The sequence below is a fragment of the Streptomyces sp. NPDC054796 genome (genome assembly GCF_053611545.1).
Window position 1 is genome coordinate 71,848 of record NZ_JBSHAO010000014.1, and the last position, 57,671, is coordinate 129,518.

Annotated in this window: 47 protein-coding genes and 1 riboswitch; of the genes, 22 read left to right on the forward strand and 25 right to left on the reverse strand. The window is 72.0% G+C overall.

The genetic code is table 11. The features are described 5' to 3' along the window. Window positions 1-393: 393 nt before the first annotated feature. The 3 genes from ACWGJ2_RS14470 to ACWGJ2_RS14480 all read right to left on the reverse strand — a co-directional run bounded on the left by ACWGJ2_RS14470 (window position 394) and on the right by ACWGJ2_RS14480 (window position 3,550). Window positions 394-1,431: an NlpC/P60 family protein gene (locus tag ACWGJ2_RS14470; RefSeq protein ID WP_453346395.1), complete on the reverse strand. Its 1,038-nt coding sequence runs from the start codon at window positions 1,429-1,431 to the stop codon at window positions 394-396. Window positions 1,432-1,788: 357 nt separating this feature from the next. Beyond that, window positions 1,789-3,117 (reverse strand): NYN domain-containing protein, encoded by a 1,329-nt coding sequence (locus ACWGJ2_RS14475; protein ID WP_453346492.1) that lies wholly within the window; start codon window positions 3,115-3,117, stop codon window positions 1,789-1,791. Window positions 3,118-3,310: 193 nt separating this feature from the next. Then, entirely contained in the window at window positions 3,311-3,550 is a 240-nt protein-coding gene (locus tag ACWGJ2_RS14480) for a hypothetical protein (RefSeq protein ID WP_453346396.1), read from the reverse strand. A 177-nt stretch (window positions 3,551-3,727) separates the two neighbouring features. On the opposite strand from ACWGJ2_RS14480, the gene ACWGJ2_RS14485 reads away from it, so the two are divergent. From ACWGJ2_RS14485 to ACWGJ2_RS14515, 7 genes are all read left to right on the forward strand, one after another. Beyond that, complete coding sequence (locus ACWGJ2_RS14485; protein ID WP_453346397.1) at window positions 3,728-4,417, forward strand: rhomboid family intramembrane serine protease; 690 nt, start codon at window positions 3,728-3,730, stop codon at window positions 4,415-4,417. Next, window positions 4,414-4,695, forward strand: a complete 282-nt coding sequence (locus ACWGJ2_RS14490; RefSeq protein ID WP_453346398.1) for an Lrp/AsnC family transcriptional regulator — start codon at window positions 4,414-4,416, stop codon at window positions 4,693-4,695. The genes ACWGJ2_RS14485 and ACWGJ2_RS14490 overlap by 4 nt, the downstream gene beginning before the upstream one ends. Window positions 4,696-4,819: 124 nt before the next feature. Further along, window positions 4,820-5,179, forward strand: coding sequence for a small secreted hydrophilic protein (locus tag ACWGJ2_RS14495; protein ID WP_453346399.1), 360 nt, complete (start codon window positions 4,820-4,822; stop codon window positions 5,177-5,179). A gap of 130 nt (window positions 5,180-5,309) precedes the next feature. Next, entirely contained in the window at window positions 5,310-6,749 is a 1,440-nt protein-coding gene (locus ACWGJ2_RS14500) for a sensor histidine kinase (RefSeq protein ID WP_453346493.1), read from the forward strand. A gap of 52 nt (window positions 6,750-6,801) precedes the next feature. Next, window positions 6,802-7,461, forward strand: a complete 660-nt coding sequence (locus ACWGJ2_RS14505; protein WP_453346400.1) for a response regulator transcription factor — start codon at window positions 6,802-6,804, stop codon at window positions 7,459-7,461. Between the two features lie 162 nt (window positions 7,462-7,623). After that, on the forward strand, window positions 7,624-9,042 hold the full coding sequence (locus ACWGJ2_RS14510) for an SLC13 family permease (RefSeq protein WP_453346401.1): 1,419 nt from the start codon (window positions 7,624-7,626) through the stop codon (window positions 9,040-9,042). A gap of 62 nt (window positions 9,043-9,104) precedes the next feature. Then, the gene (locus tag ACWGJ2_RS14515) at window positions 9,105-10,391 is read left to right on the forward strand and encodes a glycerate kinase family protein (RefSeq protein WP_453346402.1); all 1,287 of its coding nucleotides are present in this window, start codon (window positions 9,105-9,107) and stop codon (window positions 10,389-10,391) included. Window positions 10,392-10,417: 26 nt separating this feature from the next. On the opposite strand, the gene ACWGJ2_RS14520 is transcribed toward ACWGJ2_RS14515, so the two are convergent. After that, complete coding sequence (locus ACWGJ2_RS14520) at window positions 10,418-11,830, reverse strand: aminotransferase class V-fold PLP-dependent enzyme (protein ID WP_453346403.1); 1,413 nt, start codon at window positions 11,828-11,830, stop codon at window positions 10,418-10,420. A gap of 210 nt (window positions 11,831-12,040) precedes the next feature. Then, window positions 12,041-12,160, reverse strand: a riboswitch (SAM riboswitch). Between the two features lie 127 nt (window positions 12,161-12,287). Continuing rightward, on the reverse strand, window positions 12,288-13,166 hold the full coding sequence (locus tag ACWGJ2_RS14525; RefSeq protein ID WP_453346404.1) for a nucleotidyltransferase domain-containing protein: 879 nt from the start codon (window positions 13,164-13,166) through the stop codon (window positions 12,288-12,290). A 519-nt stretch (window positions 13,167-13,685) separates the two neighbouring features. On the opposite strand from ACWGJ2_RS14525, the gene ACWGJ2_RS14530 reads away from it, so the two are divergent. Further along, window positions 13,686-14,930, forward strand: coding sequence for a DMT family transporter (locus ACWGJ2_RS14530; RefSeq protein WP_453346405.1), 1,245 nt, complete (start codon window positions 13,686-13,688; stop codon window positions 14,928-14,930). A gap of 45 nt (window positions 14,931-14,975) precedes the next feature. On the opposite strand, the gene ACWGJ2_RS14535 is transcribed toward ACWGJ2_RS14530, so the two are convergent. The 6 genes from ACWGJ2_RS14535 to ctaE all read right to left on the reverse strand — a co-directional run bounded on the left by ACWGJ2_RS14535 (window position 14,976) and on the right by ctaE (window position 21,431). Then, window positions 14,976-15,755 (reverse strand): SDR family NAD(P)-dependent oxidoreductase, encoded by a 780-nt coding sequence (locus tag ACWGJ2_RS14535; RefSeq protein WP_453346406.1) that lies wholly within the window; start codon window positions 15,753-15,755, stop codon window positions 14,976-14,978. Between the two features lie 104 nt (window positions 15,756-15,859). After that, window positions 15,860-16,924, reverse strand: coding sequence for an anthranilate phosphoribosyltransferase (gene trpD / locus ACWGJ2_RS14540; RefSeq protein ID WP_453346407.1), 1,065 nt, complete (start codon window positions 16,922-16,924; stop codon window positions 15,860-15,862). Between the two features lie 283 nt (window positions 16,925-17,207). Continuing rightward, the gene (gene qcrB / locus ACWGJ2_RS14545; RefSeq protein ID WP_453346408.1) at window positions 17,208-18,842 is read right to left on the reverse strand and encodes a cytochrome bc1 complex cytochrome b subunit; all 1,635 of its coding nucleotides are present in this window, start codon (window positions 18,840-18,842) and stop codon (window positions 17,208-17,210) included. Continuing rightward, a complete protein-coding gene (gene qcrA / locus ACWGJ2_RS14550; RefSeq protein WP_453346409.1) occupies window positions 18,839-19,906 on the reverse strand; it encodes a cytochrome bc1 complex Rieske iron-sulfur subunit in 1,068 nt (355 codons plus the stop codon). Before qcrA ends, qcrB begins: the two co-directional genes overlap by 4 nt. Beyond that, window positions 19,903-20,718, reverse strand: coding sequence for a cytochrome bc1 complex diheme cytochrome c subunit (gene qcrC / locus ACWGJ2_RS14555; RefSeq protein WP_453346410.1), 816 nt, complete (start codon window positions 20,716-20,718; stop codon window positions 19,903-19,905). The genes qcrA and qcrC overlap by 4 nt, the downstream gene beginning before the upstream one ends. Window positions 20,719-20,810: 92 nt before the next feature. Next, window positions 20,811-21,431 carry an aa3-type cytochrome oxidase subunit III gene (gene ctaE / locus ACWGJ2_RS14560; protein ID WP_453346411.1) on the reverse strand — a complete coding sequence of 207 codons (621 nt, stop codon included), beginning with the start codon at window positions 21,429-21,431 and terminating at the stop codon, window positions 20,811-20,813. Between the two features lie 169 nt (window positions 21,432-21,600). Between ctaE and ACWGJ2_RS14565 the strand changes: the two genes are divergently transcribed. Beyond that, entirely contained in the window at window positions 21,601-22,005 is a 405-nt protein-coding gene (locus ACWGJ2_RS14565) for a hypothetical protein (RefSeq protein WP_453346412.1), read from the forward strand. 70 nt (window positions 22,006-22,075) lie between these two features. On the opposite strand, the gene ACWGJ2_RS14570 is transcribed toward ACWGJ2_RS14565, so the two are convergent. From ACWGJ2_RS14570 to ctaC, 4 genes are all read right to left on the reverse strand, one after another. Beyond that, on the reverse strand, window positions 22,076-23,338 hold the full coding sequence (locus ACWGJ2_RS14570) for an Ig-like domain-containing protein (RefSeq protein WP_453346413.1): 1,263 nt from the start codon (window positions 23,336-23,338) through the stop codon (window positions 22,076-22,078). 138 nt (window positions 23,339-23,476) lie between these two features. Continuing rightward, window positions 23,477-23,875: a cytochrome c oxidase subunit 4 gene (locus tag ACWGJ2_RS14575; protein ID WP_453346414.1), complete on the reverse strand. Its 399-nt coding sequence runs from the start codon at window positions 23,873-23,875 to the stop codon at window positions 23,477-23,479. Next, entirely contained in the window at window positions 23,872-25,602 is a 1,731-nt protein-coding gene (gene ctaD / locus ACWGJ2_RS14580; protein WP_453346415.1) for an aa3-type cytochrome oxidase subunit I, read from the reverse strand. The genes ACWGJ2_RS14575 and ctaD overlap by 4 nt, the downstream gene beginning before the upstream one ends. Continuing rightward, entirely contained in the window at window positions 25,599-26,594 is a 996-nt protein-coding gene (ctaC, locus tag ACWGJ2_RS14585; RefSeq protein ID WP_453346416.1) for an aa3-type cytochrome oxidase subunit II, read from the reverse strand. Before ctaC ends, ctaD begins: the two co-directional genes overlap by 4 nt. A 937-nt stretch (window positions 26,595-27,531) precedes the next feature. Between ctaC and ACWGJ2_RS14590 the strand changes: the two genes are divergently transcribed. Then, window positions 27,532-28,932: an aminotransferase class V-fold PLP-dependent enzyme gene (locus tag ACWGJ2_RS14590; RefSeq protein WP_453346417.1), complete on the forward strand. Its 1,401-nt coding sequence runs from the start codon at window positions 27,532-27,534 to the stop codon at window positions 28,930-28,932. Window positions 28,933-29,017: 85 nt separating this feature from the next. On the opposite strand, the gene ACWGJ2_RS14595 is transcribed toward ACWGJ2_RS14590, so the two are convergent. Continuing rightward, entirely contained in the window at window positions 29,018-29,992 is a 975-nt protein-coding gene (locus ACWGJ2_RS14595) for a carbohydrate kinase family protein (RefSeq protein WP_453346418.1), read from the reverse strand. A gap of 139 nt (window positions 29,993-30,131) precedes the next feature. Between ACWGJ2_RS14595 and ACWGJ2_RS14600 the strand changes: the two genes are divergently transcribed. Both ACWGJ2_RS14600 and ACWGJ2_RS14605 read left to right on the forward strand, forming a co-directional pair. Further along, the gene (locus ACWGJ2_RS14600; RefSeq protein ID WP_453346419.1) at window positions 30,132-30,332 is read left to right on the forward strand and encodes a hypothetical protein; all 201 of its coding nucleotides are present in this window, start codon (window positions 30,132-30,134) and stop codon (window positions 30,330-30,332) included. A 124-nt stretch (window positions 30,333-30,456) separates the two neighbouring features. Then, window positions 30,457-31,998: a hypothetical protein gene (locus tag ACWGJ2_RS14605; protein WP_453346420.1), complete on the forward strand. Its 1,542-nt coding sequence runs from the start codon at window positions 30,457-30,459 to the stop codon at window positions 31,996-31,998. Between the two features lie 123 nt (window positions 31,999-32,121). On the opposite strand, the gene ACWGJ2_RS14610 is transcribed toward ACWGJ2_RS14605, so the two are convergent. After that, a complete protein-coding gene (locus ACWGJ2_RS14610; RefSeq protein ID WP_453346421.1) occupies window positions 32,122-32,475 on the reverse strand; it encodes a HesB/IscA family protein in 354 nt (117 codons plus the stop codon). A 279-nt stretch (window positions 32,476-32,754) separates the two neighbouring features. On the opposite strand from ACWGJ2_RS14610, the gene nadA reads away from it, so the two are divergent. Further along, a complete protein-coding gene (gene nadA / locus ACWGJ2_RS14615) occupies window positions 32,755-33,954 on the forward strand; it encodes a quinolinate synthase NadA (RefSeq protein ID WP_453346422.1) in 1,200 nt (399 codons plus the stop codon). Window positions 33,955-33,976: 22 nt separating this feature from the next. On the opposite strand, the gene ACWGJ2_RS14620 is transcribed toward nadA, so the two are convergent. Then, window positions 33,977-35,944 (reverse strand): zinc ribbon domain-containing protein, encoded by a 1,968-nt coding sequence (locus tag ACWGJ2_RS14620; protein ID WP_453346423.1) that lies wholly within the window; start codon window positions 35,942-35,944, stop codon window positions 33,977-33,979. Continuing rightward, window positions 35,941-36,567 carry an IS607 family transposase gene (locus ACWGJ2_RS14625; protein ID WP_453346424.1) on the reverse strand — a complete coding sequence of 209 codons (627 nt, stop codon included), beginning with the start codon at window positions 36,565-36,567 and terminating at the stop codon, window positions 35,941-35,943. The genes ACWGJ2_RS14620 and ACWGJ2_RS14625 overlap by 4 nt, the downstream gene beginning before the upstream one ends. Window positions 36,568-36,627: 60 nt before the next feature. On the opposite strand from ACWGJ2_RS14625, the gene ACWGJ2_RS14630 reads away from it, so the two are divergent. Then, a complete protein-coding gene (locus ACWGJ2_RS14630) occupies window positions 36,628-37,512 on the forward strand; it encodes a GNAT family N-acetyltransferase (RefSeq protein ID WP_453346425.1) in 885 nt (294 codons plus the stop codon). A 35-nt stretch (window positions 37,513-37,547) separates the two neighbouring features. Here the strand turns inward: ACWGJ2_RS14630 and ACWGJ2_RS14635 are convergent, their stop codons facing one another. The 4 genes from ACWGJ2_RS14635 to ACWGJ2_RS14650 all read right to left on the reverse strand — a co-directional run bounded on the left by ACWGJ2_RS14635 (window position 37,548) and on the right by ACWGJ2_RS14650 (window position 41,201). Continuing rightward, a complete protein-coding gene (locus ACWGJ2_RS14635) occupies window positions 37,548-38,231 on the reverse strand; it encodes a response regulator (RefSeq protein WP_453346426.1) in 684 nt (227 codons plus the stop codon). Window positions 38,232-38,243: 12 nt separating this feature from the next. Next, window positions 38,244-39,599, reverse strand: coding sequence for a sensor histidine kinase (locus ACWGJ2_RS14640; RefSeq protein WP_453346494.1), 1,356 nt, complete (start codon window positions 39,597-39,599; stop codon window positions 38,244-38,246). A 435-nt stretch (window positions 39,600-40,034) separates the two neighbouring features. After that, window positions 40,035-40,313 (reverse strand): PspA-associated protein PspAA, encoded by a 279-nt coding sequence (gene pspAA / locus ACWGJ2_RS14645; RefSeq protein WP_453346427.1) that lies wholly within the window; start codon window positions 40,311-40,313, stop codon window positions 40,035-40,037. Window positions 40,314-40,382: 69 nt separating this feature from the next. Beyond that, window positions 40,383-41,201, reverse strand: coding sequence for a PspA/IM30 family protein (locus ACWGJ2_RS14650; RefSeq protein WP_453346428.1), 819 nt, complete (start codon window positions 41,199-41,201; stop codon window positions 40,383-40,385). Between the two features lie 286 nt (window positions 41,202-41,487). Here ACWGJ2_RS14650 and ACWGJ2_RS14655 point away from each other — a divergent pair, with 286 nt between their 5' ends. Continuing rightward, entirely contained in the window at window positions 41,488-42,084 is a 597-nt protein-coding gene (locus tag ACWGJ2_RS14655) for a DUF3043 domain-containing protein (RefSeq protein WP_453346429.1), read from the forward strand. Continuing rightward, window positions 42,081-42,806 (forward strand): class I SAM-dependent methyltransferase, encoded by a 726-nt coding sequence (locus ACWGJ2_RS14660; protein ID WP_453346495.1) that lies wholly within the window; start codon window positions 42,081-42,083, stop codon window positions 42,804-42,806. The genes ACWGJ2_RS14655 and ACWGJ2_RS14660 overlap by 4 nt, the downstream gene beginning before the upstream one ends. A gap of 127 nt (window positions 42,807-42,933) precedes the next feature. Here the strand turns inward: ACWGJ2_RS14660 and ACWGJ2_RS14665 are convergent, their stop codons facing one another. Continuing rightward, complete coding sequence (locus tag ACWGJ2_RS14665; protein WP_453346430.1) at window positions 42,934-43,152, reverse strand: hypothetical protein; 219 nt, start codon at window positions 43,150-43,152, stop codon at window positions 42,934-42,936. An 83-nt stretch (window positions 43,153-43,235) separates the two neighbouring features. On the opposite strand from ACWGJ2_RS14665, the gene ACWGJ2_RS14670 reads away from it, so the two are divergent. From ACWGJ2_RS14670 to sucB, 6 genes are all read left to right on the forward strand, one after another. Next, complete coding sequence (locus ACWGJ2_RS14670; RefSeq protein WP_453346431.1) at window positions 43,236-44,465, forward strand: bifunctional adenosylcobinamide kinase/adenosylcobinamide-phosphate guanylyltransferase; 1,230 nt, start codon at window positions 43,236-43,238, stop codon at window positions 44,463-44,465. 1,075 nt (window positions 44,466-45,540) lie between these two features. Next, on the forward strand, window positions 45,541-46,638 hold the full coding sequence (locus ACWGJ2_RS14675) for a nicotinate-nucleotide--dimethylbenzimidazole phosphoribosyltransferase (RefSeq protein WP_453346432.1): 1,098 nt from the start codon (window positions 45,541-45,543) through the stop codon (window positions 46,636-46,638). 153 nt (window positions 46,639-46,791) lie between these two features. Further along, window positions 46,792-47,601 (forward strand): adenosylcobinamide-GDP ribazoletransferase, encoded by an 810-nt coding sequence (cobS, locus tag ACWGJ2_RS14680; RefSeq protein WP_453346433.1) that lies wholly within the window; start codon window positions 46,792-46,794, stop codon window positions 47,599-47,601. Window positions 47,602-47,868: 267 nt separating this feature from the next. Continuing rightward, a complete protein-coding gene (locus ACWGJ2_RS14685) occupies window positions 47,869-49,446 on the forward strand; it encodes a leucyl aminopeptidase (RefSeq protein WP_453346434.1) in 1,578 nt (525 codons plus the stop codon). A gap of 410 nt (window positions 49,447-49,856) precedes the next feature. Further along, a complete protein-coding gene (lpdA, locus tag ACWGJ2_RS14690; RefSeq protein WP_453346435.1) occupies window positions 49,857-51,245 on the forward strand; it encodes a dihydrolipoyl dehydrogenase in 1,389 nt (462 codons plus the stop codon). A gap of 97 nt (window positions 51,246-51,342) precedes the next feature. Beyond that, on the forward strand, window positions 51,343-53,124 hold the full coding sequence (sucB, locus tag ACWGJ2_RS14695; protein WP_453346436.1) for a 2-oxoglutarate dehydrogenase, E2 component, dihydrolipoamide succinyltransferase: 1,782 nt from the start codon (window positions 51,343-51,345) through the stop codon (window positions 53,122-53,124). Window positions 53,125-53,272: 148 nt separating this feature from the next. Here the strand turns inward: sucB and ACWGJ2_RS14700 are convergent, their stop codons facing one another. Beyond that, a complete protein-coding gene (locus ACWGJ2_RS14700; protein ID WP_453346437.1) occupies window positions 53,273-57,460 on the reverse strand; it encodes an nSTAND1 domain-containing NTPase in 4,188 nt (1,395 codons plus the stop codon). Window positions 57,461-57,671: the final 211 nt, after the last annotated feature.

The window sequence follows — 57,671 nt, forward strand, 5'->3', positions numbered from 1 at the left end:
GGTTTTTGTCGGCGGGCCCGCCGCGGTCTTGGTGGTCGCCCGGGGGGGCGCCCGCGGGGGCGCCGGGGGGCGCGCGCCCCGCCGCCGCTCCCGCGGCGCCCGACAGGACCGTGAACCTGGTGGTCCAGCCGGGGCCACGGGGGCCGGTACGTCGATGGGACGGGTGCGAGACCACTGGAGGACGCGCTCCTTCCGCTAGGCGGACGGCGCCGGTCGGCGCCGAACTGCGCGGAGAATGTAGCGGCGTCGCTACGGAGGGTCCAAGAACCGGCCGCGCCGGTGCGGTGGGCGCGTATGCGCGTACCCCGCCGATGACGCAGGTCATCGGCGGGGTACGGAGGTCATCGGCGCCCGCCCGTTTTCACCCGGACGAACGACGTTTGGGGCGTGGCGTCAGCCCACGCGCACGCCGAACTGGAACGGCATGTTGTTGATCGACTCGAAGCGCACACTGGCACCCGGCTTCGGCGCGTGCAGCACCTGGCCGTTGCCCGCGTAGAGGCCGACGTGGTGCAGGTCGCCGTAGAAGAGCACCAGGTCGCCCGGCGCGAGGCCGCTCTGGCTGCCGATGCGGGTGCCCGCACCGGCCTGCGCCTCGGAGGTGCGGGGTATGGAGACCCCGGCCTGCTGGTACGCCCACGAGGTGAGACCCGAGCAGTCGAAGGAGCTGGGGCCCGTCGCGCCCCACACGTAGGGCGAGCCGATCTTGCCCTTGGCCGCGGCGAGCGCGGCCCCGGCGCGGGCCGAGGCTGAGGCGTCGTTGCCGAGGTCGACGCGCGAGCTGGAGGCGCGGTCGGCGCGGGCCTGCTTGGCCTCCAGCGCCTTGCGCTCGTCGGCGGTGAGCGAGTTGAGGAGCGTGCGGGCCTCGGAGAGCTTGCCCTGGATCTTCTTCTTCTTGTCGCTGAGTTCCTCGCGGGTCTCGGCGAGGTCCGACAGCTTGCCCTGGGCCTCCTTGCGCTGCTGCGCGAGGGAGCGCTGCTTGTCCTGGATCTTCTTGAGCGCGTCGGCCTGCTTGGTGCTGAGCTGGTCGAGCGTGGACGCCTTGTCCAGGTAGCTGTCCGGGTCGGACGAGAGGAAGAGCTGCACGGACGGGTCGATGCCGCCGGTGCGGTACTGCGCGGTGGCCATCGAACCGAGGCCGTCCCGCATGTCGTTCAGGTCCTCCTGGCCGCGCGCCACGCTGTCCTGGAGGTTGTCGACCTGCTTCTGGAGCTTCTTGTGCTTCTCCTTGGCGCCGTTGTACTTCTCCGTCGCCGCCTCGGCCTCTTCGTAGAGCTTGTCGACCTTCTCCTTGACTTCCTCCTTGGAAGCCTTGGGGTCGGCGTGCGCCGCCTGGGAGGTCAGGGCGACGGCTGCCGCAGCGGTTGCCGTGAACACGGTCACACGGGTGCGGCTGCGGCTGGGCTGCTTGGGACGACGGTGGGACGCCACTGGGGCGAGCTCCTTCTTCCTCAGCCGCCTGCCGGTCGGTCACTCCGGCTCCACATCACCGGGGCGATCGCCGGGGCGCCGTGGAACTAGGCGGTCCTCCGCTGTCACCCCGGATGGGTGATCAACCGCGCGAAGGTTCGGGCCCAGACATTAGCCATGCGTAACTGATCGGATCAAATCCCTCTGAGGAAAAACCCGTCACACAAGAGGATTCTTTACTCATGACGTACGCGGAGCGACCACGGCGTCACGCAGAGGCGGCGAACGGGGCCTCCGCCGGGGGCGGTTGACGTGAAGCGCGAATTCCGGGGTGCTCGCGGCGCTTTGCCGCCTTCGGCTGCATTTCGCCGCTTCGCGCTACGTCCGCGCGAGCCGCTTCAGCAACAGCGTCGAGGCGACGGGCCGGGCACCGGCCGCTGCGCAGCCGTCGGCGACCTCGCGGTCCGAGGAGACCACCACGACGGGCCGCCCGGCGGGTTCGGCCCGCACGATGCGCCGGATCAGTTCGTCCGCCGTCTGGCCCGGCTTGCTGAACAGCACCCGCACCCCGCGCGGCGGCGCCAGCAGCACGGGCGCCGCCAGCTCCGCGCCGTCGAAGACGCAGGTGACCTCGGCCCCGGACTGGGCCGCCAGCACGGCGAGCCCGCCCAGCAGCCGCAGCCGCTGCTTCTCCAGCGGCATCGTCGGATAGCCGGTCTTGGTGACGTTGTAGCCGTCGACGACGATGTGGGACTGCGGCAGCGCGAGGAGCTGGTCCAGCAGTGCCGGGTCCGTGTCCGAAAGCGCCCGCGCGGCCACGTCCTTGGGCGACATCCGGCCAGGTTCCACCGAGTCCACGGTGTCCGCGGGACGCGCCTCGGTGGGCGGCAGCGCCAGCTCGCGGCGCAGCCCCTGTGCCGCCTCCAGCACCGTGTCCAGGAGCAGTTTGACGCGCATGTCCTCCACGCTGCGCCCCTCGCGGGCCGCGCGGCGGCCCGCCTCCAGGGCCGACTCCGCCTCCGTGAGCCGGGCCTTGAGGCGCCGCGCCTCGCTGTCGGCCGCCGCCTTGTCCGAGGCGGCGGCCGAGCGGACGGACTCCAGCTCGGCGCGCAGCTTGCGCACCTCCGCCTCGCCGCGCTTCACATCGCTCTGGGCGCTGCGCAGCTTGCGCTGCGTGGACTCCAGCTCCTTGCGCAGCGCGTCCAGTTCGCCCCTGCCGCGCTCGGACTCCGTACGCGCGGCGGTGCGCGCCTCGGCCAGCTCGGCGCGGAGCCTGGCCAGATCGCGCTGCGCCTCCTCGCCCGCCCGCTCCGCCTGCGCGCGCTGGGCCTCCTCGCTCGCGGCGGCGACGAGCTTGGCCCAGCCGTCGGGACGCAGCACATACGCGACCGCCGCCACATCCACGGGATCGGCGGCGGGCGGGGGCGTGCCGTCCTCCAGCGCACCCGTCAGCTCGGGAAGCATCTCCCGCAGCCGTGAGGCGATGCGCTGCCGGAAGACGGCGTCGTTCTCCAGCGCCGTTGCCATGGCGTTGCCGCCGAACTTGGCGCGGCGCTGCGGGGTGAAGCGGGCGTACTGGCGCAGCGTGACGGGGAGTTCGGCGATGGTCAGCCCACCCAGCGCGTCCCCTGTGAGGGCCACGACCCTGCGGCGCACCTTCTCGGGCAGCGGGCGGTCGAGGGCCTCCCCGTCATCATCCGAGGCCACCGGGACCGGGCCCGATCCCGGTTCCGGTCCCGAGGCCGGGTCCGGTCCCGAGGCCGGGTCCGTGGCCGAATCCGGACCAGGGTCAGGTGCCTCCTGGGGACCCCGCTCGGGCGGCTCGGGCGCCGACAGCTCGCGCTCGGGACCGCGCTCGCCGTCGCCCGTCCGTTCGACCACCGTTCACACCCGCCGTTCCTCAGACCTGTGCGCCCGGGCGGTCCACCAGCTCGACCTCGTCCACGGCGTTGCACCAGCGGCAGCGCACGGATTCGATGCTCTCACTGAGCACCTCCCGCTCCTCCACCTTCGGCTCACCGGCCAGGTCCAGATGGACGTACTCGACCACCTTGCTGGAGCGCGTCACATCGAACCTGGTCAGGTTGCCGCACAGGGTGCAGCGCCAGCGGGTCGTGTCCGTGGGCGTCGGGACCGCCATGGTGTTCGTCCTCATTCCTTCGGGCGTTCCGGGGATCCGGAGCGGCGAGCCGTGCGCACCTTCGGCAGGGGCGGGAGGGGTGCGGAAGCACGGGGCACTCCCGGTAACCCTAAGTCCTGCCACCGATACGCGTGTGTCGAGGAGCCTGCCCCGTATCCGAGCCGTCATGATCCGCCCATGCGGACGCGCACTGTGATGACGTATGCACTCATCGGCTCCTGCTGCCTGCTCTTCCTGATCGGTCCTGCCTCCGGCTTCGTCCCCGCCTACGGCACGGGCGAGGAGCTGCACCGCGCCCAGACCGCGTACTTCGAGCGCTGGGGTGTCCTTCCCCACACCCTGTGGGGCGGCGGAATCCGGCCACTGCTGACCCCTCTGACGGCGCTCTTCCTGCACGGGAACTGGATGCACCTGCTCGGCAACCTCCTCTTCCTGTTCGTCTTCGGCGGCATGGTCGAGGAGCGCATGGGCACGCTGCGCTTCGCCGTGTTCTACGTGTGCGCGGGCTATGTCGCACTGCTCTGCTACGCCGCGGCGCACCCCGGCTCGACCGAGACGCTCGTGGGGGCCTCGGGCGCCATCTCCGCCGTGCTGGGGGCCTTTCTCTATCTCTTTCCCCGTGCGCGGGTCACCAGCGTCTATCCCTTCCTCCTCTTTCTGCCGCTGCGCTTCCCCGCCTGGCTCGTGCTGCCGTTCTGGCTGACGCTCCAGTGGATCGCCGCACGCCGGGACACGGACGGGCCCGGCGTCGCCTACCTCGCCCACGTGGTGGGTTTCACGCTGGGCTTCCTGTACGCGTGGCTCCAGTTCCGGGCCGATAAAGTGGGCGGGCCCGCTCCGGCCACCAAGGGAGAGTCCTCACCGTGATCACCTCGATCGTGCTCATCAAGACCAGCACCGACCGCATCCCTGAGATCGCCGAGCAGATCGCCGCGCTCGACGGGGTGAGCGAGGTCTACTCCGTCACCGGTGCCCACGATCTGATCGCGATGGTCCGGGTCGCCCAGCACGACGAGCTGGCCGACGTCATCCCGGGCCGGATCAGCAAGGTGCCGGGCGTGGAGTCCACCGAGACGCACATCGCGTTCCGCACCTACTCGCAGCACGACCTGGAGTCCGCCTTCGCCATCGGCCTCGACGCGTAGGGCAGGGGCGGGCGCGGACACGGACGCGGACGCGGGAGTCGCGGCATCCTCCCCGTGGCGCTCATGAAGATTTCCTCATCCGGCCTTCATGCGGCGCCTCCGGTACGCGCGTCAGCCTCCCCGTATGGCCTTCTCACACCGCATCGCGACCCTCACGGCCGTCGTCGCGATCCCGCTCGGCATCGCCGCCACGAGCTACGCGCTGACCGACAGCCCGGATCCGCCGAAGGCGCCGGCCAAGGTGGAGCTGGAGACCGACAGCCCTGCGCCCAGCCCCTCCGGCTCGGACGAGGGCACGTCCTCGCCCTCCGCCTCGCCTTCCGCCTCACCCGGCGACGAGGCCGTACCGCAGCCGTCCGCGACCGACGAGAGTGCCGACGATGACGCCGACGACGGGCCCGGCAGCGACGACGGACCCGGCGGGGACGACAACGGCGACGACGGACCTGGGGGCGACGACGGACCGGGCAGCGACGACGGCTGAGGCCGCCACGTCGAACGGGAACGGAGAGGGGAGCGGGTCCCGCGCGCGGCCCTGGACGCCGGAGGGGCGCCGCCGCCTCCGCCCGGCCATATCGGCGCGGGTGCGCATCCTGCTGTGGCTGCTGGTGGTCATGGCGGTGGCCCTCGCCGCCGTCGCCACCACCACCCGCTCCATCCTGCTGCGCGACGTCGACCACCGCATCACGCGCCTGCTGGCCCAGGAGACCGGGGAGTTCACCAACTTCGTCGACCGGGGCCAGGACCCGGAGACCGGCAAGCCCTTCACCGAGGCGCGGCGGCTGCTCACGGTCTTCCTGGAGCGGCAGTACTCGGACCCCGACGAGGAGCTGCTCGGGGTCGTCGGCGGGCGCGTCATCCGGCAGGACCGCGACATCCCCACCGCGCTCCCCCTCCACGAGGACAAGGACAACCTGGCCCGCGTCACCTCGGACCCCGGCCGCTCCGGCACCCTGGAGCGCCCGCAGGGCGACGTCCGCTGGTCGAAGGTGACCATCGAGCCGGGCGGCGACGGTTCGCCGCGCGGCACGTTCGTCGTCGCCTTCCACGCGGACCGCGAGCGCGCGGGGGCCGAGGAGGTCTTCCGCATCCTGCTGGCCATCTCCTGCGTGGCCCTGCTGATGACCGTGTGCATCGGCTGGGCCGTGGCGGGCCGCATCCTGGCGCCCGTGCGGCTGGTACGGATGACGGCGGCCGAGCTGACCGAGCGGGACCTGACGCAGCGCATACCGGTGCGCGGGCGCGACGACATCGCGGCGCTCGCCAAGACCTTCAACGCCATGCTCGACCGGCTGGAGCGCGCCTTCGGGGCGCAGCGCCAGTTCGTCGACGACGCCGGGCACGAGCTGCGCACCCCCATCACCATCGTGCGCGGGCACCTGGAGCTGATGGGCGAGGACCCCGTCGAGCGCGAGCAGACCGTGCGGCTCGTGACCGACGAGCTGGACCGGATGAGCCGGATCGTCGAGGACCTGCTGCTGCTCGCCAAGGCGGAGCGCCCCGACTTCGTACGCCCCGAGCCCGTGCAACTGGCCGAACTGACCGCCGACGTGTACGTCAAGACGCGGGCGCTGGGCGAGCGCGCGTGGCAACTGGAGGAGGTCGCAGAGGGCACCGTCCAGCTCGACCCGCAGCGCGTCACCCAGGCGATGGTGCAGCTCGCGCAGAACGCGGTGCAGCACACCGTGCCCGGAGCACCCGTCCGCATCGGCTCGCGCCGCCTGCCCACGCCGCACGGGCATCCCCAAGGGCATCCGCACGGGCATCCCGGCGCGGTGGCCCGCGAGGACGGGCTGATCGAGCTGTACGTCGCCGACCACGGGCCCGGTATAGCCCCCGAGGACGCGGAGCGCGTCTTCGAGCGCTTCCGCAGGGGCACGGCCCGGCGGGGTTCGCGGGGCAGCGGCGCCGGGCTCGGCCTGTCCATCGTCAAGGCCATCGCCGAGGGGCACCCCGGGGGCCGCGTCGAGCTGCGGCACACCGAGGGAGGCGGCGCCACGTTCGTCCTTCTGCTGCCCGCCGGGGAACCGGAACCGGACGAGGAGGACGCGTGAGGCGCGTGAGGCGCGTACCGGAAGACGTACCGGAGAGAGGGAGGGTGACCGCGTGAACCGCATCCTGGTCGTCGAGGACGAGGAGCGCATCGCCTCCTTCGTCGAGAAGGGCCTGCGCGCCAACGGCTTCACCACGACCGTCGCGGCCGACGGCGACACGGCGTTCGACTACGCCTGCACCGGCGGCTTCGACCTCGTCGTCCTGGACATCGGCCTGCCGGGCCGCGACGGCTTCACCGTGCTGCGGGAGCTGCGCGAGGCGCGCGTCACCGTGCCGGTGATCGTGCTGACGGCGCGCGACTCCGTACGCGACACCGTCGCGGGCCTGGAGGGCGGCGCCGACGACTGGATGACGAAGCCGTTCCGCTTCGAGGAACTGCTGGCCCGGGTACGGCTGCGGCTGCGCACCGCCGCGCGGGCCCCCGAGGTCACGGTGCTGCGCAGCGGCGAACTGTCGCTCGACCTGCGCACCCGGCGGGCCCGCGCCGAGGGCCGCACGGTCGATCTGACCGCGCGCGAGTTCGTCCTCCTGGAACTGTTCCTGAGACACCCCGGTCAGGTCCTGTCCCGGGAGCAGATCCTCTCCCACGTGTGGGGCTACGACTTCGACCCGGGCTCGAACATCGTCGACGTGTACGTCCGCGCCCTCCGCAAGAAGCTGGGCCCGGAACGCCTGGAGACGGTCCGGGGCATGGGCTACCGGCTGCCGTAGCGGGAACGGGGAGGCGGGAGCGGGGTGGGGTGGGGGTGAGGGCGGGAGCAGGAGCCCGCCCCGCCAGCAGCCCCGCCAGGAGTCGCCCCTCGCCCCCCTCTCATGAAGTCGCTTTCATAAACCGCTCATTGGTGGCTCACCCCAGGTCACAAGACTCACCGCATGACACTGAGCCCCCGGCAGGCGATCCCCCTGTGCCTCGCCCTGACCGCGTGCGCCCTGCTCGCCGTGCCCGGCAACTTCGCCGGGCTCGGCGGTGAGGCCCGCCTGACCCTGGCCGTGTTCGCGCTGGCGACCTGCGCCTGGATCGGCACGCCGATCGACGACACGTACATCGCGCTGGGCGCCGGGCTGGCGCTCGCCGCGACCGGGGTCATCAGCAGCGACGTCCTCTTCGGCACGCTCGGCGACGAGACGGTGTGGCTGCTGATCTGCGCGTTCGTACTGGCCGCCGCCGTGTCCAGGACGGGCCTGGCGGCCCGCGCCGCCGCGTTCCTGGTGAGCGGCGCCCGCTCGGTGCGGCAGCTCGTCCATCTGACGACCGCCGCGCTCGTCGTGAGCGCCTTCGCCATCCCGGCGACCTCGGGCCGCGCCGCACTCGCGCTGCCCGTCTTCCTCGCGCTCGCGAAGGTCCTCGCCGACCGCACCCGGCTCGTCGTGATGCTGGCGCTGCTCTTCCCGACGGTCATCCTGCTGTCCGCCGTCGCCACCCTCATCGGCGCGGGGGCGCATCTGATCACGGTCAGCGTGCTGTTCGAGACGACGGGCGAGCACATCGGCTTCACCCAGTGGCTGCTCCTCGGGCTGCCGCTCGCCGTGGTCAGCTCCCACGCCGCGGCCGAGATCGTGCTGTGGACGACCACGCGCCGCGCCGACAGGCGCGGGCCCGTCCGGATCACCGCAGAGGACATCGAGGCGCACTCGGAGACCCCCGTGACGGGGCCGTTCTCGCAGAGCGAGGCGCGCTCGGCGCTGCTGCTGGCCACCGTCGTCGCGCTGTGGTGCAGCGAGCCGCTGCACGGGGTGTCGCCCGCGCTGGTCGCGCTGATAGGCGCCGTCGTGGCCGCCTCGCCCGCGCTGGGCACGGTGGGGCTCAAGGACGCGCTGAAGACGGTCCCGTGGTCGCTGCTGCTGTTCATGGCCGCGACGATGGCGATGGGCGTGGCCCTCTCGGAGTCGGGCGCGGCGCGCTGGCTGGTGAGCGGGCTGCCCGGGGGCGGGTCGGTACCGCCCTGGCTCTTCCTCGGCGTCGTCGTCGCCGTCAGCACGGCGGCCCATCTGCTGCTCCAGTCCCGTTCGGCGCGCTCCAGCGTGCTGGTGCCCCTCGTGGTCGCCGCCGCGGTCGGCGCCGGGGTCAACCCCGTCGCCGCCGCGCTCGCCTCGACCGCGGCCGCGGGCTTCTGCCACACCCTCCCGGCCTCGGCCAAGCCGGTCACCCTCTTCTCCGACATCCCCGGTACGCCGACGTACGGGCCCCGCGACCTGCTGCGGCTCTCCGCCGTGCTGGCGCCGGTGACCGCCGCGCTGGTGCTGCTCTTCGCCCTGGCCGTCTGGCCGCTGCTGGGCGTCCCGGTCCTGTGACCGGCCCCGTCAGGCGGCTCGCCCGTCGCACCGTCCGCCCTCTCCTCCAGGAGGCCACCGCCGTGTCCCCGTTCACCCGCCCCCCGTACCACTTCGCCATCGCGCCCAGCGGCTTCAAGGAGTCGCTCTCCGCGCGCGGCGCCGCCGAGGCCATCGCCGAGGGTGTGCGCAGGGCCAGCCCCGAGGCCACCCTCGACCTCATACCGCTGGTGGACGGCGGCGAGGGCACGGCCGAGGCGCTGGCCGCCGCGACCGGCGGCAAGCTGATCCGGCGTACGGCGACGGGCCCGGTCTCCGCGCCCGTACGCACCCACTTCGCGCTGCTCGGGCACACCGTGCCCGCCGTGCCGACCGCCGTGGTGGAGATGGCCGCCGTCGCCGGGCTCTCGCTCGTCCCCGCAGAGCGCAGGGACCCGGGCGCGACGACGACGTACGGCGTCGGCGAACTGATCCGCGCTGCCCTGGACTCCGGCGCGCGACGGGTGCTGGTGGGCTGCGGCGACTCGGGCACGTCCGACGGGGGCGCGGGCGCGCTCCAGGCCCTCGGCGCACGGCTGCTGGACGCGGACGGGCGCGAACTGCCGCGCGGCGGCGAGGCGCTGGCCCGCCTCGACCGCATCGACCCGCGCGGCCTCGACCCGCGGCTGCGCGAGACCGAACTGCTGGTGGCCTGCAACCCGTTCAACGTGCTGTGCGGCGAGCGCGGCGTCGCCCGGGTCTTCGGGCCGCAGAAGGGGGCGACCCCGGCGCAGGTGGAGCGGCTCTCCCTCGGCCTGGAGCGCTGGGCCGACACCCTCGTACGCGACGTGCTCGTACGCGACGGGGTGCGCGGCCACGGTGCCGGTGCCGGTGCCCCCGTGAACCTGGACCTGCGGCACGCGCCGGGAACCGGTGCTTCCGGGGGGCTCGGCGCCGGGCTCGCCGCGCTCGGGGCACGGCTGCTGCCGCGCTTCGAGGTGCTGCTGGACCGGTTCGGGCTGGACGCCCGGCTCGCGCGCGCCGACCTCGTGATCACGGCCGAGGGCTCGCTCGACGGGCAGACCCCGCGCGGCAAGATCCCCGCCGAAGTGGCGCGCAGGGCGAAGGCGTTCGGGAAGCCGGTGCTGGCGCTGGCCGGGACGCTGGGCGAGGGCGCGGAGGAGGTCAGGGCGTCGGGCATCGACGCGTACCGCTCCATCCTGCCCGCGCCCGTCGGCCTGGCCGAGGCCCTGACCAGGGGCGACGAGTACCTCGCCGACGCGGCCGAGCACGCCGTGCGCATGGTCCTGCTCGGCACCCGGCTGCCCCGCGAGGACGCGGGCCACGCGGCCGGGCCCCCGGCGCAGACACGGGCCCAGGCCCACGCCTAGGCCCACGGCCGGCCCCAGGCCCGGGCTCAGGCGGTGGACGCCGCGCTCTGCGCGTCCCGGTCGGGGACGCAGCGCCCGTCCTCGGTCCGGTAGCTCCAGCGGGCGCCGTCGGCCACCAGCTCCCGCACCGCGCGGACGAACCGCTCCACGTGCTCGTCCGGCGTCCCCGCGCCGAAGCTGACCCGGATGGCGTTCAGCGACCGTTCGCCGGGCGCCGCCTCGGGCGCCCCGCACTCGCCGGGCTCGTCGTCCTCGCCGCCCAGCAGGGTGCGCAGGAGCGGGTGGGCGCAGAAGAGCCCGTCGCGCACGCCGATCCCGTACTCGGCGGAGAGCGCGGCGGCGAAGTGCGAGCTGTTCCAGCCGTCGACGACGAAGGAGAGCACCCCGACCCGGTCGGCGTCGTCCCCGAACAGGGACAGCACCCTGACCTCGGGCACCTCGGCGAGCCCGGCCGTCAGCCGCCCGAGCAGCTCCCGCTCGCGGGCGACGAGCCGGTCGAAGCCCGCCTCGGTCAGCGCGCGGCAGGCGGAGGCGATGGAGTAGGCGCCGATGACGTTCGGCGAACCGGCCTCGTGGCGGGCCGGGCCGGCCTGCCACTCGACGTCCACGCCGCCGTCGGCACGGCGCGCGACCTTGCGGCTGGCGCCGCCGCCCGCGAGGTACGGCTCGGCGCGCTGGAGCCAGTCGGCCCGCCCGGCGAGGACACCGGCGCCGAAGGGCGCGTACAGCTTGTGCCCGGAGAACGCGACCCAGTCAACGCCGAGTTCGCGCAGGTCGACCGGGTGGTGCGGGGCGAGCTGCGCGGCGTCCAGCACGATCCGCGCGCCGTGCCGGTGCGCGGCCTCGGCCAGTCGCCGTACGGGCCAGATCTCCCCGGTGACGTTGGAGGCGCCGGTCACGCACACCAGCTTGGGGCCCTTGGGCGCCTGGTGCAGCGCCTCCTCCAGGGTGGCCACGGCCTGCTCGGGCGAGCGCGGCGCGTCCAGGTAGGTGGTCTCCCGGCCGCGCCACGGGAGCAGCGAGGCGTGGTGCTCGGTCTCGAAGACGTAGATGTGCGTGCCCTCGGGCAGCGCGGAGGCCAGGAGGTTGAGCGAGTCGGTGGTGGCGCGGGTGAAGACGACCTGGTCGCCCTCCCGGCAGTTGAGGAAGTCGGCGACGGCCTGGCGGCTCTGCTCGAACAGCTCCGTGGAGAGCTGCGAGAGGTATCCGGCGCCGCGGTGGACGCTGCCGTAGTACGGCGCGTAGGCGGCCACGTCGTCCCACACCCGCTGGAGGGCGGGGGCCGAGGCCGCGTAGTCGAGGGCCGCGTAGGTGACCTCGCCGCCCGTCACGAGCGGCACGAGGACGTCCCGCCCGAGCACGGGCAGCGGCGTACAGGCGGCGTCGGCGGAGGAAGCAGAGGTGGCGGAAGCGGAGTCGGAGGCAGGCAGGAACGACATGGCGGTCTCCCGGAAGAAGGCAGCCGTACGGGACTCGACGCGCGGACGGGGACGGGGGACGCGGCGGGCGCCACACGTCGGCCGGGCGGAGGTGTCCGTACGAGAGGAAAGGAATGGGGATAAGGAAGGGATCGGAAAGGGGGCCGACCGGCCCTATCGCATTCGCTGACTCACGAGACGCTCCTCAAGACCAGGACCCCTGGTATGAGGGATCCGTGCTTGCCGCAGACCTTGCTGTCGTACGGCCTGGTCATCACCCGGGGCACCCCACCACGGAAGGAGGGTTGCCGGACAGCGGAGCCGGGGCCTTGATCGCTGTCACTCGTGACCTGGGCAGGAGTATGGCACACGTGATCGGCGACGCGCAGCGGGGTGTCCGCATCCCGGACACGGACACCCCGCCACGGTCACCTCGCGCGGCCCGTCAGCGAGCCGTCAACATGCCGACGGCGGCCCGTCAGCGGGCGGACGGGCGCCCGTCCGCCGTGGCCCCGGCCCGCGCCAGCAGCGCGCCGATCTCCTCGTGCAGCCCGCGCGGCACCCGCGTGCCCCAGCGCGCCGCCGCCTCCCCGGCCAGCTCCCGGCTCCAGGCCCAGCTCGCGCGGGCCGCTTCGGCGACGGCGTGCCGCTCGGCGGGACCGGTCGTGGCGGCGTAGCGGGCGCGGTCGGCCGCGGGCAGGTCCGCTTCCAGGGCGCGGCTCGGAGTGAGCCAGTGCCGCGTGGAGCCGCGCAGCAGCCTGCACAACTGGAGCTGGTGCGGGGCGACCATGGTGTGCAGCAGCGCGTGCGACCTGGCCGTCTCGCCGCGGGCCAGCACATGGGCCAGCATCAGCGTCCAGTTCGTCAGCTCGTCGGTGAGCTGCTGCGCGGTGGGCTCAGGCTCCGGGGGCCGGAAGTCCGCCAGTTCCCCGGCGGCCCGGGTGAGCGCGCCCGTCCGGTCCAGCAGCACGGCGGCGCCGGGGTCGGGCAGGTGCACCAGGCCGGCCCAGTCCGCGATCTTCGCGATACCGGAGGTGGCGGGCTCGAAGTGGAACTCGCCGCGCATCAGGTCGTCGAAGACGACGGCGAGGATGCCGTACATGTTGGTGTAGGCGAGCTTCAGCGGGGCCAGCCGCTCGACGAACGCGCGCCCTTCGAAGCCGTCGGCGTGCGCGTCGGCGACGAACACGTACGCCTCGATGTCGGAGTGCTCGTCGGCCTCGCCCACCGTCCAGGAGCCGTAGAGCAGCACCCCTTCGAGGCGCGGTTCGGCGGCGGCCAGTTCGCGCAGGCGGGCGATGCGCTCGTCGAGGACGGGCGAGGGCGTGGCGGCGGGGTCGTGTGCGGGGAAGGGCATGGGAAGGAACGTCTCCTGAGTACGGGCGCGTGCGCGGGGGCACACCGCTGTACGGGCGTGTGGGCATACGGGCATACGGAGATCGCCCGGCGGCGCCGGGCTGTCATCGGTGGTCGGTGTCGCGGTGTCCGCGCACCCGCTCAGGAGAAGACGGCCATGCGCGCCATCCTAGGGACGCGTCCCCCACAGAGCACCCGCCAAGTGACGCGCGTCACATGAGCCCCGTGAACATTTCCCGCCCCGTGGCCGTCACACCCGACACCTGCCAGTCGACACGGCCGGGGCCTCCCACGGAGACGCGCGGCCCGTCACGCTGACGGACCATCACCTTCGGCCCTCGCTCCCTCGCTTTCCTCCCCACCTCCCCCCCCACTTCGAAAGCACAGCAACCATGCACTCAGGCGACGCGTACCGCAGGTACCACCGCTGCCCCAGAAGCGGCGAGCGGTGCCCGTACCGCCTGCGACCGCGCCAACGGCCGTGCCGCGCCCGGCCGGTCACGGACAGCGGGGTGAGGGCGTGAAGTCCCGGCTCGATCCGCTGACGCTCGCGGCGATGCTGGCCGTCGTGGTCTCGTTCTCGGCCACAGCGCCGCTCACCGCCGCCGCGTCCGCCTCGCCGCTGGCCATGGCCTTCTGGCGCAGCACCCTGGGTTTCCTCGCGCTCTGGCCGATCCTGCTGCTGCTCCGGCGCCGTCAGGTGGTACGCGTCGTGCGCCGGGAACGCCGCTTACTGCGCCGGGAGCAGGTGCGGCCGCTCGTCTTCGGTTTCCTGGCGGCCACGTCGCTGGCCCTGCACTTCGCGACCTTCATGACGAGCACCCGGATGACCTCGGTGGCCATGTCCACCGCGCTGGTGGCCACCCAGCCGGTCTGGCAGGCCCTGATCGCGGCAGCGCAGGGCGTGCGCTTCTCCCGTACGACCTGGCTGGGGCTCGCCCTGGCCGTGGTGGGTGCCGCCGCGGCGGCCGGACTCGATGTGCGGGGCGGCGGCGAGGCGCTGACGGGAGATCTGCTCGCCCTGGTCGGGGCGATGGCGCTCGCCGGGTACACCGCCTTGAGCCAGCAGGCCCGCTCGGACGTGAGTACGCCGCTGTACTCCACCGTCAGCTCGCTGGTCTGCGGCGTCGAGCTGTTCGTCGTCTGCTGGCTCGCCGATGTGCCGCTCACCGGGTTCGACACCGCCACCCACCTGTCCCTGCTGGGGCTGCTGCTGTTGCCGCAGCTCCTGGGGCTCGGTTCGCTGAACTTCGCTCTGGGGCGGGCCTCGGCCACCACGATGAGCGTGCTGTTGCTGCTGGAGAGCCCGGTCGCCGCGCTGGCCGCCTGGCTGCTGATGGGCCAGAGCATCGATCCAGGATCCGTGCCCGGGCTCCTGCTGATCATCGCCGGGGTCACCGTCGTCACGCTCAACGGCCAGGGCGAACAGCCCGCACCACGACGCGGCAGACACCGCAGGGGGGCCGTGCCGTCCCACGGCGACAGCGGCCCCGCCCCCTACGTGCCCCGCCCCGTGCCCGTCGACGAGGAACAACCGTCCGCACCGGACACCTCGCCCCCGGCACACCTGCCGCATGCGAGACCCCCGGTGCACGCGGCGCGGACAGAACCCGGCCGGGACCACGACCACGGCTGGGGCAGCGGGTGGGGCGGGGGCTGGGACGAGTACCCGACCCTCACCCTCACCCTCGCCCACCACGGCACCGGCGCCTTCGGCCCCGTGCCCCCGCACAGATCCCGTAAGGGGGAGCCGGACGCGCCCTGACGCGGGCACCGGCCCCGCCACGGGCCGCTTGGCTTCCGCGACGCGTCAGTCCCGCGCCCCGTCGTCCTTCGTACGGTGCACGACCTGCGCCGAGGACTGGTCCCTGGCCAGCACCAGCATCGAGTCGACGTTCACATGGCTGGGCCGCGAGGCCACCCAGCCCACGCAGTCGGCGATGTCCTCGGCCGACAGCGGCGTCATGCCCTCGTAGACCTTGTCGGCCCGCTCCGCGTCACCCCCGAAGCGCACCAGCGAGAACTCGGTGCGCACCAGCCCCGGATCGATCTGGCAGACCCGCACGGGCTGCCCCAGCATCTCCTTGCGCAGCACCTTGGTGAGCGCCGTCACCGCGTGCTTGGCCGCGTTGTAGCCCCCGCCACCCGGGTAGGGCTCCTGGCCCGCGACGGAGCCGATGGTGATGACCTGGCCGTCCCCTGAGGCGATCAGCCGGGGCAGCAGTGCCTTGGTCATCCGGAGGGTGCCGAGCACGTTCGTCTCGTACATCGACAGCCAGGCGTCCTCGTCCGCGCTCGCCACCGGGTCGACGCCGAGGGCGCCGCCCGCGTTGTTGACGAGCAGGTCGCAGCGCTCGACCGTCGCGCAGAACGCCTCGACCGAGGCGGGGTCGGTCACGTCCAGCGTCCCGGCGCGCCCGCCGCACTTCTCGGCGACCCGCTCCAGCCGGTCAACGCGCCGCGCGCCGAGCACCACGTCGTACCCCTGCTCGGCCAGGCGCACCGCGGTGGCCGCGCCGATCCCGCTGCTGGCCCCGGTGACGACGGCGCACTTCCGCGACGGCGCGCTCGACGGCTGCTGCTCACTCATCCGTGCATCTCCCTCTCCGACCTCTCCTACGGTCCCTGCGGTCCTCCATACATGCGAAAGCGGTGCCCGCACGGGCACCGCTCCCCCGCCGGAAGGCGGCCCGCCTACGCGGTGCTCGCCGCCACCCAGCGCTCCAGCGCGGACTTCGCCGCGCCCGAGTCGACGGACTCGGCCGCCAGCTCCATGCCCGCGCCGAGCTGCTCGGCCAGCGGCGCCTCCGTGGGCCGCAGGGCCACGAGCGCGGCGGCCGAGTTGAGCAGCACCGCGTCCCGTACGGGACCGCGCTCGCCGTCGAGCAGCCTGCGGGCCACCTCGGCGTTGTACGCGGCGTCCGCGCCGCGCAGCGCCTCGACGGGCACCAGCTCGACGCCCACGTCGCGCGGGTCGAAGGACTCCTGGCGCACGGCGCCGTCCCGTACGACCCACACGGTGGAGGTGGCCGTCGTGGTCAGCTCGTCCAGTCCGTCGTCGCCGCGGAAGACCAGCGCCGAGGAGCCGCGCTCCGCGAGCACGCCCGCGACGATCGGGGCCATCCGCGCGTCGGCCACGCCCGTGGCCTGGGCCTTCACCCGGGCCGGGTTGGTGAGGGGGCCGAGGAAGTTGAAGGGGGTCGGGACGCCCAGCTCCTTGCGCGCGGCGCCCACATGGCGCAGCGCCGGGTGGAACTTGACCGCGAAGCAGAAGGTGATGCCCGCCTCGGCCGCCACCTCGGCGACCCGCTCCGGGGTCAGCTCCAGGTTCACGCCCAGCTTCTCCAGCACGTCGGAGGCGCCGCTCGCGCTGGAGGCGGCGCGGTTGCCGTGCTTGACGACCTTGGCGCCGGTGCCCGCGACCACGATCGAGGACATGGTGGAGATGTTGACGGTCTTGGCGCGGTCGCCGCCCGTGCCGACGATGTCCACCGTAGGGCCTGGTACCTCGATGGTGGTGGCGTGCTCGTACATCGTCCGTACGAGTCCGGCGATCTCCTCGACCGTCTCGCCCTTGGCCCGCAGCGCCACAGCGAAGCCCGCGATCTGCGCGTCGCTCGCCTCGCCCCGCATGATGCGGTCCATCGCCCACGCCGTGGCATCGGCGCTGAGGTCCTCACCGGCCAGCAGGGCGCTCAGTACGTCCGGCCAGGTGCGCGCCGCCATGGTGTCGCCTCCGGCGGGGGTCGCAGCGCTCATGGGAATCACTCCTGGCGTTCGTCCGAGGATGACTCGTCCTGACGTCGGCATCACTCATCAGGACGAGTGGAAAGTCGGGACCACCCTATCGCCGCCCGCGCACGCGCCGACCGCGCCCGGACACGACGTCCGGTTCCCGCCCGTGACGGCGGCCCGCCCGGCACCGCGCACAGGGCCCCCGGCACCACGAAGGGGCCCGCGGGCGAACCCGCGGACCCCTCGAACGTGGCGACGTTCGGTGTGTGCGTCGTACGCGCTGTCTCAGCAGCGCCTCAGCGGCGCGTCAGTGGTGACCGTGACCGCTGGTGATCTCCTTGTACTCCTCAGCCGTCGGCTTGGAGATCTGGGCCTCCTCGCCGTAGTAGCCCTTCGAGAGGCGCGCGCGCAGCTTCTGCCCGCGGGTGACCTTGCGGCGGACACCGTTCTCGTCGGTCGACGGGCCGATCTCGTACGGCTTGTACTGCTCGTGCGCGGTGAGGGTGTGCAGCTGCTCCTGCGAGAGGGGCTCGTGCACCTCGATGAACTCACCGTGCGGCAGCCGCTTGATGATGCCGGACTCGCGCCCGTGCAGCACCTTCTCCTTGTCCCTGCGCTGGAGGCCCAGGCAGATCCGCCGCGTCACGATGAACGTGAGGATCGGGACGACGAAGAAGCCGACACGTACGAAGTACGTGATCGAGTTGATCGACAGGTGGAAGTGCGTGGCCCACAGGTCGTTGCCGCCGCCCACCAGCAGCACGAAGTACCAGCTGATCCAGGCCGCGCCGAAGGCGGTCCGGGTCGGCGCGTTCCGCGGCCGGTCGGCGATGTGGTGCTCGCGCTTGTCACCGGTGACCCACGACTCGATGAACGGGTAGACCGCGATGGCCGCCAGCACCAGCGGGAAGATGATCAGCGGGATGAACACACCCAGCACAAGCGTGTGGCCCCACAGGTTCACCTCCCAGCCCGGCATGAACCGGATCAGGCCCTCGGAGAAGCCCATGTACCAGTCGGGCTGCGCGTTCGTCGACACCTGGTCGGGCCGGTAGGGCCCGAGCACCCAGATCGGGTTGATGGTGAAGCACGCGGCGATGACGGCGATGACGCCGAAGACCAGGAAGAAGAAGCCTCCGGCCTTGGCCATGTAGACCGGCAGCAGCGGCATGCCGACGACGTTGCTGTTCTTGCGCCCTGGTCCGGCGAACTGCGTGTGCTTGTGGTAGAAGACCAGGATCAGGTGCGCCACCAGCAGGCCCAGCATGATGCCGGGCAGCAGCAGTACGTGCGCCGCGAAGAACCTGGGCACCATCTCGTGCCCTGGGAACTCCCCGCCGAAGAGGAACATCGAGATGTACGTGCCGATCACCGGCACGGACAGGATCGCGCCCTCCATGAAGCGGACGCCCGTACCGGACAGCAGGTCGTCCGGCAGCGAGTAGCCGGTGAAGCCCGTGAACATGCCCAGCACGAACAGCAGGAAGCCGAACAGCCAGTTGACCTCGCGCGGCTTGCGGAAGGCGCCCGTGAAGAAGACGCGCATCATGTGCACGAACATCGCCGCGAGGAAGATCAGCGCCGCCCAGTGGTGGATCTGCCGCACGAGCAGACCGCCGCGGACGTCGAAGCTGATGTCCAGCGTGGAGGCGTACGCCTCCGACATCCTGATGCCCTGCATCGGCACGTAGGCGCCGTGGTACTCCACCTCGTTCATCGACGGGTGGAAGAACAGCGTCAGATAGACACCGGTCAGGATGATGATGATGAAGCTGTAGAGCGCGACCTCGCCCAGCATGAAGGACCAGTGGTCCGGGAAGATCTTGCGCATGTTGGCCTTGGCCAGGCTGTAGATGCCCAGCCGGCCGTCGGCCCAGTCGGCGACCCGCTCACCGGCGGGTGCTTTCCGCTTGGCCGCGGTGGTGTCGGTTGCAGTACTCATCCGCGCTCCCAGAAGGCCGGACCGACGGGCTCAGCGAAGTCGCCCTGCGCTTCGAGGAAGCCGTCCTTGTTGACGCTGATGTTGAGCTGCGGCAGCGGGTGTCCTGCGGGACCGAAGATGACGCGCGCACCGTCGGACAGGTCGAAGGTCGACTGGTGGCACGGGCAGAGCACGTGGTGCGTCTGCTGCTCGTAGAGGCTGACCGGGCAGCCGACGTGGGTGCAGATCTTCGAGTAGGCCACGATGCCCTCGTGGGACCAGTCGAGTTCCCGCTTGTCCTTGATGTCCTTCGGCTCCAGCCGGACGAGCATCAGGGCCGCCTTGGCGATCTCCTTGTGGAACTCCTCGTCCTCCGGCTCCAGGCCCTCGGGCATGGCGAAGGTGAGCGAGCCGACGGAGATGTCCTCGGGCTTCAGGGGCTGCATGGTGTTCTCGTTGACCAGCAGCTTGCCCTTCTTCCAGATCGTGTGGCGGAGCTTGTCCTCGGGCAGCGGTCCCAGGTCGCGCAGGAGGACGACGCCGGAGAGCGGCACCAGGGCCACCGCGCCGAACATCGTGTTCCGGATGAGCTTGCGGCGGCCGAACTGCGACTCCTTCGCGCCCTGCCGGAAGTCCTCCATGACCTTGGCCCGGACCTCGGGCTCGGCCGCGACCGCGTGCCGCTCGTCGACCATCTCCTCGTCGGACATCAGCGTGCGGGCCCAGTGGACCGCGCCGGCGCCGATGCAGAAGAGGGCGATGCCGAGGGTGACACCCAGCGCCAGGTTCAGGGCGCTGACGTGACCGAGCGGCCAGACGTAAACGATCTTGTCGATCGGGAAGGCCACATACGAGGCGATGAAGCCCACGGTGGCCAGCATGGACACGACGAACAGGAAGGCGACAGCACGCTCGGAGCGCCTGGCGGCCTTCTCGTCGATGTCCTGGACACGGTGCTCGTGGGGCGGAAGGCCCGGATCCGCGAACGGATCGTCCTTCACCGCCACCGCGCCGTGTGCGTCTTCCTGCGCACTGGGCAGGTTCTCGTCTGACACGTTCTCGTGTGATCCAGTCTGACTACTCATGACTTCTTGGCCTTTGCGGTCCGAGCTGCGACCCAGACAGCGACACCGACCAGCGCGCCGATACCGAAGACCCAGGCGAACATGCCCTCGGCCACGGGGCCGAAGCCACCGAGCTTGAAGCCGCCGGGGCTCTCCGACTTGTCGCTGTTCACCGTCTTGAGGTAGGCGACGATGTCCTTCTTGTCCTTCTCCGGCATCACGGTGTCGGGGAAGGAGGGCATGTTCTGCGGGCCGGTCTGCATGGCCTCGTAGATGTGCTTCGAATCGACGTCACCGAGATCCGGAGCGAACTTGCCGTGCGTCAGTGCTCCACCCTCGCCGGTGAAATTGTGGCACTGGGCACAGTTCGTACGGAACAGTTCGCCACCGTTGGCGACGTCGGCGCCGTTGGGGTCGTACTGCCCCTTGGTGGGCTGGGACGGACCGGAGCCCAGGGACGCGACGTAGGCCGCGAGCTGGTTGATCTCGTCCTGGCTGTAGATCTTCTTCTTCTTCGGCGCCTGCGGCCCCTGCTGCTGCGCGGGCATGCGGCCGGTGCCGACCTGGAAGTCCACGGCCGCCGCGCCGACGCCGACGAGGCTCGGACCGTCGCTGGTGCCCTGGCCGCCGGTTCCGTGGCAGCTTGAGCAGCCGGTGGCGTAGAGCTTCTTGCCCTCATCGATCGCGAGGGACTGGCTCGACTTCTCCTGGTCGGCCTTCGCCTCGCCCGCAGGAGCGAACGCGGCGTACAGCCCCCCGGTGGCCGCCAGCGCGAAGAGTAGGACGACGAGCGCCGCCAGCGGATGGCGCCGTCGTGCGGAGAGCTTTTTCACGGATTACCCCGGTGTCAGGATCTTCTGCGTCGATGCTTCTGGCTAAGTCTGTCTCGCGGTCCGAAGCGGGCTCCGGGCCGCCGCCCGATCGTTTACTTGATCAGGTAGATCGTGGCGAAGAGGCCGATCCAGACGACATCGACGAAGTGCCAGTAGTAGGACACGACGATGGCGGCAGTGGCCTGCTGGTGGGTGAACCGCTTGGCCGCGTACGTCCTGCCCAGTACGAGCAGGAACGCGATCAGACCGCCCGTCACGTGGAGTCCGTGGAAGCCGGTGGTCAGGTAGAACACCGATCCGTACGGATCCGACGAGAGCGAAAGGCCCTCGTGCTTGACCAGCTCCGTGTACTCGAAGACCTGGCCGCCGATGAAGACCGCACCCATAACGAACGTGACGATGAACCACCCCCTCAGCTTCTTCACGTCCCCGCGCTCGGCGGCGAAGACGCCGAGCTGGCAGGTGAGAGAGGAAAGCACCAGGATCGTGGTGTTCGTCGCGGAGAACGGAAGGTTCAGCGCTTCGGCGTGTTCCTTCCAGTACTCGGCGCCCGTCACCGATCGCAGGGTGAAGTACATCGCGAAGAGGGCCGCGAAGAACATCAGCTCGGAACTCAGCCAGATGATGGTTCCGACACTGGTGAGATTCGGCCGATTGACCGACGGGTGCGCGTGCCCGGTTTCTACTGCTGTTGCTGTCGCCACGACCGACATTATGTCGGTCGCTTATCCCGGCCTCACTTCGGGGGGTGCTGTTCGGTGTGTCAGCCCCCCGTGTGCTGCTCAAACGGCCCATCCCGAGGGCGTGCGAACCGGTGTTGACGGGGCGTCGGAGGGAGTAGCATCCGCGGAACGGCCCCCGAGACCCATACGCGGAGGAACAATGCAGCCGACCGCCACGGTGCTGGTCTACAGCGACAACGCCAACACCCGCGAACAGGTGCGGCTCGCAGGGGGGAAACGGCCCGCCTCCGACGTCCCTCCGGTCCGGTACATCGAGTGCGCCACCCTGCCCGCGCTGCTCGCCACCCTGGAGGAGCGGGTCGTCGACGTCTGCGTGCTGGACGGCGAGACCGCCCCGGCCGGGGGCATGGGGGTCTGCAAGCAGATCAAGGACGAGATCTTCGAGTGCCCGCCCGTGCTGCTGCTCATCGGCCGCCCCCAGGACGCCTGGCTGGCCACCTGGAGCCGCGCCGAGTCCGTCGTGTCTCACCCCGTCGACCCGGTGGCCCTCGCGGACGCCCTCGCGGGGCTGCTCCGCGAGAACCACCAGCTCGCGGGCGCCTGAGCCGTACGGGACGTCCCCCGAGCCTCACGGGACGCCCGCGGCGCGTGACACACCCGACGCGTCTGACGCGTCACACCTGGGGGCGGAGCCTGGCCTGACCGGCCGGCCCGCCCTCTTCGCGTCCTTGGGACTCCAGGGCGCTGCCCTCGCGCCACTCGTCCCAGCCCATGTTCCAGTCGCCGAATCCGTTCCCGAAAGTGGGCATTTTCTCGCCCTGCGTGTTGACGTGCGTGACGAGGTCACCCGGACGGACGTGGTGGAAGAACCAGCTCGCGTTGCTGGTGCTCAGTCCGGTGCAGCCGTGGCTGACGTTGGAGGCGCCCTGTGAGCCGACGGACCAGGGCGCGCCGTGCACGTACTCGCCGCTCCACGTGAGCCGGGTGGCCCAGCGGACAGGCAGGTCGTAGGACTCCGAACTGCCCTCGGCGATGCCGACGCTGGTGCCCCTCATCCGGACGAAGGACTCCATGCCGAGGATCACCTTGGTGCCGTGCCGGGTGCGGAATCCGGCCTTGCCCGTGGTGATGGGCATGGTGTTGATGGTCCTGCCGTTCTTCTTGACCTTCATCTGGTGCGCCGAGGCGTCCGCGATGGCCTCCACCCGGTCACCCGTGCGCAGCTTCAGCGGCTTTGTGGCGCCGCCGTAGAGGCCGTCGCGCACCTTGACGCCCTTGAGGTCGGAGCTGACCGTGACGGAGGCGTGAGCGGGCCAGTAGGCGCGCGGCCTGTAGTGGAGCTCCTTGTCGTCCACCCAGTGCCAGGAGCCCTCCACTTCCGGGTGAGAGGTGACGGAGAGCGCGCCCTCGACGCGCTGGCGCTGCTCCGGGTCCTTCACCTTGTGGCTCAGCTCGGCCGTGACCGGCTGGCCGACCCCGTAGGTGCCCGCGTCGGGGCCGAAGGTGACCGAGAGCTTCTTGGAGTCGACGGGCTTCGTGGTGAAGTCCAGGGTGCGGCGGCCCGGCTCGCCGTCCCCGTTCTCGGTGCTGACCTGGACGGTGTAGTGCGCGCCCGCGGTCAGCGGGCCTGTACTGCGCCATCTGGTGCCGTCGGCCGAGAGTTCACCGGCCACGTAGCGGCCGACGGCGTCCTTGGCGGTGACGTCGGCCAGCTTGTCCTCGGAGCCCGAGGTGGTGACCTCCAGGGGCTTTCTGGGGTCCACGGCTCCGCCGTCGGCCGTGGCCTTCACGGACACGTGCTCACCGGCGTCGTACGGAGCACTTGAGAGCGGATCCGTGTCCTCGCCGCACGCGGTGAGCCCCACCGCCAGGGGAGCCAGCATGAGGGCGCCGCTCATCGCCATCCGGCGTTTGGATCTGTTCGACCAGTGACTCATGGGCCCAAAATATGAAGAATCACCAACTCGGGCCCGCTGAGCGCATACAAATGGGTCGGCCCCCGGAGTGACCGGGGGCCGACCCTCGTCCGTCGGATGCGGACGGATACCGCGCGTGCTACTGGTGCGGCGCTGGTGCTACTGGGTGCGGTTCTCGCCGTGGTAGTACTCGAAGACCCACCCGAACAGGCCGATGATCAGCAGCGGCGCCGAGACGAACACCAGCCACCAGCCGAAGGCGACACCCGCGAAGGCGAAGGCGCCACCGAGGCCCAGGGACAGCGGCTGCCAGCTGTGCGGGCTGAAGAAGCCCAGCTCACCGGCGTCGTCGGCGACGTCCGCGTCCTTGTTGTCCTGGGCGCCCGCGTCCACACGGCGCGCGGTGAACGCCAGGTAGTAGCCGATCATCACGGAGAGCCCGAAGGCCAGGAACAGACCCGTGGTGCCGACCGGCTCCTTCGACCACACGCCATAGACGATCGCCATGACGAGCATGAAGAGGGCCAGCCAGAGGAACATCTTGCCCTGGATCTTCACTTCCCGGCCTCCTTGCTGCCGGCCAGCGCCTTCTCGTCCGAGCCCTGGTTCTCAAGCTGGTCGAGAGCGGCGATCTCGGGGTGGTGCAGATCGAACGCCGGGGATTCGGAGCGGATCCGCGGCAGCGTGAGGAAGTTGTGCCGAGGCGGCGGGCAGGAGGTCGCCCACTCCAGCGAACGGCCGTAGCCCCACGGGTCGTCGACCTCGATCTTCTTGCCGTGCTTCGCCGTCTTCCAGACGTTGTAGAGGAACGGCAGGATCGACAGGCCCAGCAGGAACGAGCTGATCGTCGACAGGGTGTTCAGGGCCGTGAAGCCGTCCGCGTCCAGGTAGTCCGCGTAACGGCGCGGCATGCCCTCGGCGCCCAGCCAGTGCTGCACCAGGAAGGTGCCGTGGAAGCCGACGAACAGCGTCCAGAAAGTGATCTTGCCGAGGCGCTCGTCCAGCATCTTCCCGGTGAACTTGGGCCACCAGAAGTGGAAGCCCGCGAACATCGCGAAGACGACGGTGCCGAAGACCACGTAGTGGAAGTGCGCCACCACGAAGTACGAGTCGGACACGTGGAAGTCCATCGGCGGCGAGGCCAGGATGACGCCCGTCAGACCACCGAAGGTGAAGGTGATCAGGAAGCCGATCGTCCACAGCATCGGCGTCTCGAAGGAAAGGGATCCCTTCCACATCGTGCCGATCCAGTTGAAGAACTTCACACCCGTTGGAACCGCGATCAAGAACGTCATGAACGAGAAGAACGGTAGGAGTACCCCGCCCGTCACGTACATGTGGTGCGCCCAGACCGTCACGGAGAGGCCCGCGATGGCGATCGTCGCGCCGATCAGGCCGATGTAGCCGAACATCGGCTTACGGCTGAAGACCGGGATGACCTCGGAGACGATGCCGAAGAACGGCAGCGCGATGATGTAGACCTCCGGATGGCCGAAGAACCAGAAGAGGTGCTGCCACAGCAACGCTCCTCCGTTCGCCGCGTCGAAGACGTGCGCCCCGAACTTGCGGTCCGCCTCCAGGGCGAACAGCGCGGCGGCGAGCACCGGGAAGGCCAGCAGCACCAGGACACCGGTGAGCAGGACGTTCCAGGTGAAGATCGGCATCCGGAACATCGTCATGCCAGGGGCGCGCATGCAGATGATCGTGGTGATGAAGTTGACCGAACCCAGGATGGTGCCGAAGCCGGAGAGGGCCAGGCCCATGATCCACATGTCGGCGCCGACGCCCGGCGAGCGGACCGCGTCCGACAGCGGCGAGTAGGCGAACCAGCCGAAGTCCGCGGCGCCCTGCGGGGTGAGGAAGCCACCCACGGCGATGAGCGAGCCGAAGAGGTACAGCCAGTACGCGAACATGTTCAGCCGCGGGAAGGCCACATCGGGCGAGCCGATCTGGAGCGGCATGATCCAGTTCGCGAAGCCCGAGAAGAGCGGGGTGGCGAACATCAGCAGCATGACGGTGCCATGCATGGTGAACGCCTGGTTGAACTGCTCGTTCGACATGACCTGCATGCCGGGGCGGGCCAGCTCGGCGCGCATGAAGAGCGCCATGATGCCGCCGAGGCAGAAGAACGCGAAGGACGTGACGAAGTAGAGCGTCCCGATCTTCTTGTGGTCTGTGGTGGTCAGCCAGTCCACCACGACGGCGCCGGGGGTCTTCTTCCGTACTGGCGGTGCTGCCTCGGCGGTCGCGGTGGCGGCACCCTGGGGTTCGTTGAGGATGCTCACGGGTTATTCGTCTCCGCATTCTTGGCGCCGCCCGTGCTGGCGGTACCCGACGGGATGTAGCCGGTCTGGCCCTTCTTCGCCAGGTCCTCCAGATGCTTCTGGTAACGCTCCGGGGAGACGACCTTCACGTTGAAGAGCATCCGGGAGTGGTCCACGCCGCACAGCTCGGCGCACTTGCCCATGAAGGTGCCCTCCTTGTTGGGGGTCACCTCGAAGCGGTTGACATGGCCGGGGATGACGTCCTGCTTCATCAGGAACGGCACCACCCAGAAGGAGTGGATGACATCGCGCGAGGTCAGGATGAACTGAACCGTCTCGCCCTTCGGCAGCCACAGCGTCGGACCCGGGTTGTTGTTCTGCGGGTTCCGCTCACCAGGGGTGCCGACCTCGTAGACGCCCTCGGCGCCCTTCGGGAAGGTCGACCTCATCCGGTCGGGGATGGCATCCAGTTCCTTGTCATCCGTGTTGTCGGTGGATGCCTTGCCGTCCACGTTCTCGATGTGGTTGAAACCCCAGCTCCACTGGTAGCCGACCACGTTGACGACGTGGTCCGGCTTCTTGGAGGTCGCCAGGAGCTTCGTCTCATCGCGCGCGGTGAAGTAGAAGAGCACCGCCACGATGATGATGGGGACCACGGTGTACAGCGCCTCGATGGGCATGTTGTACCGGGTCTGCGGAGGTACCTCGACCTTGGTCTTGGAACGCCGGTGGAAGATGACACTCCACACGATCAGACCCCAGACCAGCACGCCCACGGCGAGCGCTGCCGCCCACGACCCCTGCCACAGGGAGAGGATCCGCGGAGCCTCATCCGTGACCGGGGTGGGCATACCAAGGCGGGGGAAGTCCTTATATGTGCAACCGGTCGCGGTCGCCAGGACCAGGCCCGCGGCAAGCGCCTGGTGCAGCTTCCGCCGCATCGGGCGCCGCGACGAGGGGGAACCGCCCCCGCCCGTAGGGCGGTGGGGGAGGTCGGAGCCGTTGGGACTCACGTAGCGCCTTCCCGAGAGTCTCGCCCGCCCATCCGGGCTCGGCCTATTGCTGGTCGGGCGCGGGCCCTGGCGCGGGCAGGGGTTTGGATGTTTATGCGGACCAAACCCTACTGGACGCTATTTGGGGGCGCGCGGGGAGGGTGCGTAACGCGCCGCGGGACTCCCCGATGGAGTGGAATAGCGGCCTCCCGGGCCCTATCTGACGGCCCGCCGACTCGCCGGTGGGGCACCCCTTCACGGGGGTGTTGCGCGGGACGGTTGGCCGGTGTGGTGGGTGCCGTGGGGTCCCGCGCTGATTTTTGTGCCGCTTCACGCAGGGGGTGGCGGGGCACCGTTTCCGGGTGCGGGCCGGTGGCTACGGCGCGGCGTGTGGTTGCGGTGCGATGCGGCTGGCGCCGCGTGATTCGGGTTTCCACCGTGGTTATGGGGTGCCTGTGTGGTGGGGGTCGGCGCCGCGCCGGGGCGTCTCCTCGGGCGAAACCGTCTCGCTTTCGGCTCTCCGCCGGTGACTCGCTGCCCTGCGGGGACACCCCGCCACACCACCTCCCACCCCGGTGGCCACCAGCACGCCGGTGGCCTGCCGAGGTTGTTCCCATGCTGAGTGCCCGTACCTCGCGGTACGGGCCCAGCCCTGCCGCGGAAAGCCGACGGCGAGGCGCCACCCCTGTTGTGGGCAATCGTCCCGCTGGGCGAGGGGGCACCTCCCAGCGGTAGCTGGGGGAGGGTGGGCACAACCCGTGCCACCGGGCCGCAGCCGCGAACGACACCCCGAGGGGCACCCGGATAGGCGCACCCTCTGAGGAGAGGGGCACGCCGTGAAGGCTTCACCTCGTGCCCCGTGAGGCGGTGCGGACCGGTGAAGGGGCAACCCCCCGTTTCCTTTCGCACCCCGCGAAGGGAGCCGCACCCCGCGAAGGGGACCCGCTACCGTGCGGGGGTGTCGTATATGGACGCCGCTTCAGGCGTGGGGCTTCACCCCGTGGCGCGGCAGGCGCTGATCGCTTCGCTGGAGGAGGGGTGGGCGGACCCCGCGCGCCCCCACAGGGAGGGCCGCCGGGCCCGGATGCTGCTGGACGCGGCCCGCGAGACCACCGCGGAAGCCGTCGGGTGCCGCCCCGACGAGCTGACGTTCACCACCTCGGGCACCCAGGCACTGCACACGGCTGTCGCCGCGACGCTCACGGGCCGCCGCCGCACCGGCGGCGCCCTGGTCGTCTCCGCCGTCGAACACTCGGCCGTGCTGCACGCGGCCCAGACGCACGAGGCCGCCGGCGGCGAGGTCCGCCAGGTGGCGGTCGACCGTACGGGGCGCGCGTCGCCCGACGCGTACGCCGCCGCGCTCGAAGGGCCCGTCGCGCTCGCCTGTCTCCAGTCGGCGAACCACGAGGTGGGAACCGAACAGCCGGTCGGTGAGGTCGCCGAGGTGTGCGCCGAGCGCGGTGTCCCCCTTCTGGTGGACGCGGCGCAGTCGCTGGCGTGGGGACCGGTCGCCGGGGGCTGGTCGGTGCTCGCGGGCAGCGCGCACAAGTGGGGCGGCCCCCCGGGCGTGGGGCTGCTGGCGGTGCGGAAGGGGACGCGGTTCGCCGTGCCGGGCCCCTCGGACGAGCGGGAGTCGGGCCGTGCGCCGGGCTTCGAGAACATCCCGGCGATCGTCGCGGCCGCCGCCTCGCTGCGCGCCGTACGCGCCGAGGCGGACGCGGAGGCGGCGCGGCTGCGCGGCCTGGTGGACCGGATCAGGGCGCGGGTCCCCGAGCTGGTGCCGGACGCGGAGGTGGTCGGCGACCCGGTGCGGCGGCTGCCGCACGTGGTGACGTTCTCCTGTCTGTACGTGGACGGCGAGGCCCTGCTGCACGCGCTGGACCGCGAGGGGTTCTCCGTCTCCTCGGGTTCGTCGTGCACGTCGAGCACGCTGACGCCCAGCCATGTGCTGCGGGCGATGGGCGTCCTCTCGGAGGGCAACGTCCGGGTCTCCCTGCCAGCGGGCACGCCCCAGGGCGAGCTGGAGCGGGACGTGGAGCGCTTCCTCTCCGTGCTTCCGGGCGCCGTGCGGGACGTGCGCGAGCGGCTCGGCGCCCCGGTGCGGGGGCACGCACCCGAGGTGGACGGCGACGCCGGGTCCATGGCAGGGGGGCTGACCGTCGACGCGCTGGGCAAGCTGTGCCCCGTACCGGTGATCGAGCTGGCCAAGGTGATCGGGGACGTGCCGGTCGGCGGCGTGGTCACGGTGCTCGCGGACGACGAGGCGGCCCGGCTGGACATCCCCGCCTGGTGCGAGATGCGGGGGCACGCGTTCCTGGGCGCGGAGGGCACGGCCTTCCGGGTGCGCCGCAGCGCGTGAGCCTCCACGGGGGCGCCCCCGGGCACCACGGAGGGGCCGCCCCCGTGGAGCGGCCCCTCCGTGGAAACCGTGCGCGTGACGCCCGTCAGACCAGGTGAGCCTGGACCTCGGCCGCCGCGTCATGGCCGTACGCCTTCGTGAAGCGCTCCATGAAGTGGGTGCGCTTCAGCTCGTACTCCTGGGTGCCGACGGTCTCGATGACCAGCGTGGCCAGCATGCACCCGAGCTGCGCCGCGCGCTCCAGGCTGACGCCCCAGGCGAGCCCGGACATGAAGCCCGCGCGGAAGGCGTCGCCGACGCCGGTGGGGTCGGCCTTGCGCTCCTCCGCCGGGACGTCGACCTGGATGGGCTCCTGGCCCTCGCGGTCGATGCGGACGCCGCGTGCGCCCAGCGTGGTGACGCGGGTGCCGACCTTGGCGAGGATCTCCGCGTCGGTCCAGCCGGTCTTGCTCTCGATGAGCTCCTTCTCGTACTCGTTCGAGAAGAGGTAGGTGGCGCCCTCCAGCAGGACCCGGATGTCCGGGCCCTCCATGCGGGCGATCTGCTGCGAGAAGTCCGCCGCGAAGGGGATGGAGCGGGTGCGGCACTCCTCCGTGTGGCGGATCATCGCCTCGGGGTCGTCGGCGCTGATGCAGACGAGGTCGAGCCCGCCGACGCGCTCGGCCACCCGGTGCAGCTCGATCTGCCGGGCCTCGCTCATGGCCCCGGTGTAGAAGGAGCCGATCTGATTGTGGTCGGCGTCGGTGGTGCACACGAAGCGGGCCGTGTGCCGTACCTCGGAGATGTGGACGGAATCGGTGTCCACGCCGTGCCGGTCGAGCCAGGCGCGGTACTCCTCGAAGTCCTCACCGGCAGCACCGACGAGAATCGGCCTGGCCCCGAGCTGACCCATGCCGAATGCGATGTTTGCTCCCACTCCTCCTCGCCTGATGTCGAGGGTGTCGACGAGGAAGGAGAGCGAGACCGTGTGCAGCTGGTCCGCGACCAGCTGGTCGGAAAAGCGACCCGGGAAGGTCATCAGGTGGTCGTTCGCGATTGAGCCAGTGACTGCGATACGCACGACGAAATCTGCTCCTGTGAAGAGGAGTCGGTTGCAGGGCTCCTTCACGCTACCCGCTCCCCGCTCGTATCCGAACAGGGCAGAACTACCCGATAGTAGGTCCTTCCAGGCACCTCACCGAATGCGTAGCGTCAGCGTCATGGAGAAACCCCTGCGTCCCCCGGCCGAACCCGAATCCCTTGACCAATTGCGCGGTGACTGCGCGCGGATGGCCCCCCACTGGTCCGTGACCAGCCCGTCTCCCGTGGTGGTGCCCGTCCCGCCGGAGGCGCTGCGCGGGGTCCGGGTGCCCTCGCGGTCGGCCCGGCTGCTGGACGGTATGTCCGAGTACGGCGACTGAGAGGAGCGCCGGAAGGAACACCGCCTGGAACCGCCCGCTCTTCGGCTCCGTCCCATCCACGTCCGTCCCCGCCCGAGGGGTTGGGACCTCACGTGATGAGCGGAGCCGAAGAAGGAGCGATGCGGTGAGCACCGAACCGTCCCCTGTCAACGACGGGGATGCCACACACCCGGACGCCCCTGCCAAGCCCGACGAGCGGTCCGCGCGGCGGCGCGGACCGCGGCTGACCGTCCTCGCCGTCGCGACGGCCGTCCTGCTGGCGGGCGGAGGCGGAGCCTACTGGGCGTCGACGGCCGGAAGCGGAGACCAGGCCGCGCCCGGCGGCGGCAGCGAACCGCCACCGCTCGCGCTGGACGGGCTCGCCCTGGGCGAGCAGGCGTCGGAGGGCGGCGAGAAGGACATCGCCCCCGGTGAGCCGACCAACACCCAGCCCCTGCGGGCCAACGGGCCCCTCCCGGACGGGCCCTCGTCCGCCGCCGTGCACCGCCCCGCGCCCGACGGTGTGAAGGAGGCGGACGTGGCGGCCCTCGCCAAGGCCCTCGACGTGCCGGGGAGCCCGGAGAAGGAGGACGGCCGCTGGGTCGTCGCCGAGGACTCCGGGAAGAAGGACAAGGGCGGCACCGGTCCCGTCCTCACCGTCAGCACCGGGGAGCCCGCGGGGAGCTGGACGTACAGCGCACGGGGCAGCACGCAGTCGGTCCCCGATTCGGGGAAGGGCGAGCCCGTCTCCGCCGAGGAGGCGAAGGACGCGGTGCGGCCCGCGCTGAAGGCGCTGGAGCAGGAGGGCGCGGAACTGGACGCGAGCGCCACGGCCGCCTCGCAGCGCACGGTGAGCGCGGCACCCGAGGTCGCCGGGCTGCCGACCAACGGCTGGAACAGTTCCTTCACGGTGGACTCCGACGGCGAACTGGCCCGCGCCCACGGCACGATGGCCCGCCTGGAGAAGGGCCCCACGTATCCGGTGCTGTCGGCGAAGGACACCCTGAAGCAGCTCAACAAGCAGCGGGCCGCGGGCGGCGGCGCCGGTGTCGGCTGCCCGAAGAACGCCAAGTGCGCGAGCACGCTCGCCGCGGGCGCGGAGAACGACTCCGGTTCCGGTTCCGGCGAGCAGAAGCCCGTGAAGGTGACCGACGCGGCGTTCGGGCTGGCCACGCACTACTCCAGCGGCAAGCCCGTGCTCGTCCCGTCGTGGATCTACGACGTGGAGCTGCCGGGCGGCACCGAGGGGCAGCTGACGCATCCGGCGCTCGGCGCTGAGCATCTGAAGCCCTCCGGCGACGGCGACAGCGCGTCCACGGCCCCGGCCCCGGGCGGCTCGCCGTCCGACCCCGGTTCCGGCTCGGGCTCCGGTTCCGGCTCCGGTGGCGGTGACATCGGCACCGGCGGCGGCTCCGAGGCAGGCGCGCAGGCCGTCACCTCGTACACGAGCGAGGGCAACACCCTGAAGCTGACGTTCTGGGGCGGGGTCTGCGACAAGTACGAGGCGAGCGCCGACGAGTCGGGCGAGCGGGTCGAGGTCACCGTCGCGCCGAAGGACCCGGACCCGGACAAGATGTGCGTGAAGATGGCGAAGCGGCAGACCGTCGAGGTCGAGCTGGACAAGGCGCTGGGCGACCGCGAGGTCGTGGACGCGAAGGACGGCGACACGCTGCCGCACAAGAAGTAGGCGCCCGCTGACGGGGCCGGAGGACGACGAAGGCGGCGGATCCGCTCGGGATCCGCCGCCTTCGTCCTGTGCTCAGTGGCCTCAGCGCCGCTCGGCCGCCCCTGGGGACGCCCTGGAGTCGGCTCAGCTGAAGGAGTCGCCACAGGCGCAGGAGCCGGTGGCGTTCGGGTTGTCGATCGTGAAGCCCTGCTTCTCGATGGTGTCGACGAAGTCGATGGAGGCACCGCCGAGGTACGGGGCGGACATCCGGTCGGTGACGACCTTGACGCCGTCGAAGTCCTTGACGACATCGCCGTCGAGCGAGCGCTCGTCGAAGAAGAGCTGGTAGCGCAGGCCGGAGCAGCCACCGGGCTGGACGGCGACACGCAGCGCCAGATCGTCCCGGCCCTCCTGCTCCAGCAGGGTCTTGACCTTACCCGCGGCGGCGTCGGACAGGATGATGCCCTCGCTCACAGCGGTCTCGTCCGAAACGGACATCTGCTTCTCTCCCGGGTTGTACGGACTGCTCTGCCGCCCACTGCAACCGGCGGCATCCCGGATTCATTCCGGCTGGCACGTCATGACGGATTTCTTTACGTGTCTCGCGTCTCGCGACGTTCTCCCCTCTCATGCTCGCACACCGGGCGGCACCAACGGGAGTGCGTCACATTGACGCGATGGGCATCGTCAAAGTGACGTGAAGCGGCTATGATAGATAGCGTCAGTTAGACGAAAAGCCTCGACGCGACATCCGACATCAGAGAAAGGGTGGGTGCCGTGAACACCGCCCAGCCGCTGGATCCAGAGCCGACTCCCCTCGCACTCCTCCTGCTCGGACGCGAGTCAGACCCGAAGAGCGAGCGCGGCGTGGAGTGCCCCGGCGATCTGCCCGCCCCCTCCGACCCCGGTCTCGTCGAGCGCGCCCGCGCGGCCAAGGAGAAGCTGGGCGACAAGGTCTTCGTCCTCGGGCACCACTACCAGCGCGACGAGGTCATCGAGTTCGCCGATGTGACAGGGGACTCCTTCAAGCTGGCCCGCGAGGCAGCGGCCCGGCCCGACGCCGAGTACATCGTCTTCTGCGGCGTGCACTTCATGGCCGAGTCCGCTGACATCCTCACCAGCGACCGTCAGCAGGTCGTGCTGCCGGACCTGGCCGCCGGGTGCTCCATGGCCGACATGGCGACGGCCGAGCAGGTCGCGGAGTGCTGGGACGTGCTCACGGAGGCGGGGGTCGCGGACGTCACCGTCCCGGTCTCGTACATGAACTCCTCCGCCGACATCAAGGCGTTCACCGGCAGGCACGGCGGCACCATCTGCACCTCCTCCAACGCCAAGCGGGCCCTGGAGTGGGCCTTCGGCCAGGGCGCCTCGGGCGATCACGCGCGCGCCAAGGTCCTCTTCCTCCCCGACCAGCACCTCGGGCGCAACACCGCCGTGCGCGACATGGGCATGTCCCTGGACGACTGCGTCGTCTACAACCCGCACAAGCCGAACGGCGGGCTCACCCACGAGCAGTTGCGGGACGCGCGGATGATCCTGTGGCGCGGGCACTGCTCGGTGCACGGCCGCTTCTCGCTGGAGTCGGTCGAGGATGTACGGGCGCGCATACCCGGCGTCAACGTCCTCGTGCACCCCGAGTGCAAGCACGAGGTCGTCGCGGCCGCCGATCAGGTCGGCTCGACGGAGCACATCATCCAGGCACTGGACGCGGCCCCCGCCGGTTCCAAGTGGGCCATCGGCACCGAGCTGAACCTGGTGCGGCGCCTGGCGAACCGCTACGCGGACCAGGACAAGGAGATCGTCTTCCTGGACCGCACGGTCTGCTTCTGCTCCACCATGAACCGGATCGACCTCCCCCACCTCGTCTGGGCGCTGGAATCGCTCGCGGAGGGCCGGGTCGTCAACCGCATCGAGGTGGACGCGGAGACCGAGAAGTTCGCGAAGCTGGCGCTGGAACGGATGCTGGCGCTGCCGTAAGCGCCGGTCATAGCGTCTCTGATCAGCTGAGCGATCGCATGCGAGACATTGTGTCTGGCGTGCGATCTGCCCATCGTGGAGGGGAAGCGTGGGCGTGGAGATGGAAGCCCGCGCCCAGTGCTGCTCCTCGTGGCCTGTGGGGCCGGTTGGTGGGTGTGCTGGTCGTCGTCACGCCCTGGTGCCGGTGGGCTGCGCGGGGCAGCCCGGTCCGGCCCATTGGTGCGTGTCCCTCCGGACGCTTGCCCGCCGGGCCTTGCGGCCTGGTGGGGGAGGGTGCCCTGCGTCGCCTGGGCGCGGGGCGTGTTGTCTGGTGCCGTGTGGGCCCGGTCTTGGACCGGTCCCGGCTCGTCTTCAGCACGGGTGTGATCACCGCGCCTGCTTCGGACTTGTCCACGACAGTGCGGATGGCCATGGCACCGTCAGCGCGGTCAACGACGGTCTTCCTCTGGTGGGTAAGGCCGCGTGCGGCGATGCGCTTCCACGCTGCGGCGTCGCGGTCGCCCTGGTATCCGCACGAGCGGCACAGCGCCCATTTCCAACCCGGTGTGGTGGGCCTGTCCGGGGCTTTGCGGTGCCGCAGGGGTACCAGGCACTGCGGGCAGTGCCTGGAGGTGTTCCTCGCGGGCACGGTCACGACGGCGATACCGGTCTCGGCGGCGAGGTGCCGCATCCGCTTCACGATCTGTCCGCGCACGGTCTGGGACATGCGGGTGTTGTGGGTGCGGCCCATACCAAGTGCTTCCATGGAGCGCAGGTCTTCGACATAGATCACCGTGGCCCCGGTGGCGATGGCCTGATCGACTGCCCAGCGTGCGGCGGCCCGGGCCAGGGCATCGTTGAGGTTCGAGCGTTTGTCGGAGACTCGACGGGCCTCATCCCGCAGGATGTGGTACCGGGGTGTCAGATCGTGCTGTTCGTCGCCTGCGATGAGCCGCTGGTACTGGTCAGTCTTGGTGTGCAGGTGCTCGGACAGACGGCGCAGCCGGTGCTGCTTGGCGAGGACGCCGGAGGCACGGAACATGCCGCCCGCGCCGAGTGCGGTGATGGTTTTGCCCTCGTGCAGCCGCACAGCACCGGCGGACAGCAGGGTGTTCAGGCCCCAGTCCACACCGAGCGCGACCGTGTGCCCGGTGCGCCGGGCTTTGGGGACGGGGTGGGTGTAGGCGAGATCGGCCCGCACCCGCCCCTGGTGGACGCGCAGGGTGGGCAGGTGCAGCACCGCGTCTGCGGAAACCGTCGGCGGGAGCACGATGGGGCAGGCGGCCCACGTCCAGTCCCGGTAGGAGGCCGGGTCGGGGCGAGTGGGGAGCTTCAGGCGCAGCAGCGCCCGTCCGGGCTCATCGCCGCGTGCGAGGGTGGCTTGCTGCCCGTCGCATGCGGACAGCAACAGCATCCGGGCGGTGCGGGGCGCGGGCTCCAACTCGAACACATCGACCGGCAGCCTGCCGTGCCTGCGCATGAAGGCGGCGATCTGGCGGGAGCGGGAGCGGATCACACTGGAGGGCAGGCACGTGCCGCCGGGGATGGCTTCGCGTACATGGTCCCACTCGTCGGGGGAGCGCTTGGCCGGATCAGCGGGCCACGAGGCGTGGATGCCCGCAGCCAGGTCGGCCCGCCACTTCGCTGAGCGCACAGCACGTCCGGCCTGTTCTTGAGCCATGCGCACGATCCGGTCATTGACCGTGACGCCCTTGGGCGGGGCGACAGCCCAGCCGAGGCGGCGCAGGGCCATCCAGGCGTTCGAGGGCAGCTTCCTGCCTCCCGCGTCCTCACCCGAGGCCAACACGTTCACGTCGTGCGCGTTCCAGTGCTCGGCGGTCAGCGCTCCGGCCATGTCGGACACCAAGTCCATGACCCAGCCGACACGTTCGGCCAGCACAGCGGCGGACAGGAGTTCGCCAGTCTTCTCATCGACTGCGGTGCGCAGCAGGCCACGGGCGCCGCCGGTGCGGGAGGTCTCGCCCTCGGCAAGCGGCAGTTTCCGGTTCACGCGGCACGATCCTGTTCGCCAGCGCATTGGCCGGTCTCGGCGAGAAGCCGCTTGCGGGCGTCCGCCGATCTCATCCCGTACAACCGCCCGGCGAAAGTGGTAACCAATGATACGAAGTCTTCGAGGAGTTCGTCCCGGCCGCCGGACTTCTTCGGGTGCAGGACTTCGAGGGTGACGCCGTATACGGCGAACAGGCGCTTGAGCCAGCCGACACCGAACCGGGCGAGACGGTCCTCATGCGTCACCCGCACCACCGTCACGGTGCCGTCGGAGACCATCGCCAGCACCCGGTTGAGACCGGGGCGGTTCTCCCGAAGGCCCGATCCCCGGTCCTTGACGACTTTCACGACCTCGCCCGAGGCAGTAGCTCGCAACTGCTCTTCCTGTGCGGCCAGCGAGGACTCCTGACCGGCCGAGCCGGAGACGCGCACGTACAGCAGCTCAAGACGAGGACGCGTCCTTGCATCGCCGCCACGCTTCATGTTCTCCACATCCACCGAGGAGAAGCGGCGCTCACGACCCACCCAGGAGAAAGGCATCTTGCCGTCAATAGCCCACTGACGAAGCGTCATCGGGTGAATCCCCAGACGCTTCGCGGCCTTGGACGTACGCAGCAACTCCATGCACATAACAATACCTGCACAACACTAGGGATGACTAACGAAATTGATTAGCCTGCGCCAATGCTGCTGCGACCGGTCCACGACACCGAGGAGGACGCCGAGGCGGTCCGGGCCCTCATGCGGGCCGCCTTCGCCGCCCCGCCCACCGGGCCGGGAGACGCGCGCCCGGTGCCCGCGCCCTCCCCCGAGCGGGAGGCGCGCGGCCGGGAGAAGATCCGGCATCTGGTCCGCACCTCCCCCGGCGGGAGCTGGCTGGCCGAGGACGCCGCAGGCCGCCCGGTGGGCGCGGCGCAGGCCGTGCTGCGGGAGGGCACCTGGGGGCTCGCGCTGCTGGTGGTGCTGCCCGAGGCGCGGGGCAAGGGCGTGGGCGGCACGCTGCTGAGCCGGGTGCGCGAGCTGGGCAGGCACTGTCTGCGGGGCATCATCTGCTGCTCCACCCACCCGGCCGCCGCCCGCGCCTACCGCAGGGCCGGGTTCACGCTGCACCCCACCATGCGGCTGCACGGCACGCTCGACCCCTCGCGCCTGCCCACTCCCGACAAGCCGGCCGTGGTGGGCTCGACGGCGCACCGGGACCTGATGGACTCCGTCGACCGGCGGCTGCGCGGCGGGGCGCACGGCCCCGACCACGAGTTCCTGGTCCGCCACTGCCGCCTCTTCGTCTCCGACGACCTCGCGGGCAGCGGCTACTGCTATCTGACGCCCGAGGGCAAGGTCGAACTCCTCGCGGCGACCTCGCGCCGCCTCGCGACGCGGCTGCTGACGACGGCGCTGCTGAGCCTGCCCGAGGGCGCCGAGGCCACGGTGCACGATCTGACCGCCGAGCAGCAGTGGGCCGTCGACGTGGGGCTCGCGGCGGGTCTTGAGGTGACCACGGCGGGCTGGGTCTGCCTGCGCGGGATGCGCCCGCCGTCGCCGTACATCCCGTCGGGCGCCTTCCTGTAGCCCCCCCCCGTGAGCCCAGGAGCCCGGGGCCGTGCTCAGCCGCGCGGCCGTACGAGCCCGCTCTCGTACGCCGCGACCACCAACTGCGCCCTGTCGCGGGCGCCGAGCTTGGACATCGTGCGGTTGACGTGCGTCTTGACCGTGAGGGGGCTGACGGAGAGCAGGGAGGCGATCTCGTCGTTGGAGAGGCCGCCCGCGACATGGGTGAGCACCTCGCGCTCGCGCCCCGTGAGGACGTCCAGCTCGGCGGGGGTCGTACGGCCCTCGCCCGTGCCGTCCCAGGAGCCGCCCTGGGCGAGGAACCGGGCGATCAGGCCCTTCGTCGCGACCGGCGAGAGCAGGGACTCGCCGTGGGCGACGACGCGGATGGCGGAGAGCAGCTCGTCGGGCTCGGCGCCCTTGCCGAGGAAGCCGGAGGCTCCCGCGCGCAGCGACTGCACCACGTAGTCGTCGACCTCGAAGGTGGTCAGGATGACGACCTTGACGTCGGCGAGCCCGGGATCGGCGCTGATGGCGCGGGTCGCGGCGAGGCCGTCGGTGCCCGGCATGCGGATGTCCATGAGGACGACGTCGGCGCGCTGCTCGCGGGCGACGGCGACGGCCTCGTCGCCGTCGGACGCCTCGCCCACCACCTCCATGTCCGCCTCGGAGTCCACCAGCACCTTGAACGCGCTGCGCAACAGTGCCTGATCGTCGGCGAGTACGACACGGATCGTCATGCGCGGGTCTCCTTACGCCTGATGCGTATCCTCCGGCTCCCGCTCATCCTGCCGTGCGCCGCCGCACGGCCGGTGCCGGGGCGGGCGTTCACCCCGTTCACCCTGTTCACCCCGTTCGCCGTGTGCGCGCTCGCTCTCCCCCCGCGCCTCTGCCTCGTCCTCTCCCGCCCTGGACGCCGGCTGGAGCGGCAGCCGTACCCGCACCCGGAAGCCCCCGCCCGCGAGGGGCCCCGTCTCGCAGTCGCCGCCCAGCGCGGCGGCGCGCTCCCGCATCCCCAGCAGTCCGTGCCCGCCGCCCGTGTCCTCGGCCTCCCCGGGCACGCCCGCGCCGTCGTCCGTGACGGTGACCTCCAGGAAGTGCCGCTCCCGCACGAGTCCGATCTCGACGCGTGCTCCGGTGCCCACGTGCTTCTGGACGTTGGTCAGCGCCTCCTGGACGACGCGGTAGGCGGTGAGGTCGACGGCCGAGGGCAGCGGCCCCACCTCGCGCGGCTCGCCCTCGACGTCGACGGTGAGTCCGGCCCGTACGAAGCCCTCCACCAGTTCGTCCAGCACCTCAAGCCCTGGCGCGGGCTCGGTCGGGGCCGTGCTCTCGCCCGACTGGCGCAGCAGCCCGACCGTCGTCTGCAACTCGTCCAGCGCGTGCCTGCTCGCCTCCCGTACGTGCGCGAGCGCCTGTTTGGCCTGGTCGGGGCGCTGGTCCATGACGTGCGAGGCGACGCCCGCCTGGACGTTGACGAGGGCGATGTGGTGCGCGACGACGTCGTGCAGCTCGCGGGCGATGCGCATCCGCTCCTCCGCGACCCTGCGCCTGGCCTCCTCCTCGCGGGTGCGCTCGGCGCGCTCGGCCCGCTCGCGCATGGCGTCGATGAAGGCGCGGCGGCTGCGGACGGCCTCCCCGGCCGCCGCCGCCAGCCCGGTCCAGGCGAGGATGCCGAGGTTCTCCTGCGCGTACCAGGGCCCTGGCCCGAAGAGCACGGCCGAGCCCGCGAGCACGACGACCGTCACGGCGCCCACCCGCCAGCTGGTGAGCCGGTCGGTGCGGTTGGAGACGGTGTAGAGGGCGATGATCGCGGCCAGCACGATCGGCGCGCGGCGGTCGCCGGGGGCGAGCGTGTCCGTGTCGATGATCAGGCCGATGACGCAGATGAGGCTGGTGATGCACAGCACCGGCAGCGGGGCGCGGCGGCGCAGCACCAGCACGGCGCAGGCGAGGGCCGCGAGGACGACGGTCTGGTGGCTCAGCTCGCGGTCGCCGAAGTGGGGGCGCCCGTCGGGCCCGTGCGGGTCGGTGGCGGCGCCGAGCAGCGTCGCCACGAAGGCGCCCAGGGCGAGCAGCGTGTCCACGAGGTACGGGTGGGCCCGCATGTGTGCGCGCAGCCCGCAGAGGCGGGAGCGACCGGCCCCCGCCTCTGTCGCATGGTTCGTCGTCACACCACGCACCGTACGGGCCCGGGAACAGAGCGGAGGCACCGGTCCGGAATCAGGGACTCCGGTGACGGGGGTGACGGGCGGGAGCGGTGCGGCGGCCATGGCGCCGGGAGGCCGGGGGCGCCGCGCGAAGGGGACGCGGCGGCCACCGGGGTGCTCGCCGCCGCCGTGGCGCGACAGGTGTGCGCGAGGCGCCCGGTGTGCGTGACGCGTCGCGTGTCCGGGACACACCGGGTGTCCGTGGCGCGTCCGGTGTCCGTGGCGCGTCCGGTGCCGGTGACGCGCCCGGTGTGCGTGCTGCTCCTGGTGTCCGTGGTGACCGCCGCTCCTCCGTCGGGCAGGGCCTTCGGGCAGGCCCCTCGGCCGGGCCCGTCAGCCCGGGATGAGCCCGTCGTCGCTGAGCATCTCCCGCACCTCTTCGAGTGAGGCGTCGGGCGCGGGGAGGATCAGCTCGGAGGGCTCCAGGGCGTCGTCCGGCAGGGCCGTGCCCAGGGTCCGTACGGCGTCGAGCAGCGCGGCGAGCGTGCGGCGGAAGCCCGCCTCGTCCCCGGAGTCCATCTCGGCGAGCAGCTCGTCGTCCAGCTTGTTCAGCTCGGCGAAGTGGCTGTTCGCCAGCTCCACCTGACCTTCCCCCATGATCCGTACGATCATGTCGCTCTCCTTCTGGCGAGGCCCCGAGTCACTGGTCCGGCTGCCATCGGTCAGCGGCCGGGCGGCAGGTCACTGCTTGTCGAACTTAGGCGTGTCCTGCCCCCGCTGCCCCTGCGACTCGCCCTGCGGTGCACCCGCCTGGCCGCCGCCGCTGCCCTCGATGGCCTGCTGGTCCTGCGCGCTGCCGCCCGCCAGCTCCGCCTTCATCCGCTGGAGCTCCAGCTCCACGTCCGTGCCGCCCGAGAGGCGGTCCAGCTCGGCGGTGATGTCGTCCTTGGCCATGCCGGACTGGTCGTCCAGCGCGCCGGAGGCGAGCAGTTCGTCGATGGCGCCGGAGCGGGCCTGGAGCTGTGCGGTCTTGTCCTCGGCACGCTGGATCGCCATGCCGACGTCGCCCATCTCCTCGGAGATGCCGGAGAACGCCTCGCCGATCCGGGTCTGCGCCTGGGCCGCGGTGTACGTGGCCTTGATGGTCTCCTTCTTCGTACGGAAGGCGTCCACCTTGGCCTGGAGGCGCTGCGCCGCGAGCGTCAGCTTCTCCTCCTCGCCCTGGAGCGTCTGGTGCTGGGTCTCCAGGTCCGTGACCTGCTGCTGGAGGGCCGCACGGCGGGAGAGCGCCTCGCGGGCGAGATCCTCACGCCCCAGCGCCAGCGCCTTCTTGCCCTGGTCCTCCAGCTTGGAGGACTGGCCCTGCAACTGGCTGAGCTGAAGCTCCAGCCGCTTGCGGGACGTCGCCACGTCGGCCACCCCGCGCCGCACCTTCTGGAGCAGCTCGAGCTGCTTCTGGTACGAGTAATCCAGCGTCTCCCGCGGATCCTCGGCCCGGTCCAGGGCCTTGTTGGCCTTCGCGCGGAAGATCATCCCCATACGCTTCATGACACCGCTCATGGGCCTCGCGCGCCCCCTTCGTAACGGACTGAGCCTTACGCACATCTACAGACCCCAGACTACGGGCCTCAGTTCCATTACCGCACTGTTCGGGCCCGGATGCGCTCCTCCTGGAGGACGATCGCGAGGGCGTCCCCTCCCGCGCAGGGAGGAGGCAGCGGGAGTGCACGGCCAGTGCGCGAGGAGTTCCGGGGAGTGCTGGGCCGACAGCACTGGGGCAGGTGTTGCCGGATCGTGCCCCTGCCGGACTGGGGCCCGCGCGCGGGCACACCGTACTCTTGGAAGCGTGTTCCGAAGCCGTTCGAAGGACGGGCAGGCCGAGTCACCCCAGGTGACCGAGGCCGAGCCCCGCCAAACCCGCGACCCCCAGGCCCCCAAGGGCCGCCCGACGCCGAAGCGCAGCGAGGCGCAGTCACAGCGCCGCAGTGTCGCCAAGGTCCCCAAGAGCCGCAAGGAGGCGGCGAAGCGCCAGCGCGAAGCCCGGCGCACCGACATGGCGCGCCAGCGCGAGGCACTGGCCAGTGGTGACGAGCGCTATCTGCCCGCCAGGGACAAGGGGCCCGTACGGCGCTACGCCCGGGACTTCGTGGACTCGCGCTGGTGCGTGGCGGAGTTCTTCCTGCCCATCGCGGTGATCATCCTCGTGCTGAGCATGATGCCGTCGCTCCAGCTCAAGAACATCTCGCTGCTGCTGTGGCTGTTCGTGATCGTGCTGATCGTCGTCGACTCGGTGCTGATCGTCTTCCGGCTGAAGAAGGCCCTGCGCGAGCGCTACCCCGACGAGCCCAAGCGCGGTGCCGTCGCCTACGCGGTGATGCGGACCCTCCAGATGCGCCGGATGCGCCTGCCCAAGCCGCAGGTCGCACGCGGCGAGAAGCCCTGATCCGCCAGGAGCTGGTCGCCAGGCAGCTGGACGAGCAGATCGCGGCCCGCTTCGAGGTGGGCCGCAGACTGCGTGTGCTCGACGTCGGCCTCGGCCGCGGCGAGCAGTCCCTGCGGCTGGCCCGTGCGGGCCACAAGGTGACCGGTCTCGAATCCGACCCCGCCCTGCTGGCGCTCGTGCGCGAGGCGCTGGAGGCGGAGCCCGAGGGCATACGCCAGCGCGTCCGCGTCGTCCCCGGCGACAGCCAGGACACGGGCGCGACCTTCCTGCCCGGCACGTTCGACGTGGTGCTCTGCCACGGCGAGCTGATGGAGGCCCGCGACCCCGGCAACACCCTCGCCGGGCTCGCCCGGGTCCTGGACACGGGCGGACTGCTGTCCCTGCTGATACGGAACGACGACGCGCTCGCCATGCACCCGGGCCGCGCCGGTGACTGGGACGCCGTAGTGGCCGCGCTCGACTTCGCCGAGCGCGCCGAAGTGGCCGGGTCCGGGTCAGGGCAGGCGTTCCGCCGCGAGGCCCTCACCGCCACGCTGGCGGGGATCGGCACGCCGCTGCACGAGTGGTACGGGGTGCAGGTCTTCGCCACCGACGAGCGCGAGGGGGGCGGCGCGCTCTCCGAGGAGGACGAGCGGATCGTCACCGCCGAGCTGCGCGCTGGCCGCACGGATCCGTACCGGTCCGTTGCCGCCATGCTGCACCTGTGCGGGGTGCGGGGCTGACGGCGGAGCCGATCACGGGGCGTTCGCTTCACCGGCCACGACTGTGACCGCGGGCCGTGGCCGTGGCGCCTCTCCCGTCGCGTACGGCCGCGTGCCGCCGCGACGGGAGAGGCGCGCCGCGCGCGCTTCAGCTCTCGGCGGGCTCCTCGGAGTGGAGGCTCATCGGCCCGTAGATCTTGCTGCCGTCCTCCAGGAGGGTGACCTGATCGGCGCCGCCCTCCAGCAGGTCCTTCCAGACCTCCCCGATCCACGACTCCGCGTCCCCCTGGGTGGGGAACTCCTCGGGCTGGACTGCGGGTTCCGTCTCCGTGCCGTCGGCCTTCTCGAACCGCCACGTCCACGCCATATGTGCCTCCCGACATCGGCTGTTGCTGCTCGCAGACTAATCCTGAGTGCGCGGCCCCCGTCGGGCCAAGAGACGATCGTGGTGTGGAACTCACTCTGCTCGGTACCGGCGCCCCCGCCGGACTCCCCCGGCCCGGCTGCCCCTGCGCGGCCTGCGCGACCGCCGTCGGCGACGAGGCGCGCGCGGCGACCGCGCTGCTCGTGGACGGCACACTGCTGCTCGACCTCACCCCCGGGCCCGCCTTCGCGGCGGCGCGGGCGGGGCACTCGCTGCAAGGCGTACGGCAGGTCGCGCTCTCGCACCCGCACGACGGGCCCGCGCTGGAGTTCCCCGCCGGGCTGCCCGCGCCCGTGCGCGTGCCCGACGGCCAGGAACTGGCCCTCATCAGCGGCCACCGGCTGCGCGCCCTCGCCCTCGACGCGCCCGGCACGGGCTACGCCGTCACCGGGCCTGGCGGCGAACGCCTCCTCTACCTGCCGCCCGGCGCGGCGGTGGCGGGCCTGGAGGACGAGCCCGCGCCCGTGCCGTACGACATGGCCGTCCTCGACGTCGTCGGACGGCCCGACGCGCTCGCCCGGCTGCGGGGCGCGGGCGCCGTCGGCCCGACGACCGACGTCATCGCCGTCCACCTCGACCACGACGTGCCGCCGGGCACCGAGCTGCACCGCCGCCTCGCCGCGGCGGGCGCCCGTACGGAGCCGGACGGGACAACGCTGATCGTCGGCGAGTACCACGACGTGCCCGACGTGCCGCGGCGCACGCTCGTGCTGGGCGGGGCACGCTCGGGGAAGTCGGCGGAGGCGGAGCGGCGGCTGGCCACGTTCCCCGACGTCGTGTACGTCGCGACGGGCGGGACGCGGGCCGGTGACGCGGAGTGGGCCGCACGGGTCGCCGCGCACCGGGAGCGGCGGCCCGCGTCGTGGCGCACGGAGGAGACATGCGATCTGGTGCCATTGCTGACGGCCGAGGGGCCGCCGCTGCTCGTCGACTGCCTGTCGCTGTGGCTCACGCATGTGATGGACGAGGTCGGGGCGTGGGACGACGGGGTGTGGCGTGAGCGGGGGGCGCGAGTGCTCGGGGAGCGGGTGGGTGAGTTGGTGGGGGCGGTGCGGGGGGCTTCGCGGACCGTGGTGACGGTCAGCAACGAGGTGGGGTCCGGCGTGGTGCCCACCTCTGCGGCGGGGCGGCGCTTCCGGGACGAGCTGGGCCGCCTGAACGCGGCGATCGCCACCGAATCCGAACACGTCCTCCTCCTCACGGCCGGCCTCCCCACGGTGCTTAGGGGGGCGGCTTCCGAGTGGGGGCACCGTTGATGGGGGGGGTGTTGCGCGGGACGGTTCGCCGGTGTGGTGGGCACTGTAGGGTCCCGCGCTGATTTTTGTGCCCTCTGCGGCCGGGGTGCCGTCATGTGGCGGGGCGTTGTTTTTCGGCTGCCTGGCCGGTGGCTTCGGCGCGGCGTATGGACCGGCAGTACGCGGCTGGCGCCGCGTGATTCATGGCTCGGGCCGTGGACATGGGGTGCCTGTGTGATGGGGGTCGGCGCCGCGGTGGGGTGTCTCCTCGGCGTGAAGCCATCGTCGTCGGCTCTCCGCCGGTGACTTGCTCGACCTGCGGGGACACCCCACCGCACCACCTCCCACCCGGTGGCCAACCGCAGGTCGGTGACCACTTCGGTTGTTCCCATGCTGTGGACCGGCGCCGTACCGGAAGGGCCCACCCTTGTTGTGCCCACCCACCGGCCCGCAGCCGCGTACGAACCCCCCAAGGGGGCAATCGGGCGGGCGCCCCCTGCGAAGGGGGTGTTGCGCGGGACGGTTGGCCCGTGAAGCGGGGACCGTAGGTCCCGCGCTGGTTTTGGTGCCCCTGCCGACCCGGAGTGGAGGTGGGCCACCGGCGGGACGGGAACGTGGTGGGGTGTCACCGCAGGACGAGCGAGTCACCGGCGGAGAGCCAAAAACGAGACCTTCACGCCGAGGAGACACCCCACCGCGGCACCGGACACCCCGCACCCACGCACCCACAACCACCGGCACAAGCCAAGAATCACGCGGCGCCAGCCGCGTCGCACCGCAACCACACGCCGCGCCGAAGCCACCGGCCCGCACCCGGCCCTGTACCGCCAGGCGACAGCACGCCAAATGTTGTGGGCAAACGTCCCGCTGGCGAGGGGGCACCTCCCAGCGGTAGCTGGGGGAGGGTGGGCACAACCCGTGCCACCGGCCCGCACCACGCGAACGAACCCAAAGGGGCACCAGGGAAGGCGCACCCCTACAAGAAACGGGCACCCCGTGAGGCCTTCACCCCGCACCCCGTGAGGGGGCACACCAGCGTGAAGGGCGAACCCCGCGTTTCCTTCCGCGCCCCGCGAAGGGGATACGCTTCGGCCGCATGAGTGAGCGGACGCTGGACCTGGACGAATTCTCCGACCTCATCGAGCGCCCCCACGGAGGGCTGCGCCGTGACGCCGAGGAACGACGCTCACGGACAGGGCTCCCGGCCCACGCGCTGGGCCGCCTCGACGACCTCGGCGAGTGGCTGACGGCCGCGCAGGGCCAACTGCCCGTCGCGCCGGTGCGCACTCCCCGCCTGGTGGTCTTCGCGGGCGACCACGGCATCGCGGAGTCGGACGTCTCCACGCTGCCCGCGGGCAGCGCCCACACCCTGGTGCGCGAGGCCCTGGACGGGACCTCACCGGCCGCCGTCCTCGCGAACCGGTTCGGCGTTCCGCTCCGCGTTGTCGACATGTCGCTCGACTGCGACGAGGACGCGTTCCCCGAGGAGGTCACCCGGCACCGGGTGCGCCGCTCGTCGGGGCGCCTCGACGTCGAGGACACGCTGACTCCGGAGGAGGCGGAGCGCGCGTTCCGCGCCGGGATGGCCGTGGCCGACGAGGAGGCCGACGCGGGCACCGATCTGGTGGTGCTCGGGGACCTGTCGGTCGGCGGGACGACGGCGGCGGGAACCCTGATCGCCGCGCTCTGTGGAACCGACGCCTCCGTGGTCACGGGCCGTGGCGGCGGCGACATCGACGATCTGGCCTGGATGCGCAAGTGCGCGGCCGTGCGCGACGGGCTGCGCCGGGCCAGGCCCGTGCTGGGCGACCAGCTCCAGTTGCTCGCCGCGGTCGGCGGCGCCGATCTGACCGCGATCACCGGTTTCCTGCTCCAGTGCGCCGTGCGCCGTACGCCCGTGATCCTCGACGGTGTGGTGTCGGCGGCCTGCGCCCTGGTCGCGCAGCGCGTCGCCTTCCGCGCGCCCGACTGGTGGGTCGCCGGGCATGTCAGCGGCGAGCCCGCGCAGGCGAAGGCGCTGGACCGGATGGCGCTGGAGGCGCTGGTGGACCAGGGTGTGGCGGTCGGCGGGGGCGCGGGCGCGCTGCTGGCGCTGCCGCTCGTGCAGGCGGCGGCCCAGCTCGGCGCCGAGCTGCCGGTGCGCGAGGAGGAGGAAACGCGCGCCGCGGAAAACGGCGCGCTCGACGCAACCTGACCGGCCTCTTCGCCGTCTCTCCGCACGGGACCCGGGGGCGGAGTGGGGAACGCGAGCGATCGCAGCTCCCGCTCCCGGGTCGTACGGGGGTCCCGTACGGAGGGCAGAGCCGTACGGGAGCCCTCGTACGGTGCCCGGTAGCCTGACCGGCCCATGGACGACACAGACCGCACCCCCACAGCGCCCGCCTCCCTCCCGGAGGGCGTCCGCTTCGCGCTGGGGACGCTCACCGTGCTGCCCGTGCGCGTCACCCGCTGGGACCGCGAGGCCGCGCGCCGGGGCATGGTGTGCGCTCCGCTCGCCGGGCTGGCCGTCGGGCTGCCGGCCGCCGTCGTCGGCACCGTGTTCCTGCTGCTGGGGGCCGGGCCGCTGCTCGCGGCCGTCGTCTCGGTCGCCGTGCCCGCCGTGCTGACGCGGGGCCTGCACCTGGACGGGCTGGCCGACGTGGCCGACGGGCTCGGCAGCGGCAGGCCGGCCGAGGACGCGCTGCGGATCATGAAGCAGTCGGACATCGGCCCGTTCGGGGTGATCGCCCTGGTGCTGGTGCTGCTGGGGCAGGTCGCGGTGGTGAGCGAGCTGTACGCGTCGGGCGGCTGGGCGCACGGTGCGCTGGCCGTGACCGTCGCCGCCGTCACCGCGCGCACCTCGCTGACCCTCGCCTCGCGCTCCGGTGTCCCCGCCGCGCGGCCCGAGGGGCTGGGCGCGGCCGTCGCGCAGACCGTGCCGGTGCGCACCGGTTATGCGACCGCGCTCGTCGTCGTGCTGCTGGCCGCGGGGGCAGGAGGGCTGGTGTCGCTGTACGCGGTGGTGCCGTACGCCGCAGCCGTCGTGCTCGGGCTGGTGGCGGGCGAGCTGCTGCTGCGGCACTGCCGCCGCCGCTTCGGCGGGGTGACGGGTGACGTCTTCGGCGCGCTGGCCGAGACGGCCGCCACCGGCACGCTGGTGTTTCTCGCGCTGGGCTGAGGGCACTCAGGCTCGGTGCGCCTCCGAGCGGTCGGAGGCACCGTCAGCGGGGCCCCGCTCCGTCCCCCACCCGCGCCGTGTACGCCCCCGGACCCGGGCGTCCGACGCGCTGCGGTGTCCGAACGGGCTCCGTAAAGCGCGTGGTCGGGCGGAGGTGGAGGACGTAGGGTCTCCGAACACCCGGGCCGACACGGGCATACGATGCCCGAAGTGCCCGAAGCCGTGCACCCGATCCGGCTTCTCCTACGGAAGAAGGTCTCTCCCACCGTGTCTGCTCTGTCTCTCAGCACTTCGTCCGCCGTGACGCTGCGCGCGGATGCCGTCGTCGTCGGCGTCGCCAAGGGCAGCCCCGACAGCAAGAGCCCCCTCGTCGTCGCCCCCGGGGCCGAGGCCGTGGACAAGGCGTTCGGCGGCAAGCTCGCCGCGACGCTGGACGCGCTCGGCGCGAGCGGCGGCGAGGGCGAGGTCACCAAGCTGCCCTCGCCCGACGGTGGCGTGAAGGCGCCGGTGGTGCTGGCGGTGGGTCTGGGCGAGGCTCCCGGTAAGGACGAGTCCTACGAGCCCGAGACGCTGCGCCGCGCGGCGGGCGCCGCGGCGCGTGCGCTGGCCGGGGTCAAGAAGGGCGCCTTCGCGCTTCCCTTCGAGGACGCCGACGCCGTCGCCGCCGTCGCCGAGGGCGCGGCCCTGGGCGCGTACGCCTTCACCGCCTACCGGAGCCGGAACGCCGACGCGAACGGCGACGGCGGCGGCAGCGGCAGCGGCAAGAAGAAGGACAAGGACAAGAGCGCCCCGCTCGCCGAGATCACCCTCGTCGGCGCCAAGCCCCGTGACAAGGAGCACAAGGCCGCCGTCGAGCGGGCCCAGGTCCTGGCCGAGGAGGTCAACCGCGCCCGTGACCTCGTCAACACCCCCTCCAACGACCTGAACCCCGCCACCTTCGCCGCCCAGGTCCAGGCCGCGGCCAAGGAGCACGGCCTGAAGGTCGAGGTGCTGGACGAGAAGGCGCTGGCCAAGGGCGGCTACGGCGGCATCCTCGGCGTCGGCCAGGGCTCGGTGAACCCGCCCAGGCTCGTGCGCCTCAGCTACACGCATGCCAAGGCGAAGAAGTCCCTGGCCCTTGTCGGCAAGGGCATCACCTACGACTCGGGCGGCATCTCGCTGAAGCCCGCGGGCCACAACGAGACGATGAAGTGCGACATGGGCGGCGCCGCCGCCGTCTTCTCGGCCGTCGTCTCGGCGGCGCGGCTCGGTCTGCGGGTCAACGTCACCGGCTGGCTGGCGCTGGCCGAGAACATGCCGTCGGGCTCGGCCACCCGGCCGGGCGACGTGCTGAACATGTACAGCGGCAAGACCGTCGAGGTGCTGAACACGGACGCCGAGGGCCGCCTGGTCCTGGCGGACGCGCTGACCCGCGCCTGCGAGGAGTCCCCCGACGCCATCGTGGACGTGGCCACGCTGACCGGCGCCATGATGGTGGCGCTGGGCTCCCGCACGTTCGGCGTCATGAGCAACGACGAGGCGTTCCGTACGGCCGTGCACGAGCTGGCCGAGGAGGCGGGTGAGCCGTCCTGGCCGATGCCCCTGCCCACCCATCTGCGCAAGGGCATGGACTCGCCCGTCGCCGACATCGCCAACATCGGCGAGCGCATGGGCGGCGGTCTGGTCGCGGGGCTCTTCCTCAAGGAATTCGTGACGGAGGACACCTCCTGGGCCCACCTGGACATCGCGGGCCCTGCCTTCAACGAGGCGTCGCCCTTCGGCTACACCCCCAAGGGCGGCACGGGCACGGCGGTGCGCACGCTGGTGCGGCTGGCCGAGCACACCGCTTCGGGCGAGCTGGGCTGACCAGCACCTGACCCCTCGGACCCCGCCTGACCTGGCCTGATCCGGTCTCATCCGGCCTGATCGGGTCCGGCCCGGACCGTTACGCCCCGCGCCCGGGGCCGCTGAGCCCCGGGCGCGGGGCCGCTCCACCGGCGCGTCCGCCCGTGCCTGCGCGCGTACCTCCGGTGCGCTCGCGGGGGTGCTTCGCGCGCGCCGATCGCTACCGGCGAACGTGCTCGTACCGGCCGGTACAGCAGCCCCGCGTCCCGTTGTCCGCCGACAAGTGCGAAGATGGATCCTCGGCAGGACAGGGCCCCCGCAGCGGCTTCACCACAAGCCGAGTCCAGGGCCGAAGCAAGACAGCGGCCGAACATACAGCCGCCCGGTCAGAGGAGACCGGCTCCGGCGTACCCATGCATGGAGGACGTGACGTGGCGAACGACGCCAGCACCGTTTTCGACCTAGTGATCCTCGGAGGCGGAAGCGGCGGTTACGCCGCTGCCCTGCGCGGGGCCCAGCTTGGCCTCGATGTCGCCCTGATCGAGAAGAACAAGCTGGGCGGTACCTGCCTGCACAACGGGTGCATCCCCACCAAGGCGCTGCTGCACGCCGGTGAGCTGGCCGACCAGGCGCGCGAAGGCGCCGAGTTCGGCGTGAAGACCACCTTCGAGGGCATCGACATCGCCGGGGTCCACAAGTACAAGGACGGCGTCGTCGCCGGTCTGTACAAGGGTCTCCAGGGCCTCGTCGCCTCCCGCAAGGTGACGTACGTGGAGGGCGAGGGCCGCCTGTCGTCCCCGACGTCCGTCGACGTGAACGGCCAGCGCTACGAGGGCCGCCACATCCTGCTGGCGACCGGCTCCGTGCCGAAGTCGCTGCCGGGTCTGGAGATCGACGGCAACCGCATCATCTCCTCGGACCACGCGCTGGTCCTGGACCGCGTACCGGAGTCCGCGATCATCCTGGGCGGCGGCGTCATCGGCGTCGAGTTCGCCTCGGCCTGGAAGTCCTTCGGGACCGACGTCACCATCGTCGAGGGCCTGCCCCACCTGGTGCCCGCCGAGGACGAGAACAGCTCCAAGCTGCTGGAGCGCGCCTTCCGCAAGCGCGGCATCAACTTCTCGCTCGGCTCCTTCTTCGAGAAGGCCGAGTACACGGACAACGGCGTCAAGGTCTCCCTCGCCAACGGCAAGGAGTACGAGGCCGAGGTCCTGCTCGTCGCCATCGGCCGCGGCCCGGTCTCGCAGGGCCTGGGCTACGAGGAGGCCGGGGTCGCCATGGACCGCGGCTTCGTCCTGGCCGACGAGTACTGCCGCACGAACGTGCCGACCATCTCGGCCGTCGGCGACCTCATCCCCACCCTCCAGCTCGCGCACGTCGGCTTCGCCGAGGGCATCCTGGTGGCGGAGCGGCTGGCCGGTCTCAACCCGGTCCCGGTCGACTACGACGGTGTGCCCCGGGTGACGTACTGCCACCCGGAGGTCGCCTCCGTCGGCATCACCGAGCAGAAGGCCAAGGAGGTCTACGGCGCCGACAAGGTCGTCACCCTCAAGTACAACCTCGCCGGGAACGGCAGGAGCAAGATCCTCAAGACCACGGGCGAGATCAAGCTCGTCCAGGTCCGCGATGGTGCCGTGGTCGGCGTCCACATGGTCGGTGACCGCATGGGTGAGCAGGTGGGCGAAGCCCAGCTCATCTACAACTGGGAGGCGCTGCCCGCCGAGGTCGCGCAGCTCGTCCACGCCCACCCGACGCAGAACGAGGCGCTTGGCGAGGCCCACCTGGCCCTGGCAGGCAAGCCGCTGCACTCGCACGACTGACGCACGTCCGGGCGAGCGCACCGACCACTTTTCGCACTTTCCCCGGGCCCCGGCTCCGCCGGGCGGGGAGAAACCATCGTAAGGAGCAACAGAAACCATGGCGGTTTCCGTATCCCTTCCGGCGCTCGGCGAGAGCGTCACCGAGGGCACCGTCACCCGCTGGCTGAAGGCCGAGGGTGAGCACGTCGAGGCCGACGAGCCGCTGCTGGAGGTCTCGACCGACAAGGTCGACACCGAGATCCCGGCCCCCGCTTCCGGCACCCTGGCCTCCATCAAGGTCGCCGAGGACGAGACGGTCGAGGTCGGCGCCGAGCTGGCCGTCATCGACGACGGCTCGGGCGCCCCCGCCGCCTCCGCTCCGGCCGCCGAGCCCGCGCAGTCCGAGCCGGAGCCCGCTCCGGCCCAGGCCGAGGCCCCGGCCCAGGCCCCCGCGCAGCCGGAGCCCGCACAGGCCGCCGCGCCCGCCGCGGGTTCGGCCGAGGGCACCGAGGTCGTCCTCCCGGCGCTCGGCGAGAGCGTCACCGAGGGCACCGTCACCCGCTGGCTGAAGCAGGTCGGCGAGGAGGTGGCCGAGGACGAGCCGCTGCTGGAGGTCTCGACGGACAAGGTCGACACCGAGATCCCCGCCCCGGCCGCCGGCACTCTGCTGGAGATCCTGGTCGGCGAGGACGAGACCGCCGAGGTCGGCGCCAAGCTGGCCGTCATCGGTGCCGCGGGTGCCGCCCCGGCCGCCGCTCCGGCGCAGGCCGAGGCCCCCGCACAGGCTCAGGCCCCGGCGCAGGCTCCCGCTCCGAAGCAGCCCGAGCCCGCGCAGGCGCCCGCTCCGGCCCAGGCGCAGCCGCAGGCCCAGGCCCCCGCCGCTCCGGCGGCTCCGGCGGCTCCGGCGGCTCCGGCGCAGCAGGCCCCGGCTCCGAAGGCGCCCGCCGCTCCGGCGCAGGCCGGTGGCGGCGAGGCCGACGGCGCGTACGTGACCCCGCTGGTGCGCAAGCTGGCGGCCGAGCACGGCGTGGACCTGTCCTCGGTCAAGGGCACCGGCGTCGGTGGCCGCATCCGCAAGCAGGACGTCGTCGCCGCCGCCGAGGCCGCCAAGGCGCAGGCCCCCGCCGCTCCGGCGGCCGCCTCGTCGGCGCCGAAGTCGCCGAAGCTGGAGCCCTCGCCGCTGCGTGGCCAGACCGTCAAGATGCCGCGGATCCGCAAGGTGATCGCGGAGAACATGATGAAGGCGCTGCACAACCAGGCGCAGCTCTCCTCCGTGGTCGAGGTGGACGTCACCAGGATCATGAAGCTGCGCGCCCGCGCGAAGGAGTCCTTCCAGGCACGTGAGGGCGTCAAGCTCTCGCCGATGCCGTTCTTCGTGCAGGCAGCCGCCGAGGCGCTGAAGGCCCACCCGGCCGTCAACGCCCGGCTGAACGACGACGGCACGATCACCTACCACGACGTCGAGAACATCGGCATCGCGGTGGACTCGGAGAAGGGCCTGATGGTCCCGGTCATCAAGGAGGCCGGGAACCTCAACCTGGCGGGCATCGCCCGCAAGACCTCCGAGCTGGCCAAGAAGGTCCGCGAGGGCGGGCTCGGCCCGGACGACATGTCCGGCGGCACGTTCACGATCAGCAACACCGGCTCGCGCGGTGCGCTGTTCGACACGATCATCGTGAACTACCCGCAGGTCGCCGAGCTGGGCATCGGTGCCACCGTCCGCCGCCCCGTGGTCATCGACCACCCGGAGCTGGGCGAGACCATCGCCATCCGCGACATGGTCTACCTGACCCTCTCCTACGACCACCAGCTGGTCGACGGCGCGGACGCGGCCCGCTACCTCTCCGACGTCAAGGCCCGCCTTGAGGCCGGCGAGTTCGAGGGCGAGCTGGGTCTGTAAGGGCCCGAAGAAGTACCAGCGCGGCAGCAAGCACGCCACGCGAGACGGCGCCCCCGTCCGGAGTTCTCCGGGCGGGGGCGCCGTCGTGTGCGGGGTGCGTGCGGGTGCGGGGGGGGTGCTGGGTACGGGCGGGCCCGGGGGCCCGGGGTCAGCAGGTGGGGCGGTACGGGACGCCCGCCAGGGCCGCCTCCCAGCGCTCCCGGGAGAGGCCGCCGTCGGCGCGTGCGCAGACGCGGGCGACGGCGTGCGCCGCGTCGGCCGGGTAGCGGCGTACAGGCGTGTGGCGGCCGACCGCGCGCACCGCGCTCCCGTCGGCGCTGAACGCCACGGCGAGCAGTGGGTCGCGGCCCGTGGGCAGGGCCGTGCCCAGTGGCTGGTGGGAGGCCATGTCCCACAGCCGCAGCGTGCCCCGCGTGCCGGCCACGGCCAGGGTGCGCCCGTCGGGCGAGAAGGCGAGCGCGGCGACGGGCTCGGACGAGCCGCCGCCCGGCTCCCTGGACGTCCCCGCGAGGAGGCCGAGGCCGCGCCGTCCGCTGCCGTCCCAGAGGGTGACCCGGCCCGAGTCGTCCCCCGCTGCCAGGCGGCTGCCGTCCGCGCTGAAGACGACCGCGTTGGTCTCGTCCTGGGTGAGGGCGCGCCGCACGACCCTGCCGCTGCCCGGCTCGACGAGCTGGCCGTGGTTGGTGACGACGAGATCGCGGCGCGGGTGCACGGCCAGGGACTCGCCGCCCGCGCCGCGCAGCACCTTGGTCCTCTTGTGCCGCCGCGGGTCCCAGACCTCGATCTCCTCGCCCTCCGGTATGCGCGAGGCCAGCAGGGACTTGCCACCGGGGCCGCCGAAGGCCAGCCCATTGAGGTCGTTGCCGAGAGCGGCCCGGCCGCCGCGCGGTGAGAGGTCGAGCCGGGCGCGGGTGCGTCCGCGCGCGGTGTCCCACAGCGCGACGCGGTCCCTGAGCGCGCCGTCGCCCGCCCAGGCGCTGGTGCCGTAGGCGAGGGTGCGGCTGTCGGGGCTGAAGGCCAGCACGGGGGTGCAGGCGGGCTCGTCGGCCTCGTCCGCCTCGTCCCCCTCGTCCCCCTCGTCCGTCTCGCTCACGGGGGCGTCCTCTCCCCCGGTGTCCTCCGCGTCCACTTCCGTCTCGTCCCCTGGACCGTCGCCGGAGCGGCAGGGCTTGTGGGGCGGCTGCGGAGCGAGCGGCGCGCCCCGTGCGTCCCGCAACTGGAACCGCGCCTTTCCGGAGGCGATGCGCGCGGTGGCGAGGGTGCGCCCGTCGGGGCTGAAAGCGGCGGACTCCAGTGCCGCGCCATGGCGGGGTGTGCGGTGGACGCCGCCGAGGGACAGGGTGCGCACGACGCGGCCCGAGAGCCCGCTCAGATAGCGGATGACGCCGCGCCCGGTGTCCACGCGTACGCCGCTGACGTGCTCGCTGACCAGCGGATAGCGCAGCACGGGGCGCGACTGCCCGGCCTGGGGACCGGTCCGGCGCCGGTCGCCGTGCAGGTCGTCGGGGCCGTCGAGGCGCCAGGCCAGGATCTCCTGCGAGTCGGTGGCCACGAGCAGCCGCCCGTCGCGGCTCAGGGACATGCCGGTGAGGTCACGGTGGCCGATCCGGAGCCTTTCGCGGCCCGTACGGGCGTCGCGGACGCTGATGCCGGAGGCGTCCAGCGAGACGAGGGAGCGGTCGTCGGGGGTGAAGGCCAGGTCGTCGGCTTCGCAGGCGGCGCGGGCCGCGTCGCCCGGCCAGTCGTCGGCGGGCGGCGCGCTCCCGCCACCTGGGGCGGGGCCCTTGGAGCCGTCGCCCACGCGCCACAGCTCCAGGCGCCCGCCCTCGGGGCACAGGGCCAGCTTCCGGTCGTCGTGGCTGACGGCACCGAGCGCCGAGCGGTCGCCCCGCAGCCGACGCTCGAAGATCCGTTTCCGGTGCCGTACGTCCCACAGTTGGACGTGGTGGGCCTCGCGCGGCCCGAGGAGGCCGTCGTCGACGCGCAGGAGCCGTCCGCTGGGGCTGAACCCGGCGGGCCTGCCCTCCGCGCCGTGGAAGTGCTCCGTCCGCGCGCCCGGTGCGGTACGGCGCAGCGACACGCGTCCCCGGTCGTCCGCCCACGCGATCCGCCGCCCGTCCGGGCTGAGCGCGGCCTGGAGCGCTCCGCCGACGGGCCCGAGGCCGTTCCTGGAGGCCCGTGCGCGGTGCGCCGGCACGTCCCAGCGGGTCAGTTCGCGGGGGCCGGCGCTGACCAGGGTCCGGCCGTCGGCGCTCAGCAGCCGCTGCGAGGCCGCGCCGTCCCCGCCGTCCGCTGTGCTGCCCGACGGCAGGGTGAACGCGTCCTCCTCGGGCTGGGACAGGGCGCCGAGCAGCGCCGACCTGGTCTCGGGCGTATCGGCGAGGCGCCAGGCGGCGACGCTGAGCCGCATGGCCTGTACGGGGTCGGACATGCGCATGCTGTCCGCGACGCCCGCGATCCTGCGCGCCTCGGCCTCGATGTGCCGCCGGTCGCTGGTGCGGCTCTGCTGCCAGGCCACAGTCCCTGCGACGAGCGCGAGCACGACCAGCGTGGACAGTACGGCGAAGGCGCCGCGCCGCCGACGCCGCTCGCGGGCGTGGGTGCGGCGGCTGGCGTCGAGGAAGTCCCGCTCCAGCGGCGTCAGTCCGGGGTCGCGGCCGGTTCCCCTCGCGTCGGCGGCGTGGCCGGGGGCGGCCGGGACCGGCGGGCTCGACGGGGCCGAGGGAGCCGGTGGGCTCGACGGGCCTGACGGCGTGGCGGGGAACAGTTCCTCGGCCGTGGCCAGGCGCGTGCCCCGGTAGAGGGCGCCCGCGTCGCGGTCCAGCTCCGCCCAGCTCTGCGCCGCCTCGGTCAGGCGGCGGTGCGCGCGCAGCCGCTCCCTGTCCTCCTCGATCCAGCCGCGCAGCCGGGGCCAGGCCGTGATCAGCGCCTCGTGGGACAGCTCGACGGTCTCGTCGCCGAGGGTGAGGAGTCGGGCCTGGGCGAGCCGGTCGAGCACGGGGCCCGTGTCGTCGGATGTGGCGGTGTCGGTGGCGGTGTCGGTGGCGGTGTCGGCGTCTACGGCACCGGCGTCGGCGTCGGCGGTGCGGAGTTCGGCGCGCGGTACGGGGCGGCGGGTGTCCGGGGAGCCCTCGCCGGGCGCGATCAGGCGCAGCAGGATGCGGCGGGCGGCGTCGGCCTGCCCCGGTGACAGCGTCGACCAGATCCGTTCCGCTGTCTGGGCGATGGCGCCGTGCAGCCCGCCCGCAGCCTCGTACGCCTCCAGTGTCAGCGTGCGGCCCCGCCGTCTGCGCCAGGTCTCCAGCAGGACGTGCGACATCAGCGGCAGCCCGCCCGGCTCCCCCTCGACGTCCCGCAACACGCGCGCGGTGAGCGCCCGTTCGACGATCAGCCCCTCGGCCGCCGCCGGTCTGACCACGGCCTCCCTCAGCTCGCGTCCGCTCATCGGGCCGACGAGCAGCCCGGCCTCGCTGAGCGCGTCGGCGAGGGCGCGGTGTTCGGCGCAGCGGCCGTAGAAGTCGGCGCGTACGGCGATCACGACGCGCAGCCGGCTGGCCGGTTCACGTGCCGCGAGGAGCATGCGCAGGAAGCGGGCGCGTTCGGCCTGGTCGCGGCAGAGGGTGAAGACCTCCTCGAACTGGTCGACCAGTACCCAGGTCTCGCCACGCGTCGCGCCGTCCTGGTCGCCGGTTTCGGAACCGGAACCTCCGGCCGGGGTGAGCGCCGCCGCGTGGGTGCGGGCCGGGTGCTCGCCAGGGGTGAGGATGCGCAGCGCGGCGGGGCGCGGCACCAGGGCGTGCCCATCGGCCCCATCGGCCCCGTCAGCCCCTTCGGCCGCGTCGGAGCCTCGCAGCGCCGGTATCAGACCGGCCCGCAGGAGGGAGGACTTGCCGCTGCCCGAGGGCCCGAAGACGGCGGCGAAGCGGTGCTCCGTGACCAGGTCGAGGAGGTCGGCCGTGAGCTGGGAGCGCCCGTGGAAGCGCTTCTCGTCGCCGGGCTCGAAGCGGGCGAGGCCGCGGTAGGGCGGCTCCGCGCCCGCGCCGTCCTCCGGCACCGCTGCCGCCGCCTCGGCCGCCTCCGCCGCGGCCTCGCGCCAGCGCAGCTCCCACGTCTCCGGCTCGCCGCCGCACGCCCGCGCGTAGGCGAGGGTGACGGCAAGGGAGGGGAGGCGTTCGCCCGCCGCGGCCTGGGAGAGGGTCGTGACGGAGTAGTCGGCGCGGGCGGCCAGTTGACGGTAGGTCGGCCCGCCCGCCTCCTCACGGAGCTTGCGCAGCTCGTACGCGAAGCGCTGTACGGGACCCGCCGACGGATCCACCGGGACCTCTCTGCGGCCCAACTCCCCGTTCCCTCCCCCTCGCCCCGTCGCGCTGCGTTCCGCTTCCCCGCCCGGCGTTCCCAACCGGGTCCCCCGACCGGTTTCCTCGACCTGTTTCCTCGTCCGTATACCGGTCCGTAGCGTACGTTCTCCGGCCCGTACACCCGCCAGGGGTCAACTGTGCGGTTTCCGGGCGCTTTCACGCTAAGGGATTGTTCGGCCTGGTGGAACG

Coding starts and splice junctions, on each gene's coding strand:
- ACWGJ2_RS14600 (WP_453346419.1), top strand. CDS start 30,132: ATGGAGAAACCCCTGCGTCCCCCGGCCGAACCCGAATCCCTTGACCAA.
- ACWGJ2_RS14635 (WP_453346426.1), bottom strand. CDS start 38,231: ATGACGATCCGTGTCGTACTCGCCGACGATCAGGCACTGTTGCGCAGC.
- ACWGJ2_RS14675 (WP_453346432.1), top strand. CDS start 45,541: ATGAGTGAGCGGACGCTGGACCTGGACGAATTCTCCGACCTCATCGAG.
- cobS (WP_453346433.1), top strand. CDS start 46,792: ATGGACGACACAGACCGCACCCCCACAGCGCCCGCCTCCCTCCCGGAG.
- ACWGJ2_RS14480 (WP_453346396.1), bottom strand. CDS start 3,550: ATGGCGGTCCCGACGCCCACGGACACGACCCGCTGGCGCTGCACCCTG.
- ACWGJ2_RS14650 (WP_453346428.1), bottom strand. CDS start 41,201: ATGAGCGGTGTCATGAAGCGTATGGGGATGATCTTCCGCGCGAAGGCC.
- trpD (WP_453346407.1), bottom strand. CDS start 16,924: ATGAGCGCTGCGACCCCCGCCGGAGGCGACACCATGGCGGCGCGCACC.
- ACWGJ2_RS14640 (WP_453346494.1), bottom strand. CDS start 39,599: ATGCGGGCCCACCCGTACCTCGTGGACACGCTGCTCGCCCTGGGCGCC.
- ACWGJ2_RS14610 (WP_453346421.1), bottom strand. CDS start 32,475: ATGTCCGTTTCGGACGAGACCGCTGTGAGCGAGGGCATCATCCTGTCC.
- ACWGJ2_RS14500 (WP_453346493.1), top strand. CDS start 5,310: ATGGCGGTGGCCCTCGCCGCCGTCGCCACCACCACCCGCTCCATCCTG.
- ACWGJ2_RS14625 (WP_453346424.1), bottom strand. CDS start 36,567: ATGGAGTTGCTGCGTACGTCCAAGGCCGCGAAGCGTCTGGGGATTCAC.
- qcrA (WP_453346409.1), bottom strand. CDS start 19,906: ATGAGTAGTCAGACTGGATCACACGAGAACGTGTCAGACGAGAACCTG.
- ACWGJ2_RS14520 (WP_453346403.1), bottom strand. CDS start 11,830: ATGTCGTTCCTGCCTGCCTCCGACTCCGCTTCCGCCACCTCTGCTTCC.
- ACWGJ2_RS14665 (WP_453346430.1), bottom strand. CDS start 43,152: ATGGCGTGGACGTGGCGGTTCGAGAAGGCCGACGGCACGGAGACGGAA.
- ACWGJ2_RS14510 (WP_453346401.1), top strand. CDS start 7,624: ATGACACTGAGCCCCCGGCAGGCGATCCCCCTGTGCCTCGCCCTGACC.
- ACWGJ2_RS14525 (WP_453346404.1), bottom strand. CDS start 13,166: ATGCCCTTCCCCGCACACGACCCCGCCGCCACGCCCTCGCCCGTCCTC.
- ctaE (WP_453346411.1), bottom strand. CDS start 21,431: ATGTCGGTCGTGGCGACAGCAACAGCAGTAGAAACCGGGCACGCGCAC.
- sucB (WP_453346436.1), top strand. CDS start 51,343: ATGGCGGTTTCCGTATCCCTTCCGGCGCTCGGCGAGAGCGTCACCGAG.
- pspAA (WP_453346427.1), bottom strand. CDS start 40,313: ATGATCGTACGGATCATGGGGGAAGGTCAGGTGGAGCTGGCGAACAGC.
- ACWGJ2_RS14570 (WP_453346413.1), bottom strand. CDS start 23,338: ATGAGTCACTGGTCGAACAGATCCAAACGCCGGATGGCGATGAGCGGC.
- ACWGJ2_RS14565 (WP_453346412.1), top strand. CDS start 21,601: ATGCAGCCGACCGCCACGGTGCTGGTCTACAGCGACAACGCCAACACC.
- ACWGJ2_RS14535 (WP_453346406.1), bottom strand. CDS start 15,755: ATGAGTGAGCAGCAGCCGTCGAGCGCGCCGTCGCGGAAGTGCGCCGTC.
- ACWGJ2_RS14485 (WP_453346397.1), top strand. CDS start 3,728: ATGCGGACGCGCACTGTGATGACGTATGCACTCATCGGCTCCTGCTGC.
- qcrB (WP_453346408.1), bottom strand. CDS start 18,842: ATGAGTACTGCAACCGACACCACCGCGGCCAAGCGGAAAGCACCCGCC.
- ACWGJ2_RS14630 (WP_453346425.1), top strand. CDS start 36,628: ATGCTGCTGCGACCGGTCCACGACACCGAGGAGGACGCCGAGGCGGTC.
- ACWGJ2_RS14495 (WP_453346399.1), top strand. CDS start 4,820: ATGGCCTTCTCACACCGCATCGCGACCCTCACGGCCGTCGTCGCGATC.